47 protein-coding genes (2 of these 47 only partly in view) are annotated in these 57,671 nt (G+C 28.9%); 4 read left to right on the top strand and 43 right to left on the bottom strand.

Features of this window, described 5'->3' with window-relative positions:
• Positions 1-232, bottom strand: partial view of a hypothetical protein gene (locus H8923_RS05505; protein WP_153972148.1) — the beginning only. 248 nt of this gene lie to the left of the window's left edge; the window shows 232 of its 480 coding nt (coding positions 1-232); it begins with the start codon at positions 230-232; its stop codon lies beyond the left edge, outside the window.
• 337 nt (positions 233-569) lie between these two features.
• On the opposite strand from H8923_RS05505, the gene H8923_RS05500 reads away from it, so the two are divergent.
• Entirely contained in the window at positions 570-1,250 is a 681-nt protein-coding gene (locus H8923_RS05500) for a Crp/Fnr family transcriptional regulator (protein WP_153972149.1), read from the top strand.
• A gap of 113 nt (positions 1,251-1,363) precedes the next feature.
• Here the strand turns inward: H8923_RS05500 and H8923_RS17610 are convergent, their stop codons facing one another.
• From H8923_RS17610 to recA, 6 genes are all read right to left on the bottom strand, one after another.
• Positions 1,364-2,701, bottom strand: coding sequence for a sensor histidine kinase (locus H8923_RS17610; RefSeq protein ID WP_153972150.1), 1,338 nt, complete (start codon positions 2,699-2,701; stop codon positions 1,364-1,366).
• Between the two features lie 15 nt (positions 2,702-2,716).
• Positions 2,717-3,781, bottom strand: coding sequence for a sensor histidine kinase (locus tag H8923_RS05490; RefSeq protein ID WP_153972151.1), 1,065 nt, complete (start codon positions 3,779-3,781; stop codon positions 2,717-2,719).
• Entirely contained in the window at positions 3,750-4,457 is a 708-nt protein-coding gene (locus H8923_RS05485) for a response regulator transcription factor (protein WP_153972152.1), read from the bottom strand. The genes H8923_RS05490 and H8923_RS05485 overlap by 32 nt, the downstream gene beginning before the upstream one ends.
• 388 nt (positions 4,458-4,845) lie before the next feature.
• Positions 4,846-5,814, bottom strand: coding sequence for a hypothetical protein (locus H8923_RS05480; protein ID WP_153972153.1), 969 nt, complete (start codon positions 5,812-5,814; stop codon positions 4,846-4,848).
• A 208-nt stretch (positions 5,815-6,022) separates the two neighbouring features.
• Positions 6,023-7,564 carry a ribonuclease Y gene (gene rny, locus H8923_RS05475; protein ID WP_187127870.1) on the bottom strand — a complete coding sequence of 514 codons (1,542 nt, stop codon included), beginning with the start codon at positions 7,562-7,564 and terminating at the stop codon, positions 6,023-6,025.
• Positions 7,565-7,794: 230 nt separating this feature from the next.
• A complete protein-coding gene (gene recA / locus H8923_RS05470) occupies positions 7,795-8,850 on the bottom strand; it encodes a recombinase RecA (protein ID WP_153972155.1) in 1,056 nt (351 codons plus the stop codon).
• A gap of 247 nt (positions 8,851-9,097) precedes the next feature.
• On the opposite strand from recA, the gene H8923_RS17810 reads away from it, so the two are divergent.
• Positions 9,098-9,253 (top strand): VOC family protein, encoded by a 156-nt coding sequence (locus H8923_RS17810; protein WP_317982813.1) that lies wholly within the window; start codon positions 9,098-9,100, stop codon positions 9,251-9,253.
• A 283-nt stretch (positions 9,254-9,536) separates the two neighbouring features.
• Here the strand turns inward: H8923_RS17810 and pgsA are convergent, their stop codons facing one another.
• The 26 genes from pgsA to H8923_RS05335 all read right to left on the bottom strand — a co-directional run bounded on the left by pgsA (position 9,537) and on the right by H8923_RS05335 (position 40,354).
• Complete coding sequence (pgsA, locus tag H8923_RS05460) at positions 9,537-10,079, bottom strand: CDP-diacylglycerol--glycerol-3-phosphate 3-phosphatidyltransferase (RefSeq protein WP_153972156.1); 543 nt, start codon at positions 10,077-10,079, stop codon at positions 9,537-9,539.
• Positions 10,066-11,400 (bottom strand): 30S ribosomal protein S12 methylthiotransferase RimO, encoded by a 1,335-nt coding sequence (rimO, locus tag H8923_RS05455; RefSeq protein ID WP_153972157.1) that lies wholly within the window; start codon positions 11,398-11,400, stop codon positions 10,066-10,068. Before rimO ends, pgsA begins: the two co-directional genes overlap by 14 nt.
• Positions 11,394-12,452, bottom strand: a complete 1,059-nt coding sequence (gene mnmH / locus H8923_RS05450) for a tRNA 2-selenouridine(34) synthase MnmH (protein WP_153972158.1) — start codon at positions 12,450-12,452, stop codon at positions 11,394-11,396. Before mnmH ends, rimO begins: the two co-directional genes overlap by 7 nt.
• A gap of 3 nt (positions 12,453-12,455) precedes the next feature.
• A complete protein-coding gene (locus H8923_RS05445; protein WP_187127857.1) occupies positions 12,456-14,867 on the bottom strand; it encodes an FtsK/SpoIIIE family DNA translocase in 2,412 nt (803 codons plus the stop codon).
• A 257-nt stretch (positions 14,868-15,124) separates the two neighbouring features.
• Positions 15,125-15,979, bottom strand: a complete 855-nt coding sequence (locus H8923_RS05440) for a ClpP family protease (RefSeq protein ID WP_243139959.1) — start codon at positions 15,977-15,979, stop codon at positions 15,125-15,127.
• Positions 15,980-16,065: 86 nt separating this feature from the next.
• Positions 16,066-17,409 (bottom strand): MATE family efflux transporter, encoded by a 1,344-nt coding sequence (locus H8923_RS05435; protein WP_153972160.1) that lies wholly within the window; start codon positions 17,407-17,409, stop codon positions 16,066-16,068.
• A gap of 169 nt (positions 17,410-17,578) precedes the next feature.
• Positions 17,579-18,346 carry an ABC transporter ATP-binding protein gene (locus tag H8923_RS05430; protein ID WP_153972161.1) on the bottom strand — a complete coding sequence of 256 codons (768 nt, stop codon included), beginning with the start codon at positions 18,344-18,346 and terminating at the stop codon, positions 17,579-17,581.
• Positions 18,346-19,437 carry a FecCD family ABC transporter permease gene (locus H8923_RS05425; protein ID WP_330596616.1) on the bottom strand — a complete coding sequence of 364 codons (1,092 nt, stop codon included), beginning with the start codon at positions 19,435-19,437 and terminating at the stop codon, positions 18,346-18,348. Before H8923_RS05425 ends, H8923_RS05430 begins: the two co-directional genes overlap by 1 nt.
• A gap of 9 nt (positions 19,438-19,446) precedes the next feature.
• A complete protein-coding gene (locus tag H8923_RS05420) occupies positions 19,447-20,466 on the bottom strand; it encodes an ABC transporter substrate-binding protein (RefSeq protein WP_153972162.1) in 1,020 nt (339 codons plus the stop codon).
• 164 nt (positions 20,467-20,630) lie between these two features.
• Positions 20,631-21,851, bottom strand: coding sequence for an aspartate kinase (dapG, locus tag H8923_RS05415; RefSeq protein ID WP_153972163.1), 1,221 nt, complete (start codon positions 21,849-21,851; stop codon positions 20,631-20,633).
• A gap of 20 nt (positions 21,852-21,871) precedes the next feature.
• Positions 21,872-22,117, bottom strand: coding sequence for a YlmC/YmxH family sporulation protein (locus H8923_RS05410; protein ID WP_147540988.1), 246 nt, complete (start codon positions 22,115-22,117; stop codon positions 21,872-21,874).
• Positions 22,118-22,143: 26 nt separating this feature from the next.
• Positions 22,144-23,385 carry a M16 family metallopeptidase gene (locus H8923_RS05405; protein WP_153972164.1) on the bottom strand — a complete coding sequence of 414 codons (1,242 nt, stop codon included), beginning with the start codon at positions 23,383-23,385 and terminating at the stop codon, positions 22,144-22,146.
• Between the two features lie 264 nt (positions 23,386-23,649).
• Entirely contained in the window at positions 23,650-24,393 is a 744-nt protein-coding gene (locus tag H8923_RS05400) for a polysaccharide deacetylase family protein (RefSeq protein ID WP_153972165.1), read from the bottom strand.
• A gap of 186 nt (positions 24,394-24,579) precedes the next feature.
• Entirely contained in the window at positions 24,580-26,694 is a 2,115-nt protein-coding gene (locus H8923_RS05395; RefSeq protein ID WP_153972166.1) for a polyribonucleotide nucleotidyltransferase, read from the bottom strand.
• A gap of 197 nt (positions 26,695-26,891) precedes the next feature.
• A complete protein-coding gene (locus tag H8923_RS05390) occupies positions 26,892-27,731 on the bottom strand; it encodes a DegV family protein (RefSeq protein ID WP_187127856.1) in 840 nt (279 codons plus the stop codon).
• A gap of 357 nt (positions 27,732-28,088) precedes the next feature.
• The gene (gene rpsO / locus H8923_RS05385; RefSeq protein WP_147540993.1) at positions 28,089-28,343 is read right to left on the bottom strand and encodes a 30S ribosomal protein S15; all 255 of its coding nucleotides are present in this window, start codon (positions 28,341-28,343) and stop codon (positions 28,089-28,091) included.
• Between the two features lie 109 nt (positions 28,344-28,452).
• Entirely contained in the window at positions 28,453-29,379 is a 927-nt protein-coding gene (locus H8923_RS05380) for a bifunctional riboflavin kinase/FAD synthetase (protein ID WP_153972167.1), read from the bottom strand.
• 27 nt (positions 29,380-29,406) lie between these two features.
• Positions 29,407-30,312, bottom strand: coding sequence for a tRNA pseudouridine(55) synthase TruB (truB, locus tag H8923_RS05375; protein ID WP_153972168.1), 906 nt, complete (start codon positions 30,310-30,312; stop codon positions 29,407-29,409).
• Positions 30,313-30,322: 10 nt separating this feature from the next.
• On the bottom strand, positions 30,323-31,315 hold the full coding sequence (locus H8923_RS05370) for a DHH family phosphoesterase (RefSeq protein ID WP_153972169.1): 993 nt from the start codon (positions 31,313-31,315) through the stop codon (positions 30,323-30,325).
• Positions 31,296-31,682, bottom strand: coding sequence for a 30S ribosome-binding factor RbfA (gene rbfA, locus H8923_RS05365; protein ID WP_153972170.1), 387 nt, complete (start codon positions 31,680-31,682; stop codon positions 31,296-31,298). Before rbfA ends, H8923_RS05370 begins: the two co-directional genes overlap by 20 nt.
• A gap of 18 nt (positions 31,683-31,700) precedes the next feature.
• Positions 31,701-33,647 carry a translation initiation factor IF-2 gene (infB, locus tag H8923_RS05360; RefSeq protein WP_187127855.1) on the bottom strand — a complete coding sequence of 649 codons (1,947 nt, stop codon included), beginning with the start codon at positions 33,645-33,647 and terminating at the stop codon, positions 31,701-31,703.
• Positions 33,648-33,670: 23 nt separating this feature from the next.
• On the bottom strand, positions 33,671-33,979 hold the full coding sequence (locus tag H8923_RS05355; protein WP_153972171.1) for a L7Ae/L30e/S12e/Gadd45 family ribosomal protein: 309 nt from the start codon (positions 33,977-33,979) through the stop codon (positions 33,671-33,673).
• Positions 33,969-34,244, bottom strand: a complete 276-nt coding sequence (gene rnpM, locus H8923_RS05350; protein ID WP_153972172.1) for an RNase P modulator RnpM — start codon at positions 34,242-34,244, stop codon at positions 33,969-33,971. Before rnpM ends, H8923_RS05355 begins: the two co-directional genes overlap by 11 nt.
• Positions 34,245-34,258: 14 nt before the next feature.
• Positions 34,259-35,305, bottom strand: coding sequence for a transcription termination factor NusA (gene nusA / locus H8923_RS05345; protein ID WP_153972173.1), 1,047 nt, complete (start codon positions 35,303-35,305; stop codon positions 34,259-34,261).
• A gap of 26 nt (positions 35,306-35,331) precedes the next feature.
• The gene (rimP, locus tag H8923_RS05340; RefSeq protein ID WP_153972174.1) at positions 35,332-35,793 is read right to left on the bottom strand and encodes a ribosome maturation factor RimP; all 462 of its coding nucleotides are present in this window, start codon (positions 35,791-35,793) and stop codon (positions 35,332-35,334) included.
• Positions 35,794-36,058: 265 nt separating this feature from the next.
• Positions 36,059-40,354, bottom strand: a complete 4,296-nt coding sequence (locus tag H8923_RS05335; RefSeq protein WP_153972175.1) for a PolC-type DNA polymerase III — start codon at positions 40,352-40,354, stop codon at positions 36,059-36,061.
• 238 nt (positions 40,355-40,592) lie between these two features.
• On the opposite strand from H8923_RS05335, the gene H8923_RS05330 reads away from it, so the two are divergent.
• Positions 40,593-41,264 carry a hypothetical protein gene (locus tag H8923_RS05330; RefSeq protein WP_153972176.1) on the top strand — a complete coding sequence of 224 codons (672 nt, stop codon included), beginning with the start codon at positions 40,593-40,595 and terminating at the stop codon, positions 41,262-41,264.
• A gap of 154 nt (positions 41,265-41,418) precedes the next feature.
• Here H8923_RS05330 and H8923_RS05325 read toward each other — a convergent pair whose 3' ends face one another.
• Both H8923_RS05325 and H8923_RS05320 read right to left on the bottom strand, forming a co-directional pair.
• Positions 41,419-44,052 carry an SH3 domain-containing protein gene (locus H8923_RS05325; protein WP_187127854.1) on the bottom strand — a complete coding sequence of 878 codons (2,634 nt, stop codon included), beginning with the start codon at positions 44,050-44,052 and terminating at the stop codon, positions 41,419-41,421.
• Positions 44,053-44,161: 109 nt separating this feature from the next.
• Entirely contained in the window at positions 44,162-44,635 is a 474-nt protein-coding gene (locus tag H8923_RS05320) for a hypothetical protein (protein WP_153924310.1), read from the bottom strand.
• Positions 44,636-45,009: 374 nt separating this feature from the next.
• Between H8923_RS05320 and H8923_RS05315 the strand changes: the two genes are divergently transcribed.
• A complete protein-coding gene (locus H8923_RS05315) occupies positions 45,010-45,744 on the top strand; it encodes an NAD-dependent protein deacylase (RefSeq protein WP_153924307.1) in 735 nt (244 codons plus the stop codon).
• Positions 45,745-45,892: 148 nt separating this feature from the next.
• On the opposite strand, the gene H8923_RS05310 is transcribed toward H8923_RS05315, so the two are convergent.
• The 8 genes from H8923_RS05310 to H8923_RS05275 all read right to left on the bottom strand — a co-directional run.
• Positions 45,893-46,030 (bottom strand): hypothetical protein, encoded by a 138-nt coding sequence (locus H8923_RS05310; protein WP_172976679.1) that lies wholly within the window; start codon positions 46,028-46,030, stop codon positions 45,893-45,895.
• Between the two features lie 326 nt (positions 46,031-46,356).
• Positions 46,357-47,679, bottom strand: a complete 1,323-nt coding sequence (locus H8923_RS05305) for an aminotransferase class V-fold PLP-dependent enzyme (protein WP_153924305.1) — start codon at positions 47,677-47,679, stop codon at positions 46,357-46,359.
• 65 nt (positions 47,680-47,744) lie between these two features.
• A complete protein-coding gene (locus H8923_RS05300; RefSeq protein WP_153924302.1) occupies positions 47,745-49,310 on the bottom strand; it encodes a hypothetical protein in 1,566 nt (521 codons plus the stop codon).
• Positions 49,311-49,487: 177 nt separating this feature from the next.
• On the bottom strand, positions 49,488-50,132 hold the full coding sequence (locus H8923_RS05295; protein ID WP_153924299.1) for a hypothetical protein: 645 nt from the start codon (positions 50,130-50,132) through the stop codon (positions 49,488-49,490).
• 11 nt (positions 50,133-50,143) lie between these two features.
• Positions 50,144-50,632, bottom strand: a complete 489-nt coding sequence (locus H8923_RS05290) for a hypothetical protein (protein ID WP_153924296.1) — start codon at positions 50,630-50,632, stop codon at positions 50,144-50,146.
• A 16-nt stretch (positions 50,633-50,648) separates the two neighbouring features.
• Positions 50,649-54,353, bottom strand: coding sequence for an AAA family ATPase (locus H8923_RS05285; RefSeq protein ID WP_317982812.1), 3,705 nt, complete (start codon positions 54,351-54,353; stop codon positions 50,649-50,651).
• A 531-nt stretch (positions 54,354-54,884) separates the two neighbouring features.
• Complete coding sequence (lacG, locus tag H8923_RS05280) at positions 54,885-56,285, bottom strand: 6-phospho-beta-galactosidase (protein ID WP_153924293.1); 1,401 nt, start codon at positions 56,283-56,285, stop codon at positions 54,885-54,887.
• A 1-nt stretch (position 56,286) separates the two neighbouring features.
• Positions 56,287-57,671, bottom strand: the 3' portion of a protein-coding gene (locus tag H8923_RS05275; protein WP_153924290.1) for a lactose-specific PTS transporter subunit EIIC. The gene runs 343 nt beyond the window's last position; the window shows 1,385 of its 1,728 coding nt (coding positions 344-1,728); the start codon falls outside the window, past its right edge; the stop codon is at positions 56,287-56,289.

Raw genomic sequence — 57,671 nt, 5'->3', positions numbered from 1 at the left:
TATACATATTATTACTTTTTGTTTGAGATGTTTGATCTAATTTCATTGACTTATTATTGTCTATTACCCCAGTAACTTTATTATCAACCTCATTTTTAATATCTTTTCTGCTTATATTATTTGTAATTGTATCTTTCTTATCTTCACCATTTGCACTTGCAAAATTTAATCCTAATAACATAATACCACCGCTTATAGCCATTATTGACATAATTGATACTAACTTTCTCATTCTATATTCCTCCTAAATTTTATATTGTATTTTTATCTCACTATTATATACAAGTTAATTTTATATTTTCGGTACCTTTTTTATTTTTTATTAATTATTTTTGTATAGTAACTTTATTAACATAAAACTATTATAATGTATAATCTTTTCTAATATATATTTGTGATAAAGTCACAGAAAAATATATTATATTTTAATACATTATATATATATCATCATTTAGCTTGTATTTTGATACCCCTTCTGTATTTAATATAAAATTTACTAGATATCTAATGTTTGATATATTATTATTAATATAGATTTTTACTATAATTGCTAGATTAAGGAGGAAAATATGCTAAATATAGATAAAAAAGAAATTTTAGAAGAAATTCTACCATTCTTTAATAGTCTTTCTGTAAAAGAAAGCCAAGAATTGATTTCAAAAAGCATTTTAATTAAATATGAAGAGGGCAAAATAGTTCATAATAAAAATTCGACTTGCACAGGTTTATTAATAACAATATCAGGTCAATTTAGGACCTTTATATCTGCTCCTTCAGGAAGAGAAATAACATTATTTAGACTGCTGGATAGAGATGTTTGTATCTTGTCTGCCTCTTGTGCGTTTCAAAATATTACTTATGATATTAATCTAGAGTCTGAAAAAGAATCTTTGGCCATTATTATAGATAGTTCCATTATTAAAGATTTGTCAAAATCTAATGCTAAAGTCTTAGAATTTTTACTTAATATAACTCAAAATAAGCTTTCAGAAGTTATGTATGTATTAGAACAAGCTGTCTTTTTTAGTTTAGATTCAAGGATTTCTAATTTCTTAATAGAAGAATCAAACTTGACAAATTCAAGTACACTTTACTTGACCCATGAATCTATAGCTAATCATATAGGTTCATCAAGAGAAGTCGTAAGTAAAATATTAAAAAAGTTTGAAAGAGATGATATAATAGAAATATCTAGAGGAAAACTTAAAATATTGAATATTGAAAAACTAAATAATTTATCTAATTCTTAATAAAAAAATTGTACTCATAGTAAGAATTTAGAGTACAATTTTTTTGCTTTACTACAAATTAACTTTACTTAGATTTATAAAAAATTTTCAATTAATTTTTATTCTTAAAATAATTAATTACATTTTAGCATTATACTAACTTTAAATAAGTCCCCTTCAGTTATTATATCAACCTTACCACCTTGAACTCTAATTAAGTTTTTAACTATACTAAGACCTAATCCATATCCATCGCTATTTCTAGACTTATCACCTTTAACAAATCGGCTCCCTAATGATCCTTTATTTACTTCTAACTCATATTTACATATATTTTTAAAATCAATTTTAATTATATCGTCCTCTTTTATAAAGTTAATATATACTCTTGTATCTTCTAATGAATATTTTATTATATTGCTTAATAAATTTTCAAACACTCTTACTATTTTATCTTTATCCATATAAACTATAAGATTTGTTTCTTGAGTTTTTATTTGCAAGTCTAAATTAGCTTCTTCTATTCTTTCTTTAAAGCTATCTGTACAACTATTTAATAAATCATATATATTTATATACTCTCTATTTAAAACTATTTCATCTTCTTCTGAATTTATTACTTCATTTAAGTTATCTATTAATGATTTAAGTCTACCTGATTTTTCTTTTAGTATATTTATTTGTTCAAGTTTCTCATCTTCATTAAGCTCTTCATTCTTTAAAAAATAAATTGAATTAATAATAGAAGTAAGTGGTGTTTTTAAATCATGTGATAAATTAGTTACTAATTGAGATTTACTATATATACTGCTTCTTTCTTTTATCGTAACTTCTTCTAATTTTGTGAGTAAATTCCTTAATTCTGTTACTATTGCTAGATATCTACTACCAAATAGTACTTCAAGTTCTTCCGCGCCATCTAAGCATTCATTCAAATTAATAGTATCATATCCATTTTCTTCTGATTCTTCAATAATGTTATCTAATGCTGCCCTTACCATAAATAGCCTTAATTTATTCACTCCTAATCTAAAAATTAACCTAATTATATTTACACTTATTAATATTATTAATAGGTCAGTACAAAACTCTATACCTTCTAGATGACCCATTATACAAATTATTGCTGCAATATTAAATAATAATGTTACCCATTTACTAAATACAAATTTTGAATATAATGCTTTTTTCCCATCATTATCTAATTCTATCTTTAACTTATATAAATACATTGATTTCTGCAGTACTACAAAAAACTGACATATCAGTGTAACTATTATAAATATAAATCCTAATTTAGCTATTTTCTCATTATTAATTAAATATGTATAAGAAAAATAAGTTGCTAATAATAGGAACCATCTTAACTTTTGTATTAACATTGGCTTACATAGCCCTTTTCTTATATTTAAATCTTCTTTTTTAAATATATTATATTTTTCATTTTTTTCAAATAAATATAAATCAAACACTGCTCCACCTCCTTATTACTTTATGTTATCAATTAGTTTAAATTTTATATCTACTTTAAACATATCCCCATCTATTGTAATATCTAAATTTCCATTTTGGATTGATATTAAGTTAGATGCTATAGCAAGTCCCATTTTATTAGATTCATTATTTTCTCTTATTGATTTTAATAATGTACTTATATCAATATTTAACTCTTCTTTAGATATATTAATTAAACTTATATTCACTTCTTCATCATTTTTACTTAAATTTACATATACTCTAGTTTTTTCTTTAGAATAGTAAATTATATTATCTAGCAAAATTTCAAAAACTCTCCACATCTGTTGACCATCTGCATATATATACATATTCGAATTATCTATATTAACTTTTAAATTTAAACTTTTATCTTGCATTTTATCTTTATATTCTACTAACGACTGTTTTAATAAACTTATTACATCAATTTTCTGCATTTCTATCTCGATGTTACCTGTCATAACCTTAGATAATTCAAACAATTCCTCTATATTATGTTTTAATGTATTAGATTGATTTTCAAGGTTATCTATTATTTCTAAATAATTTACTTTACTATTATTATTTTCAAGTTCATTTACACTTTTGATAATATTATTTACAGGTTTCTTTATATTTTTTGATACTTCAACCACAAGTTCATTTGACATATTTTCATTCTGTTTACTTTTTACTATTGCAGAATAAATATATTTTTCTACTTTATATAAATTATCAAGTATAGATTTATGACTTTTGCCAAAAAGCACACTTTTTTCGATATTTCCATTAGTTTTTTCAAATATATCAATTATATCTTCACAAGTATTTGATATTTCAAATATTTCTTGAAATATCAAAACATCTCTAAAATCATTTGATAGATTCTTTATTATTAACAAAACCATTACTAAAAATAAACTTATTATAATTCCTTCTTTTTTATTTTCAATAAAAATCATTATACCAATTATTAATATTAATAAAATTATGTTAATTAGTTTTCTTGCTAATTTCAATTTATTTATATTTCTTAATAGCTTATTATCTTGTACATTTCTCGAATTTATATCCAATTCCCCACACCACCTTTAAATATCTTGGTTCTTTAGGCTTTATCTCTATCTTTTCTCTTATCCTTCTTATATGAACCATTACTGTATCTGTATTTATACAATGCTCTTTCCACACTTTTTCATAAATTTCTTCAGCAGAAAAAACTTTGTTAGGATTTTCCATCAAAAGCTCTAATATCTTATACTCTATTGGAGTAATCTTTTTTATTTCACCATCAACTCTTAATTCCTTACTATTAAGATCTAATGATATTCCACCTATAATGATTTTATCTTTTTCTTCATATCCTTTTCTTATATTCCCAAAATCAATATATCTTCTAAGCTGAGATTTAACTCTAGCAATAAGTTCTAAGGGATAAAAAGGTTTTGTTATATAATCATCTGCACCTATATTAAGACCTAGTATCTTATCACTATACTCTGACTTAGCACTAATAATTATTATTGGGATATTCTTATCTTCTCTTATTTTCATTGTAGCTTCAATTCCATCTACATTTGGCATCATTATATCCATTAAAATAAGATGTATCTCTTCCTTATCAATAATCTCTAAAGCGTCTTGTCCATTATATGCCTTTATAACTTGGATATCTTCATTCTTTAAATATCGCTCAATAGCATCAGGTATTTCTTTTTCATCATCAACTACTAAAACCTTATATTTATGCATATGCCCTCCTTGATTCACTTCATAATAAATCTATATTATCATATTAATCTTAAAAATATATTTCTATAAATCTTAAATTTTTCTAAACAAATAAAATAGAGTGTGATATATTTTTAATCCCACTCTATTTCCTATTATACATATTACTAATTCACTTCTTTAAATTTTTATCTATTATATGAATATTTAAGTATTTTTAGATACTTTAAATTCTCGATATATTGGTTCCTATAATACTTTATTAATATCCTTAATATCCACATCTCATTTATATAAAAGCGAATCTATACCTTAATTATTTCTTCACTTATCTATTTATTTTACTATCTTAAATTCAGTATATTAAAATTAATTTTCCAGTATTTTTCCCAAATTTTTAATAAATATATTAATTCTTTTTGTTATCTAAGCATTTTTCAGGATTAATATAAATTAATTCCCATACTCCATTTTTATTCTTTTTATAATCTGCTATTTTAATATCAACTCCATTAGTTAACTGATAGAATAAAACATAATACTCATTTTCTTCTTTATCATTAAAATAAACTCTCTTTTCATATCCACTTTTTTCTACTTGAATATTTCCACTAATTAGTGAACACCAATCTCCGTACTCAATTTCTACTAGAGAACTAGCATCATATGACCATCCATGATAAGGTGCACATAAATAATTTTCACCCAAATATTCCATATTTTTAATTTTATACTGGCCGTTCTCATTATCTAAATATATATATCCATAATAATACGCAAATAATCCAATATGTTTATTAGAACCCTCTATAACCTCTAGTTCAACCAAATACTTTATTTCATTTATATTATTTTCATCTGGCGGTACCTTGCTTAATTTAATCAAGTTAATATGTAATTTATTCTCAAACGATTTTAAATAGCCTTCGTAAGAATATTTTTCCTTATATGAATCTGATAGAAAATTATACGCAACAGGATAAGGCCCTCTAGCATCTCCTAAGGTGCCACATCCAGTGTTTATATCACCTGTAGGGTTCGCAGCTTCTCTTAGTACACTAAAGTAGTTTATTATAGTTTCTTCTGGAGTACTCAAAAACTTTTTATCTAACTTAATCTCCCATGGTTTATATCCATAAATATTATAAAGAGAACTTTCAATTCTGTCATTTAATATAGGCATATTAGATGGTCTAAAGTATCTTTCTAAACTATAATACTGTTCATTATTATCTACATTAGCGTCATATTCTATTTTTATTTCTTTTATATAAGTACCACCTAATATTAATTTTTCAAAATCATCTTCTCCTATAGCTATTATAGATGTACTTACTAAAATTATCATTACTGATAACATATACTTTATTTTTAACATAGTAGTCCTCTTTTCATTACTTAATAAATTCATTACTACTATATTTAACAAATATTTATATCTTTATTATATTTAATATATAAGTTTAAACGTAATAAAATTTATGTATTATTTATTTACTGTATTTGTATTATATTTATCAATTCTAATTTTATATAAAATAAAAAAACCTGTCTTAAAATATTTTATTTTAAAACAGGTTTTAACTTTATTTAGCGTATTCTATCGCTCTAGTCTCTCTTATTATACTAACTTTGATTTGACCTGGATATTCAAGTTCATCCTCTATTCTCTTAGTCATTTCTCTAGCTAGTAAATGTATTCCTTCATCTGTAACATTTTCTGGTTTAACCATTATTCTGATTTCTCTACCAGCTTGTATTGCAAATGATTTTTCAACACCTTCATATGAGTTAGCTATTTCTTCTAACTTCTCTAATCTCTTAATATAAGCTTCTAAAGTCTCTCTTCTTGCCCCTGGTCTTGCTGCAGATATTGCATCTGCCGCAGTTACAAGAACTGCCTCAATAGTTTGAGGTTCATAATCTCCATGGTGTGTACTCATAGCATGTATTACTTCTTTAGATTCCCTATATCTTCTAAGTAGATCCATACCTATCTCTACATGAGTTCCTTCCATTTCGTGGTCTACAGCTTTACCTATGTCATGAAGTAAACCAGCTCTCTTTGCTAATTTAACATCTGCACCTATCTCAGCTGCCATTATACCAGCGATATGAGCAACCTCTATAGAATGTTTAAGTACATTTTGCCCGTAACTAGTTCTATAGTTAAGTCTACCTAATAATCTAACTAATTCTGGATGTAATCCATGAACTGCAGTTTCAAAAGTTGCTTGCTCCCCATATTCTTTGATTATATTATCTACTTCTTTTCTTGCTTTTTCTACCATCTCTTCTATTCTAGCTGGATGTATTCTTCCATCAGCTATAAGCTTTTCTAGTGCTATTCTTGCAACTTCCCTTCTTATTGGATCAAATCCTGATAGAATTACTGCTTCTGGAGTATCATCTATTATAAGATCTATTCCTGTCGCCGTTTCAAGAGTTCTTATATTTCTACCCTCTCTACCTATGATTCTACCCTTCATTTCATCATTAGGTAAGTTCACTACTGTTACAGTAGTTTCTGCAACATGGTCAGCAGCACATTTTTGGATGGCATAACCAATTATTTCCCTTGATTTCTTCTCAGCTTCATCTTTAGCTTGAGTTTCTATTTCTTTTATCATTATAGACATTTCACGTCTAACATCTCTTTCTGCTTTGGATAGTATTATCTCCTTTGCTTCATCTGATGTTATACCTGATATGCTTTCTAATTTTTCTAGCTGTTGATTCTTTATAGTTTCAACGTCTTCTTCTTTTCTCTGAACTACTTTTAATTTTTCATTAAGATTAGATTCTTTAGACTCTAAATTTTGTAACTTCTTATCTAATGCTTCTTCTTTTTGTACTAATCTATTCTCAAATTTTTGTAGTTCATTTCTTCTAGACTTGTTTTCTTTTTCTGCGTCTGTTCTCAACTTATGAATTTCTTCTTTAGCTTCTAATAGCCTTTCTTTATGTTCAGTTTCCGAGTCTCTTTTTGCTTTATCTATAATTTCTGCAGCTCTTTTCTCGGCATCTCCAATTTTAGCTTCAGAAATATTTTTTCTTACAAAATATCCAACTCCTACACCGACAACTATAGCTATTATGCCTACTAATATCGGTTCTATGACATCCACCTCCTTTGTTAATAATCCCAAAATGTCATCTTTTGCAACTTGAAAATCATATTATTAAGTAAACTATGCTACATAATAAGCTATATTTAAAGCATAATCATTTTAATAAGTTAACAGAGTATATAAATACCCTGTTATTAAATTATTTTTACATAATTTATCCTTATTTAATTTTATTATTTTTTCTACCTTATGTCAAGTTAATAGGATTAATAGGAGGTATTGAATTTTTATTCTTCAAAATTGTCTATACTTTCTTCTGATTCGTTTTCAGCTGCATTGTTTTTTGCTTCATCTAACTTATAATGAGCTCTTACTTTTTCATCAATTTCATTAGTTAAATCCATATTGTCTTGTAAGAATTTCTTAACATTCTCTCTACCTTGTCCAAGTTTTATATCATTGTAACTATACCAAGCCCCTGACTTCTTAACAACATCTATATCAGCTGCTATATCTAATAAGTCACCTATCTTAGATATACCTTCACCATACATTATATCAAACTCTGCTTGTTTAAATGGTGGTGCAACTTTGTTCTTAACTACTTTTACTCTTGTTCTACTTCCTAAAACTTTATCACCTTGTTTTATTGTATCTATTTTTCTAACATCAAGCCTTACTGATGAGTAGAACTTAAGTGCTCTACCACCTGTAGTTGTCTCAGGATTACCAAACATTATACCAACTTTTTCTCTTAACTGGTTAATGAATATTGCAACACAATTAGATTTTTTTATTGAACCTGTTAATTTTCTTAATGCCTGTGACATAAGTCTAGCTTGAAGACCTACATGAGAATCCCCCATGTCTCCTTCTATTTCTGCTCTTGGAACTAATGCAGCGACTGAGTCAACTACTATTATATCTATTGCATTACTTCTTATTAATGCTTCAGTTATTTCTAGAGCTTGTTCCCCTGTATCTGGTTGAGATATTATTAAGTTATCTATATCTACTCCTAAAGCTTTTGCATAAACTGGATCTAAAGCATGTTCCGCATCTATAAATGCTGCTATTCCACCTTGCTTTTGAGCTTCTGCTACAGTATGAAGTGCAACTGTTGTCTTACCAGAAGATTCAGGTCCGTATATTTCTACTATTCTACCTTTTGGAAGACCACCTATACCAACTGCTATATCAAGACCTATAGACCCTGTAGGTATAACATCTATATTCATAGATGTAGCTTCCCCAAGTCTCATTACTGATCCTTTCCCAAAATCTTTTTCTATTTTCCCTAAAGCTAAATTAAGGGCTTTTAACTTTTCTTGTTCTATACTCATATTCACTATTCATCCTTTCATCTATATAAATCAAATTAAATCATTTCATCAAACATTTGTTCGTATTTAATTATACCTCATTATATATATATCGTCAATTTTTATATAAATTAATTTAACTTAACATAATCTAAGAAATCGTTATAGTAAAATATTACCATACTTATTTCATTTATAAACTTTTTTCTAGCTTTTTATACAGATTTTGATTTATAAATTTTAATGATAATAAGCAGATACTTTAACATTGTTGATATTTATTCCATATACGAAACTAAATAAATTACATCACATTGCTATAATCTGTTCAAATTATGATATATCAAAAAACTTTTATGTAAATATTCTTGGATTAAATATAATTAACAAAACCTATAGAAAAGAAAAAAATCTCATGAATTAGACTTATAAAGTAGGAAATAGTCAGGCTGAATTATTTTCCTCCGAAAATCCTCCTAAAAGAATAAGCTATCCAGAGACTTGTGGGCTTAGACATTTGTGTTTTGAAGTATACGATATTGAAAAGTTTGTAGTATATCTTAATAATAATGGAATAAGAACAGAGTAAATTAGAATAAATGAATAATAGCTAGATCTTTACCTTGAAAATATTCATATCTATAGTTATGATACATAAAAAGAGTGCACTGACGTAATATATAATTACGTTAGTGCACTCTTATCTACTATTTACTATTCATAAACAACTCTTTATTTTTGTATAAGTATTCCCAACCAGAATATAAAGTAAGTAGTGTAGCAATCAATATACATACAAATCCTATATTTAATAATAAACCATTATTAAAGTTTTCACCTATTAATAAAACTATTATTGAAAGCATTTGTGTTATAGTCTTTAATTTACCACCACCACTTGCAGCTATTACCTTTCCTTCTGCTGCAGCAATAGCTCTTAATATACTAACAGTAAGCTCTCTAGCAACAATTATTATTACCATCCAAGCTGGAACTAAATTTACTTCTATCATACAAGTTAAAGCTGATATAACTAGTAACTTGTCAGCTAGAGGGTCCATAAATTTTCCAAAGTCAGTAACTAAATTATATTTTCTAGCTATATGACCATCCATAGCATCTGTTATTGATGCTACTATAAATATTATACATGCTATTAGATATTTATTTGGTATATTAAGAAGCATTACTATTATAAATACTGGTATTAAAAATATCCTAAATAATGTTAATTTATTAGGCAAGTTCATTTATTACATCTCCCATTAAATCGTACTCTAATGCATTATTAATCTCTACTATTACGAAGTCTCCTGCATGAAGTTGTTCCTTAGATTTTACATAAACTATACTATCTATTTCTTCTGCATCTCCTTGAGTTCTTCCCATATAAACATTTTTTTCTATTTGTTCTTCTATAAGAACTTCAAATGTTTTACCTATTTTAGTTGCCATAACTTCTTGAGATATTCCTTGTTGTACCATCATTAGTCTATCTCTTCTTTGTTCTTTTACATCTTGGTCAATATGATTTGGTAGTTTATCTGCTGCTGTTCCTTCCTCTCTTGAGTATGCAAAAGCACCCAGTCTATCAAACTTAACTTCTTTAGCAAAATCTATTAATTCCTCAAAGTCTTCTTCTGTTTCACCTGGGAATCCTGTTATTATAGTAGTTCTTAATGTTGCATCAGGTATATTATTTCTTATCATTTCTATTTTAGCTAATATATCTTCTTTAGTTGTATGTCTGTTCATTAACTTTAATATTCTGTTACTTGCATGTTGTATTGGCATATCAAAGTAATTACAGATATTATCATATTTCTTTATAACGTGAACTAACTCTTCTGTTATTGATTCTGGATATGAATACATTATTCTTATCCACTTTATACCTTCAACTTGAGCTAATTCTTCTAATAATTCTGGTAATACAGCTTTTCCATATATATCAGAACCATACATAGTACTATCTTGTGCTATAACTACAAGCTCTTTTACACCTCTAGCTGCTAAATCTTTAGCTTCAGCTACTATATCTTCTATCTTTCTACTTCTTTGCTTACCTCTTAATTTAGGTATTATACAATAAGTACAATGCTTATCGCATCCTTCACTTATCTTTAAGTAAGCCATATAACTTGGTGTTGAAACGTATCTTGGAAGATCTTCATTGTAAACAAATTCTATGTCATTTAAACTTACTATTTTGTTTTCTTTTTCTAAACCAGCAACTATTTCGTCTATATTTTGGTAACTTCCTGTACCAACTATAGCATCTATTTCTGGTATTTCTTCTTTTAACTCGTCTGAATATCTTTGAGCTAAACACCCTGTTACTATAAGAAGTTTTAAATTAGCTGTTTCTTTTAATCTAGCTATTTCAAGTATTGTCTCTATAGATTCTTGCTTTGCTGATTCTATAAATCCACAAGTATTAACTAACGCTATATCAGCTTCTTCCATATTTCCTACTAATTTGTATCCTTTTCTATTTAAGATACCCATCATTATTTCTGCGTCTACTAAGTTTTTTGAACAACCCAGTGATTCTAGTGCTATTTTTAACATTTTATTGCTCCTTTTTCTACTGTCTTATGAAAATTCATTAGTTCTTCTAATGTTTCATTTATCTCTTTAAAGTCTACTACTTGATTATATTTGTATTGCTCTACAGAGTGCATATACAGAGGGTCATAATATTCAACTAAATATTTTTCTACAAGTTCTTCGTATTTTTCTTCATCTAACATCTGTAAATACTCTTCAACTTTTTTATGACCAAGTCTTTTTCTAAACTTACCTATACATTCTCTTAGTATATCAATATTTCCTTCATTTCGATCATAAATATAATCTTTGCATAGTCTTTTTACTCTGTCTTCTATGCTACACTCTATAAGTATATGGTAACCATCTCTTATTATACCTTCATAAATTTCATTTGGTACTAATACATGTCCTACTCTTTTACTTTCGCTTTCTATAAATATATAGTCTGATTTTGAAAAGAATAATGATTCAAATATTCTAGATTCAAATGTCTTTTGAGTTGGCGGTTTATCATCAAAAGTTATAAACCCAAATACTGAGCCTGTATTTTTTGCCATTTGCTCTAAGTCTATTATATCTATGTTATTTTTATCTAGACCTACTAAAAGTTCGGTCTTTCCAACACCTGTTAAGCCATGAAGTACTATAAATTGTTTTTTATTCATTATATCACTTAAATAATCTAATACATAGTTTCTATAAGACTTATATCCACCTTCAAGTTTATATAAGTCTACTCCTATTGAAGCTAAAAGATTAGCAAAACTTCCACTTCTCATGCCACCTCTTGCACAGTATATTACTATATGGTCATACTCTACTGATAATTCTTTTACTTTTCTATACATATCTTTTAATTTAGGTGATACAAAGTCAAATCCCTTGTCTATAGCTTCATGCTTTCCTTGTGTCTTATATATGGTACCTATTTCATGATGTTCATCATTACTGAATAATGGTATATTATAGGCATTCAATATATGGTCATCTTGATATTCTTTCTCTGTTCTAACATCAATAAAGATTGTATTTTCAAGCTTTAAAGCGTCTTCTACATTTATTGTCTTCAAATTCTATTCACCTTCTAAATCTACTAATTCTTCCTTAGTTATTAATACTTTCCTTGGTTTACTTCCTTCGCTTGGACCTACTATCCCTCTTTCTTCCATAGAATCTATTAGTCTAGCAGCCCTGTTAAATCCTATTTTGAACTTTCTTTGAAGCATTGAGGCAGACCCTTGACCATTAGTTACTACAAAATTTATAGCATCTTCTAATAAATCATCTTCATCACTTGATTTTGGTGCTATAGTTTTTGAAATAGTATCTATTATATCATCTTCGTATTTTACTTCTTCAGTTACTTGATTTTTTATAAAATCTATAACTCTTTCTGATTCGCTTTCTGATATAAATGCACCTTGAAGTCTTACTGGTTTTGCTGCTCCTAGTGGGTAGAATAACATGTCCCCCTTCCCCAGTAACTTTTCTGCTCCACCTAAGTCTAATATCGTTCTAGAATCTGTCTGTGATGATACTGCAAACGCGATTCTCGATGGTATATTTGCTTTTATAACTCCTGTTATTACATCAACAGATGGTCTTTGCGTTGCTATTATTAAATGCATCCCTGCAGCTCTTGCCATCTGTGCAAGTCTACAAATATAATCTTCTACATCATTTGCACAAGCCATCATCAAGTCAGCAAGCTCATCAATGATTATTACTATCTTAGGTAATTTTTCTTCAGCCTTTTCATTGTAACTTGTTATATCTTTTACTTGATTCTCAGCAAATAATTTATATCTTCTATTCATTTCTACAACTGCCCAGTTTAATGCATTTGCAGCCTTTTTAGGATCAGTTACAACCGGTATTAGTAAGTGTGGTATTCCATTATAACTTGCAAGCTCAACCACCTTTGGATCTATAAGTAAGAATTTAACTTCATCAGGATTAGCTTTGTATAAAATACTATTTATTAAAGTATTTACGCAAACACTCTTTCCTGACCCAGTTGATCCAGCTATAAGTAAGTGAGGCATTCTAGCTATGTCCGCTATAATTGGCTTTCCTCCTATATCCTTACCTAAAGCCATTGCAAGAGGTGATTCAAAGTTTTTAAATTCATCACTTTCTAATACCTCTCTTAAACCTACCATTTGTCCTTCTTCATTAGGGACTTCTATTCCTATAGCACTTTTGCCTGGAATAGGCGCTTCTATTCTTATGCTTTTTGCAGCTAAACTTAGTGCTAAATCATCTGTTAAATTTACTATTTTACTAACCTTAACGCCAGGACTTGGCTGTATTTCATATCTTGTTATAGTAGGACCAACTGTAACTTGATTTACCTTAGCTTCAACACCAAAGTCTGATAATGTCTTTTCTAATAATGAAGCATTCTTTAATACTTTTTTCTTTCCGTTTTCATCTGCCTTCTTATCAAATTTATTTAATATTTCAAGTCCAGGCTTTTTATAGTTTTCATATCTTGAAACTTCATTAAAGTCTATCGGTTGAGTATTTTCAATTTCTTGTGTTTTATCAAAACCTTTATTCTCTTGTTTAGATTTATCAAGAGGAGAACTTTGAAGATTTTTTAATACATCTAAATCAGAACCACTTTGAGTTCCTTCAAGTATTTCTAAGTAATCATCTTCTGCTTTATTGAAACCTACTATCTTTATAGTCTTGTCATCTATACCATCTTCTAGACTAACTGCAGGTTCTTTTTCTACATCGTCATCTTTGCTATGCTTAGCCTTGTCCATCATTCCTTTTAAGAATCCTAGTTTCTTTTCTTCTATCATGGTTTGTTCCATCGTATCTTCATCTACCTCATCACTTATCATATCTAAGGCAGATTGCTTTAAGTTTGAAACCTTCTCTTTTAAGTTAGTTCCTTTATTTTTGGATTTTGATTTACCCTTTCCAAAATTTACATTTGATAATAAATCTTGTACCGATATATTAAAAGTAAATAGTGCACATAATATTAATGCAAATATACTGATTAACCATCCCCCAGTTATTCCAAATATAGCTTTTATATAATATGCAATTGTAGATGTTATTAAGCCAGTTCCAGTTCCATCTACACCCATTTGCATTACATCATTAATCATATTTGACTTAAAAGGAACATCTACCGGTATATTCCTTGAATTTATTAATCCATAGAATACAAATACAAATGTAACAATCACATAGTACATTTTGCTATTTTTTAACCTATAAACATATTCATTTCCTTCAAAGAATCCAAGTATCCCTACAATAATTACTATAAAAGGAATTACAAATGAAAGACCTCCAAATAAACCTTTAAATATGTTCTGCATAAAATTACCCACAAGTCCCATAGACCCTGAGTTCAAACTATATAATAAGAATATACCTACGAATATTGTAACTAAGTTATGATATTCCGCTCTAAATCCTAGATCTTTATCCTTTTTCTTTTTGCTTTTTTTCTTAGCCACCAATCTCACCTCTTACTTTTTATAATCCATCTACGACATAGATAAATTATAACTTTCTTTAATTTTGAAATCTACTTTAGTCCTCACCAATAGTAAATAAGTTATTACACTACTTGATTAGTATATTGTAAAATTATTTTAAGTTAAACAGTTAGAAATGTAAATTTCCTTTAATCTTAAAAAGTGCTAATGCCTTGACACTAACACTTTTTCTTATATTATTTAATTATATCATATATTATATTATTTAAACAAACTTATTTATTTTCTTTATCCTTGCCATTCATTTTGCTATTTTTATCATCTTCAGCTATTAATTCTTTTAGTTTAGCCAGTGCATCTTTTAATCCACCAACTTCATCAATTAATCCGCAATCTACAGCTTCTTTTCCTATAAGCACGCTACCAACATCACTAACTAGTTCATCTTTTTCATGCATTAATCTTACTAACTCATCTCTTTCTATTTTAGAGGTTCTTGTTATAAATTCAACAATTCTCTCTTGCATCTTTTTAAAGTATTCAAAAGTTTCGTTAACACCTATAACTAATCCATTAGTTCTTATAGGATGAACTATCATAGTCGCAGTTGGTGCTATAAAAGAATAATCTCCAGCTGTAGCAAGAGGAACACCTATACTGTGACTACCTCCTAACACAAGAGTAACTATTTTTTTAGATACACTGTTTAAAAGTTCTGCCATTGCAAGTCCTGCTTCTACATCTCCTCCAACAGTATTTAAAATCACAAGAACGCCCTTTATGTCAGGATTTTCTTCTACTGCATAAAGCATTGGTATAATATGCTCATACTTAGTTGATTTTTTTTGTGGATTTCCTATAAAGTGACCTTCTATCTCTCCTACTATAGTGATACATTGTATATCTTTTTTAGCTGGAGCTGGCATTTGAGGCGTACCCATTTGTTTTATATCTTCAATCTCATCGTTACTACTCTCACCTCCAGAATTGCCATTTGTATCACTAGAAGAGTTATTTTCATCCTTTAGTTCTTCCTCTAAAAGTTTATTACTTCTCTTAGTTATTTTTTCTATTTCTTTATTTCCCATGCTAATGTCTATGTAATTAGTATTATCATCTTTAAATTTCATGTTTTCTCTCCTCTCAAGCATTCTTGATTTTAGTTTTACCAAATCTATGTAAAACATTCACTTGCAAATACTTGAGAGATTTTTAATTATACTATAGCTTTAGATCTCCAACTTCCTCTTTTCCATCTTACGTAGAATATCATTCCTCTTAGAATTTCATCCAACGTCATAGCCAACCAAACACCATGTAGACCCATTTTTAAGGTGATAGCAAATATATACGCAAATAATGCTGATACAGACCACATCGATATAATTCCTACTATTACAGGAAATTTAATATCACCTGATGCCTGCATTCCTCTTATTGTTACCATATTTACGGTTCTTCCTAATTCTAAGAAAATATCTATAAATAAAATCTGTTTACCTAGCTTAAGTATTTCTGGGTTTTTAGTAAATATACCTAATATATAATCACTAAATATAAAAATAGATCCAGATACTATTAAAGTTACTAGCATTGATTTTTTTAAAGTATCTATGACAGCAGCAAAAGCTTCATTCTCTTCTCTAGCACCTATTAAATGACCTACTATTATTTGGTTAGCTTGAGATATTGCATTTGCATATAAATAAGAAATCATCACTATTATACCTATATATGTTCGTCCTGTAACAACTGTTGTTCCTAGCATATTTACTATAGTTAATATTACTATTTGAGAGGCATTATAAGATATACTCTCTCCTCCTGATGGAAGACCTATACTCATTAACTTCTTAAAAGTATCTTTAGGGAACGGTATCATATATTTAAATGAAATTTTCTCATCTATTTCTTTAGCAAACATATACCCTATTATTATAACCCCTATAAATCTACTCAAAACACTTGAAATTGCAACTCCTTGTACCCCCATCTTTGGTAATCCTAAATATCCATTTATTAATATTGCATTTCCAATTATATTTAGTATATTTACTAAAACTGAAATATACATAGTTTGCTTCATTAATCCATTACTTCTAAATATAGCTGAATAAGTTAAAAACAGGGCTTGTAAAAACAAACCACCTCCAACTATATTCATATACGCATTTGCATCTTGTAATAAATCTAACGGAAGTTTTATTAACTTAAATATATTTCCTCCAAAAACAAATAATACAATACCTGCAACTAAGCCAAAAATTAGATTAGTAAATATAGATACTGTGTAAGTCTCAGATACTTTACTATAATCTTTAGCACCTAGATATTGAGATACTAATATTGTTGTTGCCATTGTTATTACGCTAAATGTTATTACTAATACATTCATTATTTGATTTACATTTCCAACTGCAGCAACTGCATTATCTGATACTCTACTTAACATAAGTTGATCAATATTATTAACTAATAGTTGCAACATAAGCTCTATAAATATTGGCCATGTTAAAGCAAGTATAGATAGCTTTTTATCCACTTTTCTTGATGATTCCATTAATCCATCTCCTATATAAATATCATTTCAAGATAAAATCTTATTAAATAAAAATATATATGTCAATAACATCCTTAAAATAACCTTTATGCAAACGATTTTAATTTTTACTTAAATAAAAATGCTGTAATATTAGATTTTTACATCTACTATCACAGCATTTTATTAGCTATATACACGACTTATAAAATATATTAATCATATTATTTTCTTTATCTTCATTCACTATAACATCTACCTCATAGACTTCTTTTATTAATTCCTTTGTAAATACCTCTTTTGGAGTTCCATAAGCTACAATTTTGCCCTCTTTTAAAACATATATCTTATCACAATACATAGCCGCTATATTTAAGTCATGTATCGCGGCAATTACCTCAATATCTAGCTTCTTTACTATATTCATTAGTTGTAACTGATACTTTATATCCAAGTGATTTGTAGGTTCATCTAAAATCAGGCAATTTGTTTCTTGTGCTAATGCTCTAGCTAAAATAACACGTTGCTGCTCTCCACCTGATAAGGTATTAAAATTTCTATCTTTATAATGTAGCATACTTACATTAGCAAGTGCTTCATTCATAATCTCATAATCTCTTTGAGAATCTCTTTCCATCATCTTTTTGTGTGGAGACCTTCCCATTAAAACTATATCACCAACACTAAAGTCAAAATCACAATAATTATGCTGAGATACTACAGCCATTTTTTTTGAGCTTTCTTTTATACTTAATTTAGATAAATTTACTTCATCTAACTTTATAATTCCACTTGATGGCTTTAGTGTTCTATAAATACATTTTAAAAATGTAGATTTTCCACTACCATTTGGACCTATTATACCTACAAATTCTCTATTTTTCACATCTATATCTATACCTTTTAAAATATCTAATTTTCCTATATTAAATTTTACTCCCTCTGTCTTTATCATCATTAGTCTTTTCCTCCAAAGCCATAAGTTTTTTTGATCATTAACCAAATAAAGCAAGGAGCACCTATCATCGATATCAATATACCTATTGGTATTTCAGTTCCTTTTATTAAGATTCTAGATAGTATATCTGCCCATACCAAAAATACTGCACCTAATATAGCCGCAATTGGAATTATTTTTTTATGATCTGTGCCAAAAATCATTCTAACTATATGCGGTATAACTAGACCTACAAATCCAATCATACCCGATGAATACACTAATACACCAATCATTAATGATGTTATTATTATATATACATGTCTATACTTATGAAGGTCTGTACCTAATGTAATTGATACCTCATCACCTAGCAACATTAAATTTAAAGTTCTATATTGAGTCATAAAAAATATAGTTCCAATTAAAATAATAGGTAATATAAATATTATTTGTTCCCACTTAGCTCCTGCAACACTACCCATCAACCAAAAAGTTATAGTCTGCATTCCCTGAGCATCATTTGCAAAGTAAACTATAAAACTTGAAAAAGCACTACAAACAGAACTTAAAGCCATTCCTCCTAAAAGCAACTTTACTGAATTTGCTCTTCCACCAATATTAGCTATTATCAATACAAGAATTGATACTGTAAATGCACCTATAAATCCAGATATACCAATTGCATTTCCTCCCAAAACTGAACCTATTCCCATCATAACAGCAATAGTTGCACCTAGTGATGCTCCAGAGGATATACCTAGTATATACGGGTCTGCAAGTGGATTCTTAACTATAGCTTGAATTACTATTCCAACTACAGATAGTCCTATTCCTACAGCTATTGCTAATATAATTCTAGGAAGTCGTATAAGCCATATTACATCATGAATAGCACCACTTGATAGCACTTCACTATCCCCAATTCCAAATATTTTATAAATAATTATACGATATACATCTTTTAAGCTTATATCCACTGATCCTAAGTTAACTGCAAAACCTACAGATAAAATTAATATCACTAATAGCAGAAAAGAAACACCTACATACATAGGATACTCTTTAAATGTATTAGATTTTACTTTATTTATATTTAATTTATTTTCCATGAATAAAACCTATTTATTCAGCTCTGGATATATTCCATTTGCAAAAGTAGTTATACCATCAATAGTTCTTATACCACTTGAGTACATCTCCCCAAGAGCTATTGAATTTACTCTATTATTCTTTACTGCTTTTAAGCTTGCAAGTGATTTATTATTTAAAATTTTATTTATTGCCTCTTTAGACATATTTTCATCTGTTCTATCCATATATACAACAAATATAGAATCTGGATTTAACTTTATTAAATCTTCTTCGCTTATATTTCCACCATCTGGATTTAAAAGTTCTGCACCTAATTTAGATACCATATCTCCACCTAGTGTTTTTGAGCCATATGTATATATCTTATCATCAAAATACTCCATTATTAATGTACTTTGATTTTTTTCTTCTTTAACTGAATATAGTACTTCATCAACTTTTTTAGTTATTTCATTTACTAGAGACTTTGCTTTTTCTTCTACATTAAATATCTTACCTAGATTTAATATATCTGTTATTTCATTTTCTATAGTTCTATCTTCTTTTACTCCACTATTTAAAGACATATATGTATTTATGTTGTTTTTATGCCAATAATCTACGTCTCCTAATTTTTTTTCATCAAATAGAGAATACCAAGATAATATAAAATCTGGTTGTTCCATTATTACATCTTCTTTTGAAGGATCAAAGTCTTCTATATAATTTATCTTGGAAAAAGCTTCTTTATATTCATCTTTTACTTCATGATCTAAGCCTGATGCCATTACTATTTTATCCTCTAATCCTAAAGCTAACATTGTCTCTATGGAATTTTGATATACTGCTACTACCTTCTTGGGTGCTTTATTAAATGTAATTTCTACAGGCTCTTTAGAATAATTATAAGTAGTTATAGTAACAGGGTAGTGAGAGTTATCTCCTGAACTAGTTTCTACTTCATTTTCATTATTTGTATCCTTTTTACTAGTAGATGCACATGCTGTCATGGCAATTACCATTAACAAACTTAATAATAATATAATCCCTTTTTTAATTTTTTTCATATATCCTCCTCTGTGTATATATAAATTTTATAAAATATATTTAGTCATTTTATTTTATTATATAAATACATTATGTCATTTCTGTGTCATTTTTCCGTCATTTCTGTGTCATTTTACAAAAAAAAGATGCACTAATTTTAGTACATCTTTTTTATAACTATATTTCAATTTTTATCTTTATAGAATTGATTGTGTATAACATGAATTGTCTCAACCATATCTTCTTCTCTTACTAAGCAAGATACAGATGTATAAGAATCTGACGATTGTAATAATGTTATTCCAATCTTAGATAATCCCCTTATTATCTTCGCAATAACTCCAGGTGTCTCTGTAATTTTAGCTCCTATTAGTGTAACCTTAGCACACTTTTTATTTATCTCATACTCTACATTATACTTATTAAGTATTTCTTCAACATTTTCAACGTTAGACTTATCTATTGCAAATCCTTTATCTTCTTCAAAGAAGTTTATCATTTCCATATTTATATTTTTATCTTCCATTTCATTTAGTACTTTAGAAAATAGCTCCTCTGGAGATTTTACTTTAACCTGAGCAATATTATTCTTATGTGCAACTGCAGATATAAATCGCTCTTCCTCTTCATAATCACCATCACTACAATCTAAGTTCTTAATTGAACCTATTTTAGTGCCTTCGTGATTAGGATTTAATGTATTTTTTATTTCTAAAATTATATCAGCTTTCTTAGCAAGATCAACTGCTCTTGGGTGTATTACCTTTGAACCCTGTTCTGCCATTTGAAAAACCTCTTCATATTCTATGAATTTTATTATTCTAGCATCTGGTTCCACTCTCGGATCTGCTGTCATAATACCATCTACATCAGTATAAATTTGAACAGTTTTACTTCCTAAGGCTTTGCCTATTGCTACAGCAGAAGTATCACTTCCACCTCTTCCCAAAGTAGTTATTTCTCCATCTTCTGTTCCACCTTGAAATCCTGCTATTACTACAACTTTATCCAATGATATTTCTCTTTCAATCTTGTGAGGATTAATTTTTTTTATTTTTGCATTTGAATATGAATTAGTCGTAATTATACCAGCTTGAATTCCTGTTAAAAAAACTGCAGGTATACCTTCATCTTCAAGTATACTTGTCAATATAGTTCCTGATATAATTTCACCACAGGACATTATCATGTCTAGTTCCCTTTTAGGTGCCTTCTCATTAACATTTTTACATAAACCTATTAATGTATCTGTAGCATATGGATCTCCATGCCTTCCCATTGCAGATACTACTATTACTAAATCATTACCTTTATCTCTATAAGAACGGATTATACTTACAACTTCTTTCATTCTTTCATATGATGCTACTGATGTTCCTCCAAATTTTTGAACTAAAACCCCCATTATTACCTCCTAAAAATACCTTAGTATACTCCATCATATTCGATAATGATCATATCATTTCCAATTTTTTTTACACTTCTCCAAGGTACTTCTAGAACAGATTTTTCTTTCTTTAATCCAAAAAACCCTTTTTCCTTTGGAATTAATAACGCCAATATTTTTCCTGTTGTTTCATCTATTATAAGATCACATTCTCCTACTACTCCAAGTCTTTCGCCTGAAACTAGGTTGACTATTTCTTTACCTGCTATTTCAGATAAGTTCAATTTAATCCCCCCTTAAAACTTATTAACTATAATTTAATATTTTCTACTTCCCTACCAACAATGCAAACTCCAAGATTATTTAAATCAAATACTTTGTCTATTACCTTTTTAACACTATTAAAGCTTACATTGTTTATACATTGTAGTATTTCATCAGTTGTTTTAACTTTGTTGACAAGAAGCATTGATTTTCCAATAGACATCATTCTACTTCCTGTGCTTTCTAAACCAAGTAAATAACTCCCTTTTAATTGCTCCTTACTTTCGTGTATCTCTTTCTCAGTTAAATAATTTTCCTTTAAATCTTTTATTTCACTTTTTATTATTTCACAAACTTCTTTTAAATTTTCTTTACTCATACTTGCAAATATACCAAGTTCTCCACACTTTCTATATAAACTTTGAGCTGAGTAAATAGAATATACTAGTCCTTTTTCTTCTCTTATTTTTTGGAATAGCCTAGAACTTATGCTACCTCCAAAAACATTATTTATAACGGCTAGAGCGTAAACCTCATCATTATTTTCTATTCCTATTGCTTTTAAATTCATAACTAAATTAACCTGCTCTGTATCTTTATTTTTTGCTATAATGCAAGATTTAAAAGGTGCTTCATTCAGTTCTATATCAACATCTTTTTCATTCCAATTTTTAAATTTATCTTCTATTTTTTCTACCATATCATCAAAGTTAAAGTTCCCAGATATAGATATAACTGCATTATTTGGTACATAATAAGTATTGAAGTACTCTAATAATTCTTTTTTGCCTATATTTTCTAAAGATTCTCTAGTACCTAAAATATTCATTCCTAGCCCATCCCCAGCGTAAATATGTTCTAATAGCATATCATATGCTAAGTCTTCAGGTGAATCTTCATACATTTTTAACTCTTCTAATATTACAGACCTTTCTTTGTCTATATCTACTTCATCAAACTTAGAATTTAAGATCATATCACTTAATATATCTAGTCCAATTTCTATGTGCTCATCTAATAACTTCACATAGTAACATGTGCACTCCTTACTTGTGAATGCATTAATCTGACCACCTAAATTATCTATTTCACTAGCTATTTCCTTAGAAGTTCTTTTATTAGTTCCTTTAAACATCATATGTTCTATAAAATGAGACACTCCACTAACTTTAACATCTTCTATTCTTGATCCTGCATTTATCCATACTCCAAAAGATATAGACTTTACATATGGTATTTCCTCCCCTATTATTGTCAGCCCATTCTCTAGTGTTTTTACTTTGTACATATCTTCCTCCATTTGTAACATTTGTATTATATAAATTACTATTATTTTTTAATCCAAAATATTATTTATTCTTATTTCTAATCAGTATATGTATTTCATTATAGTTTAGTAAATATATTTATTCAACTAAAAAAAAATCACCCTTACTAATATGTAACTACTTAGAATATAGGCATTACTACTTTTCAACTTTAACAAATCCCTTTTATTTTTAAAGTTCAGAAACTCCCACTTTCAAAATCTTAAAAACTTCTTACATATAGCTTATTCAAAAATATCACTTAACTTTCCTGGCTTTAAACCTTTACTTCTTATAATCTCTATTATGTCATCTACACACTCCATGGTCGCTTTGGTAGGATGCATCAATATTATACTTCCATCTTTAACATCCTTATTTTTTACTCTATTGATTATTACATCTGGTTGTTCTCTATATTTCCAATCAATAGTATCTACATCCCATTTAAATGCCGTATATCCTAACTCCTTAGCTGCTTTCATAGTTCCTTCTCCAAAAGAACCTGCTGGCGCTTGAAAAAATCTAATTTCATCTCCAGTAATTCCTTCTATTGTACTTTCTGCTTTTTTCATTTCTTCTAAATTCTGTTCATAAGTAAGCTTCGCATAATCTAAGTGCTTGTATCCATGACTTCCAATTTCATGACCTTCTGATTTTATTCTTAGTAAGAAGTCTTTATTATTCTCTGCCCATTTACCTGTGACATTAAATGTTATCTTTGCGTCTTCCTTTTTTAGTGCATTTAATATACCCTCTATATACTCATCTTCCCATCCTAGGTCTACGTTGCAAGTCATTGCAACGTAGCCACTATTAGCCTTTGTTCCTCTTTCATAGGGTAAACTTGCCTCTTCAAAACTGTTAAATGTAGGTGTAGAATTATTTTTTACCACTCCAAAGATAATCCCACCTATTGCTAGTAATACAATTACAACTCCTATGATTATTTTCTTTAGTTTCTTCTTATTTGCTACCATTATCAACATATAAGATTCCTCCCAAAATATGTACAAATTATATCTTAATTAATCTTATTAATCTATTGTCCTATTTATGCAAACATAAATGATACTATCTAATAAAAAAATATGCATATTCCACTTTCTTTAATAAAAATAAAAAAGAACATACCTCGAATAAGCTTATTCAAAGTATGTTCTTTTTTTAATTATTTATTTGTTATCTTTTTTTTCAATTTTTTCTGGCTTAGGTAATAAAACTTTTCTAGATAAGTTTACTCTTCCTTTTTCATCTATTTCAGTTACTTTTACCTCTACTTCATCTCCGATATTTAAAACATCTTCAACTTTAGCTACTCTTTCGTGAGCTATATGAGATATATGAAGTAATCCTTCTTTTCCTGGAAGTATTTCAACAAAAGCACCAAAAGTAGTTATTCTAGTTACTTTACCTTTATAAGTTTGTCCTACTTCAGCTTCTACAACTATATCTTTTATAAGTTTTTGCGCTAAATCTATCATTTCTTGGTCTATGCCAGCTATGAATACTTCACCTGTTTGTTCTATATCTATCTTAACACCAGTTTCATCGATTATCTTAGTTATAACTTTACCACCTGGTCCTATAACGTCTCTTATCTTATCTGGGTTTATATTCATTGTTATTATCTTAGGAGCATACTTAGATAATTGTGACTTTGGAGCATCTATAGTTTTTCTCATTTCATTTAATATATGAAGTCTACCTACTCTAGCTTGCTCAAGTGCAGTTCTTAATATATTTTCATCTATACCATTGATTTTTATATCCATTTGTATAGCTGTTATACCGTGTTCTGTACCTGCTACTTTGAAATCCATATCTCCTAAGTGGTCTTCCATACCTTGTATATCTGAAAGTATTGCTATTTTTTCATCATCTTTTATAAGACCCATAGCTATACCAGCAACCATATCTTTTATTGGAACACCAGCATCTAATAATGATAATGTTGATCCACATACAGATCCTTGAGAAGTTGATCCGTTTGAGCTTAATACTTCAGAAACTAATCTTATTGCATAAGGGAACTCTTCTTTTGAAGGTATTACTGGAACTAACGCTCTTTCAGCTAACGCTCCATGCCCTATTTCTCTTCTACCTGGACCTCTCGATGGTCTAGCTTCACCAACACTGTAAGCTGGGAAGTTGTAGTGATGCATATATCTCTTATTTTCTTCTTCATCTAAACCGTCTAATATTTGAACATCACCTAATGCACCTAGTGTAGTTATAGTCATTACTTGAGTTTGACCTCTTGTAAATAACCCAGAACCATGAGCCCTTGGTATAAATCCATTATCACACCATATAGGTCTTATTTCATCTAATTTTCTATTATCTGGTCTTACTTTTTCATGAGTTATAAGCATTCTTACTGACTCTTTTATTATCGCTTGAAGTACTTCTTCTATATCAGAACCATACTCTTCTAATAATTCTGCAAAATGAGAAAGAGTTTCTTCTCTTACCGCATCCATTTTTTCTTGTCTTTCAAGTTTTTCAACAGTTCTTACTGCTTCTTTCATTTTATCAGTTGCAAAGTTACGAACAGCAGCTTCTACTTCTTCATCTACTTTATGTAACTCAACTTCCATTTTTTCTTTTCCAACTTCATCTGTTATTTCTTCTATGAAAGCTACTATTTTCTTTATTTCTTCATGTGCAAATAATATAGCTTCTAGCATTAAACTTTCAGGTATTTCTTCTCCGCCAGCTTCAACCATCATTATAGCATCTTTTGTCCCTGATACAACTAAGTGAAGAGAACTTTTTTCTCTTTGTTCTGCAGTTGGGTTAGCTACTAGAGCTCCATCAACTAATCCTACTAAAACAGAACCTGTTGGACCGTTAAATGGTATATCCGATATTGATAATGCTACTGATGAACCTATCATAGAAACTATATCTGGTGTACAATCTTGATCTACTGAAAGAACAGTAGCAACAACTTGTACATCGTTTCTAAAACCTTTTGGGAATAAAGGTCTTATTGGTCTATCTATTAATCTAGAAGTAAGTATTGCCTTTTCAGAAGGCTTTCCTTCTCTCTTTAAAAATCCACCTGGTATTTTACCAACTGAATATAATTTTTCTTCGTAATCTACACTTAAAGGGAAGAAGTCTATACCATCTCTTGGTTTTGCAGACTTTGATACGTTAACCATAACCATAGTCTCTCCATATCTAAGTATAGCACTACCAGCAGCAAGCTCTGCTATTTTCCCTATTTCAACAGAAAGTTCTCTCCCTGCTAAATCCATCTTGAAAATCTTATGTTCAAACATTAATGCTTGTACCTCCTCTTATACTAAAACCGCGTTTCTATCCTAATTAATATCTTATCAAAAATACTATAATTTAACAACATAAAACTCATTTTATGACTTTTATTGTATTTTATAACTATTTTTTCGATATCTCTTTAAAATTTAAGTATATCATTTTGTATATTATTTGCTACTTTAGACAAAATTAATCATTTCTAATAAGAACAGCTGATGGCAAATATATCAGGTCCAGTATGAGAACATATGCAAGCTCCACCTCTAGTAAAATATAACTTCTTACATTTTATTTTAGTATTAACTTCATCTTTTAACTTCTCAAAGTCATCAACATTATCTCCACAACCTATTATAATATTTTTATCTTCTAAAGTATCATATTTATTAATTACTAAATTTACGAGTTCATGTATTGCGTGTTTTTTACCTCTTACTTTATTAAGTATGAATATATTTGCATCTTCTACTGTGAATATCGGCTTTATTTTTAATAAATTTCCTATAGTTGCAGTCGTAAGTGATGCCCTTCCACTTCTTTGTAAATATTCAAGAGTATCAGGAACAAAGAACAAGCTGACAGATTCTCTTAATTCTTCTAAATGTTTAATTAATTCTTCTGCTTTTATATTCTTGTCATTTTCAATTAATTCACATGCTTTCACTACAAATTGAGCACTACCTAATGATAGTGTTAAAGTATCAAAAACATGTATATCACCGTCAGTATCATTCTTAGCCATTACGGCACTTTGATAAGTTCCTGAAGATTTAGAAGATCCATTTATACATACTATAGAGTACTCATCTTTGTACTTATCAAAAACTTCTTTAAATTGTATATATGTAGCTTGTGAAGTTTTCGGAACTTCAGTTTTTTCTTTCATTCTCTTATAAAACTCTTCATTACTTATATCAATACCTTCTTTATATTCCTTATCCCCAAGTATTATATTTAAAGGGACTATATCTATATCATATTTTTCTACTAATTCTTCTGGTGTGTCACACAGACTGTCGCAAATTAACTTTATTTTCACTTATATCTCCTCCTAAAATTAAAGTATACATTATCTATAAAATATTGTTCTACCTTCTAAATTATTTACTATTCAGAATAAATATAATCACAATTAATATAATTTGCTTTTATACTTCTTTCTTAATTATACTATTTCTTTGCATAATTTGCATTCTTATATGTACTTTTATTAGTTTATGCTATTATTATCAAATATATTTAAAACATTACAAAATCTAAGTTACAGCAGTTTTAAATTACAGTATTCTACTCTATTTTAATTCAAAATAAATACTATTTATTAAATTTATTATGTAATTAAAAACAGGAAGGCTTTTGCCTTCCTGTTTTATATAGATATTGAAAATAAAAAAAATTATTTTCTTAATCCTAATTTAGCTATTAAAGCTCTGTATCCTTCAAGATCTCTTTGCTTTAAGTAAGCTAATAAGTTTCTTCTTCTACCAACCATCTTTAATAGTCCTCTTCTAGAGTGGTGGTCTTTTTTGTGAGTTTTTAAGTGATCATTTAACTCATTTATTCTAGCTGTTAATAAAGCTATTTGTACTTCTGGAGAACCAGTATCTCCTTCTTTTCTTCCAAACTCTTTGATTATATCTGTTTTGTTCATTTGTTATACCTCCGTAATATTTTATTAAAATCGCCAATAACTAAGCATAGATTGGAGTGTTCTAATGCCGAGTAATGGTTAATTTACTTACTTATTTTATCATATATAATTATTTTTTGCAAACATACTTTTTATAAATATAGTTAGTATCAGTCTTTAACTGAGATTTTAATTCATCTAAAGAATTAAACTTCTTTTCATCTCTAATTCTCTCTAGAAATTCAAGCTTTATAATTCTTCCATAAATTTCCTCGTTAAAATCTAGTATATTAGTTTCTACAGATAAACTTTTACCTTCTACAGTTGGATTATAACCTACATTTGTTGCACCAAAATATGTTTCTTTACCTAAATATACTTTAGTTGCATATATACCGCATTTAGGAACAAGCATATCTTCATTAATTGCCATATTGGCAGTCGGAAAACCTATAGTCCTTCCTAACTGTTTGCATTTTATAACTTCTCCCTCTAGTTGGTAATTTCGTCCTAAATACTCTTTCACTTTATTTACACATCCTTGTGCTATTAAATTTCTTATATAAGTACTACTTACCCTTATATTATTTATTTTAACAGGTTTTACAATTTCCACTTTAAAATCATACTTAGCACCTAGAATTTTTAATAATTTTGCATTTCCTTCTTTATTTTTTGCAAAGGTAAAATCATGGCCTACGATTACTTTCTTTGCTCCTAGCCTTTCTTTTAATATAGTTCTGGCAAAATCATCTGCTGATAGTTTTGTCATTTCTTCATCAAAAGGCACATTTACTACCATGTCTATACCTAGACAGTTTAGCTTTTTCAATTTATCATTATCTGCAATAATATTTTTTACACTATAGCTCTTAAAGTAATTAGCAGGGTGATTTTCAAAGGTAAAAACAACACTTTTAATCCTTCTTTTTTTACTACTTTCAACTGCTTTTTTTATAAGGACTCTATGGCCTTTATGAAGACCATCAAATTTTCCTATAGTGACAACACTTTCTTCTACATCATATACATCCCATATAGATTTAATAATATCCATAATGATTTTCCCCACTAGAATTATAGTTTATACAAATATTTTATCACTTTTTAGGCTTATAGTTTTATTATCTTTTAATAATCTTCCTACACCTAAAAACTTACCTTCACTATAAACTCTTACAAACTCATCATTTTCATTTATATTATTTGTGCTGAATCTTTTACTATCTATTATTCCACCATTACTGTAATATTTTATAGCACTTGGTTTTAGTATAACTTCACTAAAGTTATTTAAGACATAATCTATGTCATATAAATGTTCATCTAATTTGCCATTATTATAAAACTCTTCTAATTCTTCTAAAGTTATTGCATTTTCTAAATTAAATCTACCTGAAGAAGTTCTAAGTAAAAAGGACATATGACCTCCACAACCTAAGTATTCACCTATATCATGGCAGATACTTCTTACATAAGTTCCTTTAGAACATTTTACATAAAACATTATTTTATTATCATTTATACTAAGAATATTTAATTCTTTTATATTTACTTTCCTTGCCTTGATAACTATTTCATCAGCTTTACCACTTCTAGCTAAGTCGCACATTTTTTTACCATTAACTTTTAATGCTGAATATACAGGAGGTAGTTGTTCAATTTCTCCTTTTTGTGTACCAAAAGCTTTTTCTATATCTTCTTTGCTTACTTTAAAATCATCTATCCTTTTTATTATAGTTCCAGAAGAATCATAAGTATCAGTTGTCATACCTAGTGTAAGCTCACATATATAGGATTTATCCTTGTTAAGTATTAATTCACTTACCTTTGTCGCTTTTCCTATACATATAGGTAGTACCCCTGATGCATCTGGATCAAGGGTACCTGTATGGCCAACTTTTTTCATATTTAAAATTCTTCTAACTCTACTAACTACATCATGAGATGTCATGCCTGTAGGTTTTAATATGTTTATTATTTTGTTCATTAAAATCACCTTAAATTTCTTTTAGAACTTCTTGTAGGATTTTTACTTTTGCATTTTCTACTGTATCATATATAGTACAACCTGCAGCTCTTATATGACCTCCACCATTAAATGTTTGAGCAATCTTACTTACATTTACATAGTTTTTAGATCTTAAACTAACCTTAACTTCATTGTCTTTCTTTTGCTTTAATAATATTCCTACTTCAACATTTTCAATATCCCTTGTATAAGTAGTTATTCCATCAACATCATTAAAACTCATGTTATTTCTTTGTAACATATCTATAGTTAAGCTTATACATGCTACTTTTCCATGAACTATATCTAATGTATTTAATGCTTCTCCTAATAATTTATAGTAGTTATAAGAATTACTTTGGAAAACACTTTGAATAATTTTATCTCTTTTAGCTCCTAAAATCATAAGTTCCTTAGCCATTTCAAAACTACTTGGATGTGTACTAGAGTAAGAGAAATTACCTGTATCTGTTACAAGTCCAGTATAAAGCGCTGTAGCTATATCTTCATCTATTATGTTAGTATTATCTAATTTATTTAATCTAACTAGTAAGTTATATACTAACTCACTAGTAGATGAAGCTTCTACATCAATATAATTTAAATCTCCATAAGAATCATTACTTGCGTGGTGATCTATACATATTATTTTTACAGCTTCTTCTTTTATTTCTTTAGTTACACAAACTCTAGATTTATCTCCACAGTCTAATGCTATTAAATTATAATTCTCTATATTTAATGCTTTAAAATCTGATGAGCTCATCTTAGTTACATTTTCCACTAAAAATCTAAGATTTAATGGTGCATTATCATCTAAAACATAATATACATTTTTCCCTAATTTCTTCAAAGAATAGTATATTCCAAGAGTTGATCCAATATTGTCACCATCTGGGCTAATATGAGAAGTAACGACAAAGTCGTTACTTCTTTTTATAAACTCTATAATATTATCAATATTACTTATCATATTCCTCATCCTTATGCATAGTTTCTTCACTATTTTTTGAACTAACTTGCTTTATAAGATTATCCATATACATACCTTTTTTGATTGAATCATCAACCTTAAAGATAATTTGTGGAGTATGTCTAAGTTTTACATTTCTACTTACTTCTCTTCTTACATAGTTAACTGCGCTCTTAAGTCCTAATAAAGTCGATTCTTCGTCTCCTCCTAAGATACTTACATATACATATGCATAACTTAAGTCATTAGTAACTTCTACATCAGTTACACTTACCATAGATGTTATTCTAGGATCCTTTATTCCACTAATAAGCATAGTACTTACTACTTTTCTTATTTCTTCTGCTATTCTTCTTGTTCTATTGTATGATGCCATAATATCGACCTTCTTTTACTATTTTAATTTTCTTTCTACTTCTTTAGTTATATAAGCTTCTATTATGTCTCCTTCTTTTAAATCATTGTAATTTACGAAGCTCATACCACATTCGTAACCATTGTTAACTTCTTTTACATCGTCTTTAAATCTCTTTAATGCAGCAAGGTCACCATCGTGGATTATTATCCCATCTCTAACTATTCTAGCTTTAGATCCTCTGAATATTTTTCCACTAGTTACATAACATCCAGCTACTGTACCTACGCCAGATATTTTATAAACTTCTCTAATTTCAGCTTTACCAGTATCTTCATCTCTATATTCAGGATCTAACATACCTGTCATAGCTGCTTGAACATCTTCTATAGCTTTGTATATTATAGTATATGTTCTAACATCAACAGATTGCTTCTTAGACATTTCTTCAGCACCTGGAACTGGCCTTACATTAAATCCTATTATTATTGCATTAGATGCAGCTGCTAACATTACATCTGATTCAGTTACTGCTCCAACACCACAGTGAATTACTCTAACAGCAACTTCTTCATTAGATAATTTTTCTAGTGATTGCTTAACAGCTTGAGCTGAACCTTGAACATCCGCTTTGATAACTATATTAAGATCTTTTACATCTCCATCATTCATTTGAGAGAAGAAATCATCAAGTGACATTCTTTGGTTAGATTTTAACATTTCATCTCTAGCTATTTGTTGTCTTTTTTCAGCTACATTTCTAGCTATTTTATCAGTTGGAACAGCAACAAATTGATCTCCACCTTGTGGAACTTCAGATAGCCCTAGTATTTCTACAGCTGTAGAAGGTCCTGCAGTTTTAACTCTCTTACCTTTAGAGTTTATCATTGCTCTTACTTTACCACTTGCAAGTCCAGCAACTATTGGATCTCCAACGTTTAAAGTTCCTCCTTGAACAAGAACTGTAGCAACCGGTCCTCTACCTTTATCAAGTTGAGCTTCTATAACAGTACCTACTGCTCTCTTGTTTGGATTTGCTTTTAATTCTTCCATTTCTGAAACTAATAATATCATTTCAAGTAATGTATCTATGCCAGTTTTTTGTCTAGCTGATACTGGAACTGCTATAACTTCTCCACCCCAGTCTTCAACTAATAATCCTTGATCAGCTAATTCTTGCTTAACTTTATCAGGATTTGCATCTGGCTTATCTATTTTATTTATAGCTACTATTAATGGTACTTCCGCTGCTTTAGCGTGGTTTATTGCTTCTATAGTTTGAGGCATTATACCATCATCTGCTGCAACAACAAGTATAGCTATATCAGTAACTTGTGCCCCTCTAGCTCTCATTGATGTGAAAGCTTCATGTCCTGGAGTATCTAAGAATACTATTTTTTGACCATTAACTGAAACTTCTGAAGCACCTATATGTTGAGTTATTCCTCCTGCTTCTCCTCTTGTTACGTTAGTTGATCTTATAGCATCTAATAATGAAGTTTTACCATGGTCAACGTGTCCCATTACTGTTACAACTGGTGGTCTTGGTAATAAATCTTCTTCTTTATCTTCTTCTATTTCCATTAAAGCATCTATTTCTAATTGCTCTTCTTCTTCATCTTCTGTGCTAGTTAATAATGTATATCCATACTCTTTAACAACTAATGAAGCTATTTCTTCTGAAACTTCTTGGTTTATACTTGCCATAGTTCCCATTTTCATAAGTTTCATTATTACTTCAGATGCAGACACATCTAAAGCATTTGCTATTTCTTGAACTGTTAATTTTCCAGTTATAGTTACTGTAGGGCCATCATGAGTTACAGCTTCTTCACCTACTAATTCAACCAATAACTCTACATCATCATTTTCTATTTCACTATTTTCATTTTCTGCATTTATTTCTAATTCTTTTAATTTAGCTATTACGTCTTCGTTTGACATTCCTAACTTTTCTGCTATTTGGTATACTCTTGTTTTTGACACAAGATCACCCCCTATTGAATTTTTTATTTTAAAAGTTCTATCACTTTATTTGCAAATCCTTCATCTTTCACACCAACTACTGCTCTTGGTGCTTTTCCGATAGAAAGACCTAACTGTAATTTAGTTGAGAAGTATACATATGCTACATTTCTATATGCGCTTTTGTCTTTAAAAAGCTTTTTAGTATTATTTGATGCATCCTCTGCAACTATTACTAATTTTACATTTCCTCTTTTTAACTCTAATAAAGTTGAGTCGTCTCCAGAGACTATTTTGCCTGCACGAGTAGCAAGACCTAAATATGAATATATTTTTTCTTCATTACTTTTCATATGATTCTAACTCTGCAAGTAATTTTTCATATACCTCATCAGAAACTTCCATTTTAAAAGCCTTATTTAAAGCTTTAGTTTTTATAGCTTTTTGTAAGCACTCTACACTTTTACATATGTATGCACCTCTACCATTAGCTTTACCGCTTAGGTCTATGAAAATCTCTCCTTCTTTATTCTTAACGATTCTCATAAGTTCTTTTTTAGAGTCTCTATCTTGACAAACTATACATTTTCTTTGAGGTACTTTCTTTATTTTTTGCAAAGATTATCCCTCCTTTACTCTTGGTTATCTTGAGATTCACTTTTTATATCTATCTTCCAATTAGTAAGCTTAGCTGCAAGTCTTGCATTTTGCCCTTCTTTACCTATTGCAAGTGATAATTGATAATCTGGTACTACTACTAAAGCAGACTTTTCTTCTTCATTTACATCTACTCTAACAACTTTTGATGGACTTAGTGCAGCTGATATAAATTCAGCTGGATTTTCACTATAATTGATTATATCTATTTTTTCACCTATAAGCTCATCAACAATATTTTTTACTCTTGAACCTTTTGGACCTACGCAAGCTCCTATTGGATCTATTTTTTCATCTATTGAGTGAACAGCCATTTTTGTTCTAGAACCAGCTTCTCTAGCTAATGATTTTATTTGAACTATTCCTTCAAATATCTCTGGAACTTCAAATTCAAATAATCTCTTAACTAATCCTGGATGACTTCTAGATACAACTATTTGAGGTCCTTTATTAGTTTTCTTCACCTCTAGTATATAAACCTTTATTTTTTGACCTGCTTTGTAAGCTTCATGAGGTATTTGCTCTGCTTGTGTCATAACAGCTTCTATTCTACCTAAGTTTACATATACTAATCCTTTACTTACTCTAGCAACTTCTCCAGTTACTATTTCATTTTCTTTTTCTATAAATTCATTATATACTATATCTCTTTCAGCTTCTCTTATTCTTTGAACAACTACTTGCTTAGCTGTTTGAGCTGCTATTCTTCCGAAATCTTTAGGAGTAACTTCATTTTCTATTATATCTCCTAATTCATAGTTTGGATTTATTTGTCTAGCTTCATCTAATTCTATTTCTAAGAAAGTATCATATAAATCAGACTCATCAACTACAACTCTTTGTGAAAATACTTTTACACTTCCTTTTTCTCTATCAAACTCAACTCTTACATTTTGAGCTGAACCAAAGTTTTTCTTGTAAGCTGTTAAAAGGGCTTGTTCTATAGTATCTATAAGAATATCTTTATCTATACCTCTGTCTTTTTCTAATTCGTCTAATGCTTCTATAAATTCGTGGTTCATCATATTTCCTCCCTAATTAAATTACCTTAGAACTTTATAGCAAGTCTAATAAGTGCAACATCTTTTTTATTAAACTCAACTTCTTCATTATCTATTATCACTTTTATATTTTTATCTTCTGTTAAACCTACAAGCTCTCCTTCAAGTTGCTTAGAGCCATTTAATGGTTTATATAATTTTATTTCAACATCTCTACCTTGGTATCTTACAAAATCTTTATCTTTTTTAAGTGGTCTATCAAGTCCTGGAGATGATACTTCTAAATAGTAGTTGTCCTTTATTGGATCTTTTACATCTAATATTTCGCTTAGTGCTCTACTAACTACTTCACATTCATTTAGAGATATTCCGCCTTCTTTATCTACAAATATTCTTAGATAATATTCTCCAGCTTCTTTTACGTATTCAACATCTACAAGTTCAAAGTTATTAGTATCAATTATCGGTTGAACTAACTCTTCTATTGTAGCTTCTATACTTTTTTTCATTTTTATTCCTCCTATTCAGTTGTAAGTTATAGTATTTAAAACAAAAGAGTGAGCACTGCGGTCTCACTCTTAGTTTTTGCTAAATATACTATTTTATATACTATCATATCATAGAATACTTTTCCTTGCAAATTTTTTGTGAATTAATTATTTTCTTGGTAAATAAACACTCAATAATTTTTCATGTATATCTATATATTAAAAATCCCCTAAGTTATTTATGGTATCATTTAATATCATAATTAAGTGCATGGTATTTCAAATTTTAGAATAATGAAAGCTGATTTTCATCACTCATATTTTCTAAAGATCCATGGATTGTAAGTGTCTCAATTACAGTCTTAGATATTTTAGTTCTTTTTCTTAAATCTTCTTTCGAAATGAATTCTCCCTTTTCCCTTTCTTCTTGAATATGAATAGCAGCATTCTCTCCAACACCTTGCAGGGCTATCATTGGTGGTAATAATAATCCTTTACCTGGAACTTGGAACAATTTAGCATCTGATCTATAAATATCTACAGGAAGTATTTTTATACCTCTAGCATACATTTCATAAGCAACTTCAAGTACTGTAAGCATATTCTTTTCTTTGGTAGAAGCATCATTTCCTAAGCTTTCTATTTCATGTATTCTACTTCTAATTGCATCTATTCCTTTTACTATTAAGTCTGCATCAAAATCTTCTGCCTTAGTTGAGAAGTAAGTTGCATAAAATGCCTCTGGATAATGAACTTTACAATACGCAAGTCTAAAGGACATCATAACGTAAGCAACGGCATGTGCTTTAGGGAACATGTATTTAATTTTTTGGCATGAGCCAATATACCAATCTGGAACATCATTAGCTTTCATTTCTTCAATATGTTCCGGCTTTAGTCCTTTACCTTTCCTTACGTTTTCCATTATTGTGAAGGCTGACTTTGGTTTTAGACCTTTAAAAATTAAATAGTTCATTATATCATCACGAGTTGATATAACTTCGTCTATACCAACTATTTCTTCTCTAACTAAATCTTGAGCATTGTTTAGCCAAACATCTGTACCATGAGAAAGTCCAGATATACGTACAAGAGCCGCAAATGTAGTTGGCTTTGTATCAAGAAGCATCTGTCTAACGAATTTTGTACCAAACTCTGGTATAGCTAATGAACCAATTGGACAATTTATTTCTTCTGGTGTAACACCTAATGCTTCTGTTGATGTAAATAATGACATTGTCTCTGGATCATCTAACGGAATTTCCGTTGCAACTATTCCTGTTAAGTCCTCTAGCATCCTTATCATGGTCGGAGCATCGTGACCAAGTATATCAAGTTTCAGTATTCTACCACTTATTGAATGATAGTCAAAGTGTGTAGTTATAACTCCACATGAAGTATCATTAGCAGGGTACTGTATTGGAGTAAAATCATATACATCTTTATAATGAGGAATAACCATAACTCCTCCTGGATGTTGCCCCGATGTTCTTTTAACTCCTGTACATCCATTTGCAAGTCTTAATGCCTCTGCGGTTGGAACATTTATATTATTTTCTTCTATATATTTTCTAGCATAGCCGAAAGCTGTCTTTTCAGCTACAGTACCTATAGTACCCGCTCTATAAACATAACCTTCACCGAATAGTTCTTCTGTATATTTGTGTATTACCGGCTGGTAATCACCTGAGAAGTTAAGATCTATATCTGGTTCTTTATCCCCTTCGAACCCAAGGAAAACCTCAAATGGTATATCATGTCCATCTTTTCTAAGTGGTTTACCACACTTTGGACAATCTTTATCTGGCAAATCTACCCCAGAACCATATTCACCGATTTCAAAGAAATATGAATATTTACATTCTGGATCATCACAAATATAATGTGCTGGCAATGGATTAACCTCAGTTATATCACTCATAGTTGCCGCAAATGAAGATCCAACAGACCCCCTTGATCCAACTAGATATCCATCACTTAATGACTTCGTAACTAGCTTTTGAGCTATAATATACATAACTGCGTATCCATTGCTTATTATAGAGTTAAGTTCTCTATCTAACCTATTTATAACTACATCAGGTATTGGTTTTCCATATATTCTTTCTGCCTTTGCATAGCACATCTCTCTTAGTTCTGTATCTGAACCTTCTATTACTGGAGGATAAGTATCATCAGGTATTGGTTTTATTGATTCTACCATATCTGATATTTTATTAGTATTTTCAACCACTACCTCATAAGCTAATTCTTCTCCTAAATAACTAAACTCCTCTAACATCTCATCCGTAGTTCTAAAATGTAAATAAGTCTCCTCGTCATCAAGTTTAAATCCTTGAGAGTACTTTAGTACTCTCCTTAAAACCGCATCATGCTTATCTAAGAAGTGAACATCTCCTGTTGCTACTGGTATTTTTCCAAATTTCTTAGCAACTTCAACTAATCTTTTATTTATATCTCTTAACTCTTCTGCATCATTGACTTCACCTTTATCAATCATAAACTTATTATTGTCTATAGGCATAATTTCAATATAATCATACATATCGATGATTTTTTTTAATTCTTCATCTGGAGTATTTTTCTTTACTGCTTGATAAACTACCCCAGCTTCACATGCAGAACCTATTATTATCCCTTCTTTATGCTCATTAAGAACACTTCTAAGAATTCTAGGTGATCTATAAAAATGATTTACATGAGCATCTGATACTATCTTATATAAATTCTTAAGTCCTGTGTAATTTTGAGCAATCAAAGTAATGTGATTTGTTGTTAACTTAGTATAGTCTATTTTTCCTAAAACATTATTTACATCCCTTAAAGTATTTGCTCCTTTTTTCTGTAACATATCTAAGAATTTCAGGAATATATGTGCAGTTGCTTCCGCATCATCTACTGCCCTATGGTGGTTTAATAACGCAACACCAAGCTCTTTTGCAATTATGTTAAGTCTAAACCTCTTTAAGTGGGGTAATAATATCCTCGAAAGCATTAATGTATCTATACTTTTGCTATTATAATCTAATCCTTGTTCTCTACACTTTTGTGATATGAACCCTGTATCAAACTCTGCATTGTGAGCCACAAGCACACTATCCCCTATAAATTCCATAAATTTAGGAAGTATTTCTTCTATTGTCGGCTTATCTCTAACCATGTCATTAGTTATACCTGTTAACTCTTGTATTTTATAAGAAATATCTTTTTGTGGATTTATAAGCTCACTAAATCTATCTACTATCTTAAAGTTCTCTATCTTTACTGCACCAATCTCAGTTATTTTATCATTAACATTAGAGAAACCTGTTGTTTCTATATCGAAGACTACAAAACTCTGAGACAACTCTTTATCATTAGGGTCATTTATTATTAAAGCATCATCTTCTACTAAATATCCTTCAACTCCATATAGTACCTTAATTCCATTAGCCTTAGCAGCTCCCATTGCATCTGGAAATGCCTGTACTATACCATGATCTGTTATAGCTATGGCCTTATGACCCCACTTCGCTGCTCTTTCAACTAACTTTTTAACATTACAAACAGCATCCATCGAAGACATCTGTGTGTGAGCATGCAACTCTACTCTTTTATTTTCACTTAAGTCTTGCCTTTCTACTTTTACTTCTTTTCTAATCCCACTTATAGTCATACTTATTTCTCTTTGATAAGTATCGTAAATTATATCTCCTTTAATCTTTAAATAAGATCCTTTTTTAATTTCATTTAAAACTCCATCTTTATTTACATCATTTAAAAATAACTTACAACTAATAGAACTTGTATAGTCAGTTACTGCTAGTATTAATAATATCTTTCCATTTCTAAGTTCTTTAGTTTCAATATCAAAAACTTCACCAATTATACCAGTAGTCCCTGAGTTTACATTTAACTTAGATACTTGTTCAACTATTACATTTACATTTTCTCCATATATTAAATGCTCATCAACTTCAGGCCTTATAACATAACCTTCTTCTTCAACCTCTTTTTCTTCAACTTTTCCAAAGTCTAAAGCTTTAATTTTCTCTTCTATCTCTTTATCTGTTCTCTCTATTATTTTACTTATGCTAATATTTTCATCTATAGCTCTTTCTAAGGTTATATTTATATCGATTCCTAATTCTTCAATTAATGCTGTCTTAAGTACATGATTAAAATTTTTTCTCATTAACTTCTCATAGAAAAGATCCTTAGGTAGCTTAATTTTTAACACATCATCTAAGCACATATACTCAACTTTTTTGTACCAACCTTCTATGGCAGGACATAAACTTTTTAAAATATAAAGTATATTATTCCAGTATCTTTTTATAATATCTTTATTAGTTTTTCTATCTAAACCAGTGTATCTAACCTTTATTCTTATATCTTTAAAGTAATCTAATGTATATAAAAGTTCATCTCTAAACTTATCTAATAATTCATAAGATACTATGTCTTTTGATGTTAAATAAAAATATACTATTTTATCCTCTTTAAAATAAACAACTTTTTGAATATAAACTTCTTTTAGTTGCTTTGTTAATATTGCATTGTTTATCTCTAATTTATCTAAATAGTCTTTTACAGAATCCATAGCTATCTCCTTTCTTAGATTTACTATTATATCACAGATAAGGTCATAGATTAACTATTAATAAATCTTACCATTTAAATATTACCCCTTAACGCTAAGAATTACGCATTGACACATATAGAAATATTTAAATTATTAATAAAATTTACAGATTTAATTTGGATTAGCTACAAATTAGATTTTTTTAATATTATGTAATATAAAGAAAAATACACTTCTAAAAAAGGGCGGTGTTAAAATGAATGGTGACGATATTCTTGATTTTAGAAAGATAGTAATCTGCTTTTCTGAATTAGGAGAAAAGAAGCTTCTAAAGAAAACTATTAAAGAACTTCATACAAATAAAAGAGTACATCTTTACTATTCCCATTCAGGGAATATTCCTATATGTGCACTGCCTAAGCTTAAACTTGTATTGGCTTCTAGGCACGGTTTTTTATCTTTTTGTTTTAATTTTTTTTCATTCATTAAATTGTCTAATAGCAATATAGCTATAACTCCCTCCACCATAAGGACAATTGCAAAATGTGTACTTTCTCATGAAGTAGGTCATATTCTAGATCCTAATATTTCCACTGCAAAATATGAATATGCTGATATATTATCTAATATAGTTGATAAGTTAATTGAATATAATATAGATGTTACCAATGCTGATTTTCATAAAGGTAATTTACCATCTGATTTAGAGATATCTGTTGTAGATTTGAAGAAAAATTTAATAAATAGAGAATCTAAGGCTTGGGATATAGGTAAAACGATTATAGACCTAGATAATGAAAATGAGAAAATTATTTTTAATAAAGTAAGGGAATATGCTTTAGCTACTTATAACTACGGAAATTTAAAAAGCATAGTCAAAGAACATAATATAGATGTATTCTTTAAGTATAAGAGGTACCTTGCTTAACTGAGAATATGCATTGTTTTTATCAATGTATATTAATTATTTAACACATTTGTTAAAAATAAGGCCAAAAGTCATTCTGACCTTATTTTTAACTTTTTAATATTTTTATTACTAATTATATCTTTTACACAGTGATCTATATTCTATCAAATCTTTATTTGTATACTAGCCTCTCATATACTAACTTACTTTGGTTGTCATAGTAACCAATTAAATTATTCATTACAGAAGCTATTCCATTACACCAATTTATATCTGTTGCATATTGATGTGATCCATAATTCCATTTCATTTTATATACTGTATTTTGCTTGTATGAACTATGTTTAATGTAATTTGTCGCTATCCAATTAGCCGAACCTTCTATAGTAGCATCTACGCTTGTCCAACCATATTTATAAGCAGTCTCTGCTCCTGATAGATTTGCAGTACCATCATATGCACCTATTCCAAAAAAGTTATATACAGTAACTGGTTTACTAAGTGCTTGACCTTTATATGAAGTTAATGTCTGACCTTTAGCTAAAGTTGAGCTTCCATAACCAGTTTCCCACATACAATGAGCTACAAAATATGCGACATCTATATCATACTTCTTCGCTGCATCTATAAATTGTTGTCCTTTATTATAAAATACATTACTTGATGATACCTTACTATTTAAGAATTTATTTAATTCATTAGCTGTAATTCCATCTGTATATCTATCAATTCTCAAGAATTGTAACTTACCATAAGAACTTGATGAAATCACTTTGCTAGGATTTAATTTTTCTTCTATTTGGCTTCTTGTTGCTTTACTTCCATTTGCTCTATTATATCCAGACTCAGATACAGAAACTTGTTTTGATAAATGCTGTTCGAAAGTATATCCTAAAATTAAATCGCTAACAGTACCCTGACCAAATGCTCCTGCATCTATATCTGTTGAACTACTGCCTATATTACCAGAATCCGAACTAACTTCACTTAAATATTGACTAGATACATACGCTTCTTTATCATTATATAATATCTTTGACCATCCATTACTCTCTGATATTACACCTACCTTTGTACCTTTTGATAGCGTTCCTATTTTCGAGTGTGATGTTGATGGACCACTTCTTACATTTAATGAATCCGTATTTACTTCTTTTGTTTCTTTTACTGTATTACTACTTGTATTATCATCTGTTGAACCTGATGATATCTTGCTTAAATACTGACTAGATACATACGCTTCTTTATCATTATATAATACCTTTGACCATCCATTACTCTCTGATATTACACCTACCTTTGTACCTTTTGATAGCGTTCCTATTTTCGAGTGTGATGTTGATGGACCACTTCTTACATTTAATGAATCCGTATTTACTTCTTTTGTTTCTTTTACTGTATTACTACTTGTATTATCATCTGTTGAACCTGATGATATCTTGCTTAAATACTGACTAGATACATACGCTTCTTTATCATTATATAATACCTTTGACCATCCATTACTCTCTGATATTACACCTACCTTTGTACCTTTTGATAGCGTTCCTATTTTCGAGTGTGATGTTGATGGACCACTTCTTACATTTAATGAATCCGTATTTACTTCTTTTGTTTCTTTTACTGTATTACTACTTGTATTATCATCTGTTGAACCTGATGATATCTTGCTTAAATACTGGCTTGATACATATGCTTCTTTATTATTATATAATATTTTTGACCATCCATTACTCTCTGATATTACACTTACCTTTGTACCCTTTGATAACGTTCCTATTTTCGAATGTGATGTTGATGGACCACGTCTTACATTTAGTGAATCCGTATTTACTTCTTTTGTTTCTTTTACTGTATTACTACTTGTATTATCACCTGTTGAACCTGATGATATCTTGCTTAAATACTGGCTTGATACATATGCTTCTTTATTATTATATAATATTTTTGACCATCCATTACTCTCTGATATTACACTTACCTTTGTACCCTTTGATAGCGTTCCTATTTTCGAATGTGATGTTGATGGACCACGTCTTACATTTAGTGAATCCGTATTTACTTCTTTTGTTTCCTTTACTGTATTATTACTTGAATTGTTATTTGAATTATCCGAACTTGAAGATCCACTATTTAAATATCTACTAGATACATAACATTCTTTGTTATTATATAGTATTTTTGACCAACCATTACTTTCCGATATTACAGAAACCTTAGTTCCTTTACTTAGTTTACCAACTATAGTGTTGCTTGTTGATGGCCCACTTCTTACATTTAATGAATCTGTATTTACTATTTTAGTAGTTGTATTTGTATATGATGGTTTTATATTATCTAAATACGTACTATAAACATATCCTAATCTACCATCATATTTAATTTTACTCCATCCATTACTTTCAGATATAACGTCTACTTTAGTACCTTTGTTAAGAGTAGTTATTACTCTATAACTAGTACCTGCTCCACTTCTCATATTTAACCCGTTTGTATTAACTTCTTTTTGATCATATGAAGATGATCTACTTACAGTTTCCGAACTTTCTGATATAGATACGTACTTAGATGAAACCCATCCTTCTTTATCTTCGCTATTCTTTACTTTATACCATCCATTTGATGTATCCGTTACCGTAACTTTATCATTTTTCTTTACCATATATAAAACTTCAAAATTAGATCCTGCACCACTTCTAACATTTAAAGTTTCTGATGTGATTATTCCTAATAGCTCTGCTTCATTTGCATGAGAAACAGAAAATGGTACCATTGCTAACGCTGTTAATGCAATTCCTTTTCTCAAACATTCTCCCTCATTTCTAATTTGTAAATTACTCTTTAGTATAGTTATCATTATAATATAATATTAATTATCGGTAAACATTTCCAGTAACTTTAGGTGAATTTATTTTTCATTTGAAATACGTTTTATTTAAATTTTCAGCACAGATTATACTATAAGGAGTTTTTTCAAATCCAGTTTCTGACTTAAATATATTTACTATATTTTTCCCACTTGCTATATACTTTTCATGATTCGAATACATTATCGGGTACTCTAAATATGAAATAAAGTACTCCATATCCTTCCCTGTACATCTTTTCCAGTATCCTTCCCATTTAGTATTAGTTATATAGTCATAAGGATTAAGAATTTTTCCATTTATTATAAAATATTTAATAGGGTCTGGTAATTCTTTAGAGTTATTTTTAAATTCCATATCTAATCTGCAAAATTCTATCACATAAGGAGTTAAAATCTTACTAATTTCCATCATTTTAGCCTCTAAATAATCTAATTTATTCATTTTTTTGCTAGATACTCTTTTTTTATATTCTCTAGCATATATTTCGAACATACGATAATCGCCTTCTCTAATATTCATAAATACACTTCCCCTTAATCTAACTTTAAGTTACTATATTTTACCTTTGCCTACTAATTACCTTTTTTTACTTATAAAATTTACAAAAAAGTTTTCATAAGAATCATTATCTTTATATTTCTTACTACATAATGAATTTATATCTGAACTTATATATTTATGAAAGCTAGGAAATCTTTAAATTCTACAACTTTTATACAGTTATTAAAATCTATATTTATATAATACCTACCCGAAGCATATACTCCATTTTATATATGTTGATTTACAAATATCTTCTATTCTATTTAATGTAGTTAAATTCTTATAAGATAAACCGGTTATGATATAATTATAAATGCTAACATAAATTTATAAATAAAAGGTGATGTAATATGAGTATAGAAAAATTAGTAGAAATTATTAAAAGTAGTGATAACATAGTTTTCTTTGGAGGTGCTGGAGTATCTACCGAGTCTAATATACCTGACTTTCGAAGTTCATCTGGTTTATTTAGTCAAAAACTAAATAAAAACTTTGCACCAGAACAATTAGTATCTCATACATTTTACTCAATATATCCAGAAGATTTTTTTAAGTTTTACAAAGACAAATTAATTTATACTGATGCTAAACCAAATAAAGCCCATTTATCTTTAGCTAAACTTGAAACAATGGGGAAATTAAAAGCTGTAATAACTCAAAATATTGATGGACTTCATCAAATGGCTGGTAGCAAAAATGTATTGGAGCTACATGGATCTATACATAGGAACTATTGTACAAAATGTAATACCTTTTTCGATTTAAATGAAATGTTAAACTTAGATGGAGTAATTCCATATTGTAATAAATGTGGAGGAATTGTTAGGCCTGATGTTGTCCTTTATGAAGAAGGCTTAGACAATGATGTTATTTCTAAAACAATTGATGCTATAAGTTCTGCAGACTTATTAATAATAGGTGGCACCTCTTTAGTTGTATATCCTGCCGCTAGTTTCATAAATTATTTCAAAGGCAATAATATCATCTTAATAAACAATAGCAAAACACCTTACGATTCTAAAGCTGACTTAGTTATTAATGAATCAATTGGTAAGGTTTTAGATGAAGTAATAAAGTTTCTATAAAATTTCAATTTAAAAGGAGCTTTCTTAAAAATAATTGATTTTTTAAGAAAGCTCCTTTTTATAATATAATTCATTATTTAAAGCTCCTTTATATTATTTATATGTAGCTTTAATTTAAATTTCTTTACAGCTTAAAAATTTTGTCTATCTACTTTTTTATATTTTCATATTCTTCTCTATATACTTTAACCGCTTCTGTCCAAGCTTCTTCTTCGCTTATACCTTTTTCTCTAGCTATGCTTTGAACTACTTCGCTTAATTTTATAGCTGATTCTATTATACTCATAAAAACCTACACCTTTCTACTGATGTATTCACATTTAAATACTACAAAACTATACTCTCTTTTTATATTACTATTCCAAATAACTCCTAAGAATAATAATATTCTCTATTGTTTCTTTATTTTTATTTATTTTATGACAAAATTAATATCTATATACATACATTTTATTTATTTTGTGATAATTATTATAAATTAAATATATTTACTTGACTTGATAGGTATAGGGCCTATACATTTTATATAAAAAGCAAAAGTTAAAATCCTACCAATTTGATATTAAGTAAAGGGTAGTCACTAAACGTAACTACCCTACTTTTATCTATATTCTAAAACTTCACTCTTCCAATAGCTTTTCTTGATCTACGAAGAGAACTTCTTCTACTTGCAATATACTCTAAATAATTTAAGAAAATATCAGCTTCTTCAACTGTATTATAAAGACCAAGACTTGCTCTTATCATTCCATAATAATGTTCTCCTGAAACTATATCTCTATACGCATCGCAACCGCTTACTCCCAATAATCTATATACATAAGGATGTGCACAGAACTTACCACATCTTAAAGATATTCCTTTTTCAGTAGCCATTTTTATAGATACTTCTTCATAATTTTTATCTTTTATATTAAAAGCTATTACCCCTAATCTATCATCTGTATAATTTGTATCTCCATATAAAGTTACATTATTTATATTTTTCATGTTATTTATCAGATAATTTTTAAGATTCGCTTCATGATCTTGTATATTTTCAAAACCAATATTTTGTAGCTCATTTAAAGCTTGTGCCATTGCTATTACTCCGAAGAAATTCTGAGTTCCAGCCTCATATCTTTCCGGTACGCTCGACCAAATTACAGTATCGTCAAATACGCCTGCTACACATCCTCCTCCAGACAAGAAAGGATCATACTCATTTAAATACTCTTTCTTTCCAACCACTGCACCACTTCCAAAAGGTGCATAAGCCTTATGGGCCGAAAAAGTAATAAAATCTATCTCTTCCTCCTCACAACTTCCACTCATATCAATCTTTGTATGTGCTATTAATTGAGCTCCATCTACAATTATCAACGCATTATATTTATGTGCAAGTCTTGCAATATCATGTATTGGAGTAATATATCCAGTTACATTTGATGCCCCCGTCACAGTCACAACTTTAATTTTGCCCTTTGCTTTTATTAACTCTTTTTCTATATCATCTATATTTATTCTACCTAATTCATCTACATCTACATAAACCATTTTTCCTGCATTCCTAAAGGGTAAGTCATTTGCATGATGTTCCATTCTAGTTGTAAGAATCATATCATCTTTATTTTTTATTAGCACATTTGCTAATAGGTTTAAACCTTCTGTATCAGACTTTGTATATACTACAGTGTGACTTTGTGAACTACCAAGACCAAAGAAGTTAAGTATAATTTTTCTAGCTTGACCAAACATCGTAGTACAGTACTCACCTTTAATTCCTACTCCTCTAGCAATAGGGCCATAGTTTTTTATATTATCAGAAATTATTTTCGTTACACTTTTTAATGGTGGTGTTGTAGCTCCATTATCAAAATTAATTGGAGTTATATAAGTTCCATCTACTAGCTTAATTTGATCATCTATTCCATCATATAAATACCTATAGTTCATAGAATCCCCTCCTATCATCCATAATGTATTTATATTCTTGAAATCTGAAATCATTCTATTTATATTTATTCTATAAGCTTAAAATACTTTAAATCTACTATCTCATCTTCATTATAATAAGGTTCTGATTTATTAAAATATTGATTTCTTAACATTCTTACTACAAAAGTTCCTTTACTAGATGAATAAACTCTACACTCCTGCCCATAACCTTCATTAACTAATACTCTTTCTTCAACCACATCCGAAGGTAATACTTGACTTATTAAATACATCGCTGTTTCCTTTTGAATAGTTATATCATTTAAATGACTATCATAAGAATATGGATATAAAATTTGTCCATATCTTTTATCACCTACTATTTGTCTTGCAACCATGCCTTCATAATGTTCAAAAGTATTAAAAGTAGACTCTACATAGTACTCATTAGGTTCAATAATTTTATACTCTAATATATCTTTATTTGTATTTTGATATAAGTCTAAAATTTCTTGCCCACTAAGAACTATATCTGGGTCATTTATATATTCTTCATAGCTATTATTTTTATTATTATTTTCATAGTAATCATTTTCACTATTAAAAGTTTCTTTATTTCCAAAATTAAACTCTTCGTATTTACCTGAATCTAATAAGCTGGATTTTATTACCATACTTGTTACAATTGCTAAGAATATAAATAAAGAAAAGTAAGTACTTCCAAGTTTTTTTCTTGGCTTATTGACAATATTATTTATTAATAAGCATCTTTTACTAAACATTCCATATACTACTTCTACTTTATCCATTTCGCAAATATTGAAAAGTTGATTTACGCTAAACTTCATTTCAGTTTTATTTTCGTAATCTGTCACAACAATACTATATGTATGATTTACTTTGCTACTACTCTCAACAGCTGATGTACATATTCCCGTAGTTTTTGTGTAAAGACTAAACAAATCTTCTACTACTGAGGCTATATTCATTATTAAAATATATCCCATAAAAAGTCGTATCGGTAATACATTTGGAACAATAAAAATTATTGAAATAATAATTGTAGGTATATATTCAAGTATATGCATATATCTATGCTTTGAATTTACTTTTACATATCCATTAAACTTACGCTTTCTTCTCCATTTATGAGTATCTTCATGGATATCTTCGCTATTTATATGTTTATACCATTGCATTTGCCTATTATACATATAAGACATAAAATGCCCCTTTTTTGTGTAATAAATTAGTACACTATCTATTATTAAAAATATAGTTGTATAAAAACTATCTTCATCCTTAGAAACTACAATTACATAAGTTCCTAGAATAATAGTTAATACTACTAATATCTTATATATAATTAACTTCTGATTAATTTTATTTTCTATATTATCATCTTCATATGTAATAATTTCATCAATATTTGATTTTATAATGTAGAAAAATATGGCAAAGAATGTAATAAAAAATAGTGCACTCCCTTTACCTACTTCTGTTGTATAATTCATTTCTTCAAATATTTGTATTATAAAATTATTACTTCCTAATAATCCTAGTTGTACTGATTTATCTAACATTACTACAAGAAATATTACATATATAGCGTATAACATACCTAGTCCAGAACGAAATTTTTCTTTCATATTGTCCCCTCCCTATGACTTATTTTATCGTTTTTATTGACTTGTATCAAATATATTATTCAATAAATGTACTATAGGAAGATGTTTGCTACATCTTAGCAAATATCTTAATAAAAAAGCCATATTGATTCATCAATATGGCTAAAAAAATCTTTAGTGTATTTTATAAGAATATAGCTATTTACTTATAATTGTATAAGTATTCATCATATTTAATGGTACTGTATTTAAATATGTTTCTCCCGTTTTATTAAAAAATACAGCGTATGTAATACCATTATTACTACCATCTCTTACACCTTGTACTTGAATCACCGCTTTATCTGGAACACTTATCTTTACTGGCTTATGTCTAATTGAAAAAGGTGCTCCTTGCGCTACTCCATCTATAAATACTTGAACATAATCATTATCCTCTACTTCTGAAAAATTCCAAATTGATATTTCTATATTTCCAAATCCCTTTGTAATTTCTAGCAAAGCATCTTTGGCTTCAAGCTTTAATGAATCTTTACTTAATATGTCTCCAGCATTTACACCTTCTATAGTTCCCGATGCTAAATTATTTCTATAATCTGTATTTGGTAGGCTACCAGACATAAAAAGTGTGACTAAACATAATACACCTATAAATAGTCGGAATTTCTTCATAGAAGTATTTATATATTCATCTTTTTCTTCATCTTCTTTAAATTCTTTAAATGCTCCTTCATTTATATCTAATTTATCTAAATTTATATTTTCATATTCTACATCCTCATATATTTTAATATCATCTAGATCATTAAAATTAGTTGATTCGTTTTCTTTAAGTTTCTTCATCATAATCTCCATTAACTAAGTTCTTCATTATAATTTTGCATTTTTTCCGTGCTTTCTAACATAATTTTTGAAAGAGGTTTCTTTCTATAGTATATGGATACAAATAATCTCCAAAGTACAAGTGATAATATAAACATTCCTATTCCAAACATTTTTCTACCTGGTGTTAGTACTATATGGCTCCAATTCAATACTTCCACTCCTATACCTGTAAATATACCCGATATTATCAAATATTTAAGAGTTTCAAATAACGATGGAAAAATAATATATATTCTTCTCAACGCTCTGAATCTTAATGATATATACATAAGCAGCGATATTGCCATAATTAAGTCAATGTAATCACCGTAAACCGTGTACCCTGTGCTTATTATCGTAAAAGCATCTATTATATTCATAATCGGGAAAAAGATGGCTACAAGTACCAATATAGGCATACAAGTTACTCCGTAAGCTATCGTTATTAAGTTGCTTATTACCTTAGATATAGATTTCATACTTCTCACCTCTTTCCTACAAGTTAACCTTAGATACATCGCATTCCTCAATAGTAATAAGATGCTCTTTAGTCATGTTATCAATTTTTTCAAGTCTTACAGCTTGATTTCTTACCGATTTTTCTAATATATTTCTGACATATCTACCATTGCCAAAATCAGGAACTTTGCAAGCTTCTTTAAATATATCTCTCATTTTTAATTTAGCTTCTTTAGTTATTTCATATCCTTTACTCTTGAATAAATTATCTGCAATAGTTAATAAATCATCAGCTGAATAATCTTTAAATTCTATAATATTAGCAAATCTAGACTTCAATCCTGGGTTAGCCTCTAAAAATCTATCCATATCTTCACTATAACCGGCTAATATAACTACTAAATTATCTCTATTGTCATCCATTCCTTTTACTAAAGTATCTATAGCTTCTTTTCCAAACCCATTTTGACTTCCTGCATCTTGAGCTAAAGCATAAGCCTCATCTATAAACAGTATTCCTCCAAGTGCTGATTCTAACTTTTCTTTAGTTTTTATAGCTGTTTGTCCTACATATCCAGCTACTAAACCACTTCTATCAGTTTCAACAAATGTATTACTGTTAAGCACTCCTATGTTATATAAAACCTCTCCAATTATTCTTGCCATTGTAGTTTTACCTGTTCCTGGGTTTCCTTTAAAAATCATATGAAGGGTTTGTGACTCATCTACTGGCAATCCTAAGGATTTCCTTTGTTCTTTTATTTTAAGTTGCGCTTGAAGACTTTTTATAAATTCTTTAACTTCATTAAGACCAACAACTTCATTTAACTTCTCATCTAAATTGAAATTTTCTTGTGATTTAACATAAATTCCAAAGTCTTCTTCTATTAATAAAACTGCCGAATTTTCATCAATTGTATCCATATCTGCAATTCTTGAGGATTGCTCTCTAATTGCTTTTTCTATTATATTTCTTACCATTCTTCCATTTCCAGATTGCGCTCCACTTTTTTGTTTTTCTTTTTTTATAGCATCTTCAAGCTCATCTTCTGAATTTCCTGCTAAAATAAACCCTTTACTTTTTATCATTGTTTTCCCTATTTCTACTAACTCATTTATATCATAGTCTTTAAAGTTTATACTTAAAGGGAATCTAGATCTTAATCCTGAATTCGTATTTAAGAATTCTTTCATTTCTTTGTCATAACCGGCCATTATTACAACTATATCTTCTCTAAAATCTTCTATAAGCTTAACTAAGGTATCTACAGCTTCTTTTCCTAAAGGATCATTTTCAGAAGACATTAATGCATAAGCTTCATCTATGAATAATACTCCTCCTAAAGCTGATTGGAATATTTCTGTCACCTTTTTAGTAGTTTCACCTGCATACTGTCCTACAAGAGAGGTTCTATCAGTTTCTATAACTTGACCAGATTTTAATATTCCCATGTTCTTCATTAGGTTACCTATAAGTCTTGCAACAGTAGTCTTACCTGTACCTGGGTTTCCAGTAAATATCATATTAAGAGATTGAGATGACTTAACACTTACCCCAACTTGCTTTCTCTTTTCTTTCGCTATTAGTTGTTTTTCTAAATCTCTTACAAATTCTTTTACCTCATCTAGTCCAACCACCTTACTTAGCTCTTTTTCTAGACTAAACACTTCTTTCTTATCTAAGCCAAAATCCCTTATTGTTAGTTTATTTATTTCATCTTTATTCAAGTCTTTTTCATCTAACTTAGCTAATCTATTTGATTGATTTGCAATAGCTTTTTCTATTATATTTCTTGCTAATCTACCGTTACCGCTATCATTCTTACCTTTTATTTGCTTACCCTCAAATAATTCTAGTAAGTTATCATCTATGTTCTCATCTATTAAGTATCCATTTGATTTTGCTATTACCTTAGATATTTCTAATAATTCATTAGATGTGTAATCCTCAAATTCAACATTGTAGTTAAATCTAGACTTAAGTCCACTATTAGTCTTTAAGAAGTCTTCCATTTCCTTAGTGTACCCTGCTAGTATAACTACTAAGTTATCTCTATTATCTTCTACTGCTTTTACAATAGTATCTACTGCTTCTATTCCAAAAATATCATTTTCATCTCTAGCTATAGCGTAAGCCTCGTCTATAAATAAAATTCCACCCATAGCAGAATTTACTTTATTCATGGTTTTTTGCGCAGTTTCTCCTACATATTGACCAACTAAATCATTTCTAGAAACTTCTACTAAATGGCCACTAGATAAATATCCAAGTGCTTTTAAATATTTAGCCATTATTCTAGCCATAGTAGTCTTACCTGTACCAGGATTTCCTGTAAATATCATATGTAATGATAACTTAGCTTCTTTTGAACCTTTATTTCTTCTTATGCTCTGAACCCTTATATTATCTTCTAATTTCTTTATAAATTCCTTTACAATACTCAAGCCTATTATGTTATCTAGTTCTTTATTTAACTCATCTAGATTATCTGACTCAACAGCTTTTAATACAGATGATAGCTCTATATTATACACTTCATTAACTAATACTACAGTATCATTTTCTTCTTTCAGTTCATATGTATGTTCATTATTTATTTTTCCTGTTAATTCTAACTCAACTAAAGGATAATATATATTTTTTTCAACATATTCACTTAAACCATGAGCACCTATGTTCTTATCATAGTTTTTAAGTACACATTCTAAAACTTCATTATCAAAGTTAATATCTAAATTTAAATTATCATTTATCTTTGTTTTGTAATCATTTAATATGAACTTACATATTATAGTTAAACTTTCTTTAGTAAGTTCCACTGTACTTATGATATCGTATACTTTTTTCATGAAATCATTTGAAAATGTATTTCTAATACTTTCTTCGCTTTTTTCAGTTATGAAAACTAAGTACTTTCCATTTGCAAGTATTTCATCAGTAGTATTTAAAGTTAAACTACCTTGTCCTGTAACATCTACCATCTGACCTAACTGCTCTCTATACCTTCTATTTAATTTAAGCTTTTCATCTATTACTAGCTTACTAAGTAAATCTAAAGCACTCTGGTGACATTTATCAAAATTATCAAATACAACTACACTTTCACTTCCATAAAGTGCATTATAAATATCTGTTAAGAATAAGTTTTCAGCATCTTTTTCAAGTTTGTATTTTGAAAGATCTATTTGATACACACCGTTACCTTTTATTAGCTTTTGTTCTTTTAAAAATCTAGTTATAGCTTTTACTGATAAATGTTTACCAGAACCTTTAGGACCTGTTATGAATATAGTGTTGCTTATACCATCCTTTTTCCCATATACAAATGGTCTTTTAAAAGCAATAGTTAGTTTAGGTAAATATTCTTTTTGGCCAAGTACATAATCTGAAAGAGTACTTTCTACTCTATCAAATGCTTGATCTAGCGCTTGTTTTTGTACATTGTTATTTGCTTTAGCATAATTGTTAGTTATTAACTTATCTGAATTAATATCATTTGATTTTATAGATATATTTTGAACTGATCGCTCAGTTGAATTTATATTAGAATTAATCTTTTTACCTATATCTCTTTTAGTATTTGTAATAGTATTATTTAATACTTTTTTATTCTTTTTAAAGTGTTCTTTATTTATCACTCCATTTTCTTTTATGTGATCTAGTACTTGAATTTCTGGAAGTAAAATTCTTACTAGCTTAGATATTGGCAATGATTCGCCTTTTGTTTTAGATTTTGACACTTAACTTCCCCCTCAATATAATTTTACTTAGAGTTATGGATATATTTTATCATAAAATGATATTAATTTGTTTTTTTATAATGAAATACTTAATGGAAATTTACTTTTCAGTTTATATTTTATATAAATGTTTATGTTCAATAATAAGCAAAAAAATAGTAGTAAATTATTACCACTATTTTTTTACTTCCCTATTTAAATATCAGTCATATCTAATTATAAATTTTATATGACTCTAATTCCGTACAATTATATCCCCCATAATTATCATATATAATTTTAAATATAAAAACTCTTAATAACCCCTTTAAAGCCTTTTCCCACTACTTACTTTAACATACTTAGTAATAAATTCAATATTTTTTGCAAAACAGGTCGTTAAGTATACAAACTTGGACTTTTTATATCTCGTATGTTCTTATATAAAACACCAATTCCAATCTTCTAATAAAAATAAAAGACCATGTTGACTATAAACTAAACATGATCTTTCTATATTGCTTAATTTAAGCTAATATTATATTTATTTTTTTATAATATTTCTTTCGTCTCACTTACCATCTTATACCAATAAGCAGACTCTTTAGGGTATCTTTTTTGTGTTTCAAAGTCTATGTAAAATAATCCGTATCTCTTGTTATATCCATTTGACCATGAAAAAACATCCATTAAAGACCATAAGAAATACCCTTTAACATTTACACCATCTTCTATTGCTTGTGCAACTGCTTCTAAATGTTTACGTATATAATCAATTCTTGGTGTATCCATGATTATCCCATCTTCAAAATCATCTTTATAACCCATTCCATTTTCTGTTATATAAATCTTATTATAGTTTGGATAATCATTCTTAATTCTTACCATCATGTCATAAAGACCCGTTGGATATATTAGCCAGTCCCAATCAGTTCTAGGAATATCTTTATCAAATCTTCTTTCACCGATTCCTTTTAATCTAAATATTGATGTCCCTTTATCCCCTGTACCATTATGATATATCTCTGATTCACCTTCATATGCTCTTATAAAACTACTTTGATAATAATTTATTCCTAAGAATTCATTATGCTTACAAGCTTCTTGTAGCAATTCCATATCTCCATCTTCAATCTTTAAACTACCACCATTCTTATCTAATACTCTGTTTATACCAAACATTGTACGTTCAGAATATTGTCCAATAAATGTTGCATCAAGTAAGAATTTATTTGCAACTATATCCTCAAGCTCAGCTGCAAGCTTATCTTCTTCTAAATCTCTATCTGGATACTTATATTCAAGTGAATGTATTACACCTATTTCCCCTTTATAGTTATTTTCTTTAAATAACTTAACTACTTTAGCGTGAGCTACCATCATGTTATGCATTGATTGTATAGCTTTTTCTAAATCATACTTAATAGCTGGTGGAAAAGTACCCGTTATATATTGACCACAAGCTACTGGCCATATCTCATTGAAAGTTATCCAATATTTTACTTTATCTCCGTATTCATCAAAACAAACTTTTGCAAACTCTGCGAAGTAACCTATAGTATCTCTATTTAAGAAATCACCATTTGCATGTAAGGTATTTGGTGTATCAAAGTGATGTAATGTAACAAATGGTTCAACATTACGCTTTATACACTCATCTATAAGGTTATGATAAAACTCAACGCCTTCTTTATTAACTTCACCATAGCCATTTGGGAATATTCTAGACCATGCTATAGAAATACGTATTCCATTAACACCAAATTTTTGGCATAATTCTAAATCCACTGGGTACTTATGATAAAAATCACTTGCTGGATCTGGCGAAAACCTTCCTTGCTTTTCTAAGTAATCATCCCAGGCAACTTTTCCTTTATTTCCTTCTTTTGTTGCTCCTTCAGCTTGATACGCAGCTGTTGCTCCGCCTAGTATAAAGTCTTTTGGTAATCTCATATTATGCTCTCTCCTTAACCACATTATTTAAAATTTCTAAAGTGAACTCTAGTGCTTTTTCTGGATTTCTTGTTAATTCAATATATTTTTTACCTTCTACTGCTACAGCTTTTTTTCCTAGTCTATCTGTATCTTTCTTTAAGTCTTCATAGTTAGATGCTACTTGCGGAGCTAATATTACTAAATCAAAATCTTCTAACATATCTACATGAGATCCATAAGAATTTGCTGCTGTTAACATATCTATATTATTTGCTTTTGCAGCTTTTGATAGTGCATTTGCTAGAAGACCACTAGTACCGCCACCTGCACATAAAACTAAAACTCTTTTATTATTTAATATATCCTTACTTGTACTATTCTCTCTTTGCACTGGATCTTTAGTTTTTGTAGCACTTATTTCTCTAAAAGCAACTTTGTTTGTTGAATTTACAGTATTTTCAAAAGATTTATCTGTCTCTTTTTGATTTTCCTCTTCAACTTTTTGTTTATCATAAACTTTAAAGAATGGATAGTAAATTACAAAGTCAACTACTAGTATAAGAGCTGCAAATGCAATTGTTAATAGACCCATTCCACATCCAAGAACTATACCTATTGGACCCGGAGTTGTCCAAGGTAATACATACATGAAACTGTTCATTCCAACTACATCTACAAAGAATTTAAATAACCAAACGTTTATTATTGGTGCTCCTATAAATGGTATAAAGAATATAGGATTTAATATAAGTGGTGCACCAAATAGTATAGGTTCATTTACCCCGAATAAAACTGGTACTGACGATGCTTTACCTATTGCTTTTAACTCTTTTGACTTAGATAAGAATGCAAACATTAAAGTTATAATAAGAGTAGCTCCTGTACCCCCAATCGTTGCTACGAATTGTTGTGCTCCTGGTGTTAATATATTAACTGCTTGTTCACCATTTTGGAATAACTGTAAGTTTGTAGCTATATTTACATAATAGATAGCAGATACTGCTGGTTCAACAATTGATGGACCTTGTATTCCAACGAACCAAAATAGCGACATAGCACCATATATTATAGCTAATCCAAGATATCCATCAGCTGCTGTAAATAAAGGTTGGAAGAACAATATAACACCTTCTGCAAAGTTAAAATCAAATATATTTCTAAATGCTAAATCAAATAACCAGAATAAAAGTGCTGATACCCCAAAAGGAATGATATCTTTAAAAGTTTGAGATATATTTGGTGGTACTGCATCAGGCATTTTTATAGTTACATTATTTTTCACGCATACCTTATATACATTACACACTGCAAATGCTGATATAAATGCTGTTATTAATCCCTTTGATCCCATATATCCATTAGCGAAACCGCCCTCTATAGAATCAACACTTATTAATAAGAAGC

Origin of the sequence: Romboutsia faecis, from assembly GCF_014323405.1 — a bacterium.
In the GTDB taxonomy this organism is placed as follows: Bacteria; Bacillota; Clostridia; order Peptostreptococcales; family Peptostreptococcaceae; genus Romboutsia_E; species Romboutsia_E faecis.
Note: the sequence above shows the minus strand (reverse complement) of the source record. Positions and strands in the feature narration are given on the sequence as shown.

Bases quoted from the DNA above. Each gene is read 5' to 3' on its own strand.
- rimO (WP_153972157.1), bottom strand. From the start codon at position 11,400: ATGTTAAAAATAGCACTAGAATCACTGGGTTGTTCAAAAAACTTAGTA.
- H8923_RS05400 (WP_153972165.1), bottom strand. From the start codon at position 24,393: ATGTTGATAATGGTAGCAAATAAGAAGAAACTAAAGAAAATAATCATA.
- rpsO (WP_147540993.1), bottom strand. From the start codon at position 28,343: ATGAACAAAACAGATATAATCAAAGAGTTTGGAAGAAAAGAAGGAGAT.
- rbfA (WP_153972170.1), bottom strand. From the start codon at position 31,682: ATGGCATCATACAATAGAACAAGAAGAATAGCAGAAGAAATAAGAAAA.
- H8923_RS05330 (WP_153972176.1), top strand. From the start codon at position 40,593: ATGAATGGTGACGATATTCTTGATTTTAGAAAGATAGTAATCTGCTTT.
- pgsA (WP_153972156.1), bottom strand. From the start codon at position 10,079: ATGAACTTGCCTAATAAATTAACATTATTTAGGATATTTTTAATACCA.
- H8923_RS05290 (WP_153924296.1), bottom strand. From the start codon at position 50,632: ATGAAATCTATATCTAAGGTAATAAGCAACTTAATAACGATAGCTTAC.
- H8923_RS05395 (WP_153972166.1), bottom strand. From the start codon at position 26,694: ATGTTTGAACATAAGATTTTCAAGATGGATTTAGCAGGGAGAGAACTT.
- H8923_RS05380 (WP_153972167.1), bottom strand. From the start codon at position 29,379: ATGGATATTATTAAATCTATATGGGATGTATATGATGTAGAAGAAAGT.
- H8923_RS05320 (WP_153924310.1), bottom strand. From the start codon at position 44,635: ATGAATATTAGAGAAGGCGATTATCGTATGTTCGAAATATATGCTAGA.
- H8923_RS05295 (WP_153924299.1), bottom strand. From the start codon at position 50,132: ATGAAGAAACTTAAAGAAAACGAATCAACTAATTTTAATGATCTAGAT.
- rimP (WP_153972174.1), bottom strand. From the start codon at position 35,793: ATGAAAAAAAGTATAGAAGCTACAATAGAAGAGTTAGTTCAACCGATA.
- H8923_RS05405 (WP_153972164.1), bottom strand. From the start codon at position 23,385: ATGTACAAAGTAAAAACACTAGAGAATGGGCTGACAATAATAGGGGAG.
- H8923_RS05355 (WP_153972171.1), bottom strand. From the start codon at position 33,979: ATGAAAAGTAATGAAGAAAAAATATATTCATATTTAGGTCTTGCTACT.
- H8923_RS05335 (WP_153972175.1), bottom strand. From the start codon at position 40,354: ATGGATTCTGTAAAAGACTATTTAGATAAATTAGAGATAAACAATGCA.
- H8923_RS05440 (WP_243139959.1), bottom strand. From the start codon at position 15,979: ATGAAATTTAAAGATGATAATACTAATTACATAGACATTAGCATGGGA.
- H8923_RS05485 (WP_153972152.1), bottom strand. From the start codon at position 4,457: ATGCATAAATATAAGGTTTTAGTAGTTGATGATGAAAAAGAAATACCT.
- H8923_RS05305 (WP_153924305.1), bottom strand. From the start codon at position 47,679: ATGAACTATAGGTATTTATATGATGGAATAGATGATCAAATTAAGCTA.
- H8923_RS05435 (WP_153972160.1), bottom strand. From the start codon at position 17,409: ATGGAATCATCAAGAAAAGTGGATAAAAAGCTATCTATACTTGCTTTA.
- H8923_RS05420 (WP_153972162.1), bottom strand. From the start codon at position 20,466: ATGAAAAAAATTAAAAAAGGGATTATATTATTATTAAGTTTGTTAATG.
- recA (WP_153972155.1), bottom strand. From the start codon at position 8,850: ATGAGTATAGAACAAGAAAAGTTAAAAGCCCTTAATTTAGCTTTAGGG.
- truB (WP_153972168.1), bottom strand. From the start codon at position 30,312: ATGAACAAAATAATAAACATATTAAAACCTACAGGCATGACATCTCAT.
- H8923_RS05425 (WP_330596616.1), bottom strand. From the start codon at position 19,437: ATGGAAAATAAATTAAATATAAATAAAGTAAAATCTAATACATTTAAA.
- nusA (WP_153972173.1), bottom strand. From the start codon at position 35,305: ATGAACCACGAATTTATAGAAGCATTAGACGAATTAGAAAAAGACAGA.
- H8923_RS05310 (WP_172976679.1), bottom strand. From the start codon at position 46,030: ATGAGTATAATAGAATCAGCTATAAAATTAAGCGAAGTAGTTCAAAGC.
- H8923_RS05500 (WP_153972149.1), top strand. From the start codon at position 570: ATGCTAAATATAGATAAAAAAGAAATTTTAGAAGAAATTCTACCATTC.
- dapG (WP_153972163.1), bottom strand. From the start codon at position 21,851: ATGGGGGTTTTAGTTCAAAAATTTGGAGGAACATCAGTAGCATCATAT.
- H8923_RS05370 (WP_153972169.1), bottom strand. From the start codon at position 31,315: ATGAGGAATATGATAAGTAATATTGATAATATTATAGAGTTTATAAAA.
- H8923_RS05480 (WP_153972153.1), bottom strand. From the start codon at position 5,814: ATGTTAAAAATAAAGTATATGTTATCAGTAATGATAATTTTAGTAAGT.
- H8923_RS05430 (WP_153972161.1), bottom strand. From the start codon at position 18,346: ATGATGATAAAGACAGAGGGAGTAAAATTTAATATAGGAAAATTAGAT.
- H8923_RS05315 (WP_153924307.1), top strand. From the start codon at position 45,010: ATGAGTATAGAAAAATTAGTAGAAATTATTAAAAGTAGTGATAACATA.
- H8923_RS05300 (WP_153924302.1), bottom strand. From the start codon at position 49,310: ATGAAAGAAAAATTTCGTTCTGGACTAGGTATGTTATACGCTATATAT.
- lacG (WP_153924293.1), bottom strand. From the start codon at position 56,285: ATGAGATTACCAAAAGACTTTATACTAGGCGGAGCAACAGCTGCGTAT.